We start from the raw sequence: 56,205 nt of genomic DNA, 5'->3' as shown, positions 1-56,205 counted from the left end.
GGTGTCAGCGATCCCCGCCAACCGCAGCCGTTCGACCGCTGTGAGTTCCCCGCACACTTCCGCCATCTGCGCTCGAACGCTCATTGTCGGGTTCAGCGCGTCGAAGGGGTCCTGGGGGATGATCCGCACCAGGCTCTTCCGGACAGCTCTAAGGTTGGGCTCGCTCGTACCGACCAATTCCTCACCGACGACACGGATAGAGCCACTAATCCGAGGCTGGCTGTCGCGCGGCAAAAGACCATGGATGACGTGAGCAAGGGTCGACTTTCCAGAACCGCTTCGACCCACAAGCGCGGTTATCTGCCCGGAATGAACCTCTAGCTCCAGCCCTTTGAGAACGTCGTTCCTCTGTGCTCCACGCAACATCGAAACGTGCAAGCCACGGATTTCGAGCGTGGCAAACGGCGGAGTACGGGTTCCGACCAGCTCTCCTACCCCGACGCTCATCGGCGGACGCTCTCGTAATCTATGTTTCCCGGGGGATAGACGGGTCTCAAGCCGAAATCGCGGATGTCGTTGGTATGGACCACGACATCCTGCATTTCGACAAGCGGTATGGCGATTCCGGCGTCGAAGATCATCTGTCCGGCTTGTTCGTAGAGTGCGTTCCGTCGAGCGTCGTTCCCCAGACTGCCCGCCTCCTCGATGAGGCGGTCGGCTTGGCCGATCGAACGTCCGAAGAAGTTGACCGGAGCGTCCTTCGTGAAAAACGCCTTTGCCTGGTTCACCGGGTGAGCCGCATCCGGACCTGCGATCGTAAGGAGTAAGTCCGGGGGCGACGTCGCTTGCTTCAAGTTGAACGCGGCTCCCGGCGGCAACGCGTAGGACGTCGCCTTGACGCCGATGGATGCCAGCTGCGCGATCAGGAGGCCCGAGATTTTCTGATAGCCAGGTGTGGCGCTGTGCTGGCCGATGACGAGACTGACAGGACCGCGGCGTGCGACTATCGCCTTGGCGCGCTCCATGTCGACAGGGAAGACGAGCGGTCTGCCTGGATCCAGCACCACGCGGGGATAGACCGACCTGGCCACGGTCGCATACTGGCCGAACGCTTCATCCGCCCAGAGAGCCGGATTGATGGCAGTCAACACCGCCTGCCTGATTTCCGGATCATCGAGGGGCGAGCCGGATTTCGCGAACAGGGTGTAGAGGCTTACGCTCGGGGCCGCCGAGACCGCGAGATCGGATGGAATGCCGCCGAGTTGCGCGATAGGATACCCCGTCGGCACGGCGTCGATGTCTCCAGCTCTCAACTGCAGTATCTGCTGGCCAATGTCCGGGACGACCGGAATCTGCACTTCCGGGAAAAACGCTTTCTGTCCCCAGTACTCGTCATTCCTCTTGAGAACATAGCGGTCACCGCGACTGAATTCCGCCAATGCATAGGGACCTGTTCCATCGGCGTGTTCACCGAGCCATCCGGTGGCTTTGTCGCCTTTATCGTGTTCGGCTAGCGCTCGCGGGCTGATCACCTTTGGACCCCAAGGACTCGCGAGGCTGTCGATGAAAGAGGGTTGCGCGCGCCTGAGGACGATCTTGAGGGTCAATCTGTCCACTGGTTCGAGTCTTTCGACGTTGGACAGGAAGTACGACAGAGCCAGCTTGCCGTCCTTCCTTCGGTCGAAGGAAGCAACGACGTCGGACGCACTCATCTCGGTGCCGTCGTGAAACTTTACGCCGTCAACCAACCTGAAGACATATTCGCGACCATCGTCGGAGACTTCCCAGGAATGTGCCAGTCGGCCGACGACCTTTACGGTGCCCGGCTCGTATTGAACCAGACCCTCGTAGACGTTGTTGATCGCGCTCATGGCACCGATTTCAAATCCGTTGTCCGGATCGAACGTGGCGATGTCCGTTAGAAGCGGAACCCGGAGAACCTCCTGCGCGACCACGGGTTGCGCAATGAGGGCCGCCGCGAAAACACACGCGATCGCACGACTGACAGCAAAGGCAAAACCGCCCGGCAACATGTTGGCATCCTGTTATGAACTCAACCCGACTCCGGCGGACTTTCCGCACAGCGAAATCCTAACATCCGGAATTGCGCCGTAACCAGTTCCGACAACCAAGGGAGCTTGTACAAATCGCGCCAAAAATCACGTCGCCAGTTGCCGGTGTCATTGCCCGATACCGCGGGGAGCCGAGTGTTGAGCTCGTCGGTCCGTCCAGATCTCGGATCCGGGCGGATGGGGCAGGGTTCCAAAACGATGCTTCTCTTGTTAACATCGCTGTATGATAGGATCGCGTGGGCGCGCGCCGCTTTTGAGGGGATGACCATGGAGGGGGCTGCAACGCGGCCGTTGGAGCTGCTGCCGATCGTGACGCTGGTTGACGACGATGCCCGCGTGCGGGAGGCGATGGAAAATCTCCTCTGCTCAGTCGGTATCGACACCGTATCCTTTGCGTCCGCATGCGAGGTGATCGAGGCCACCTTGCCGGATCGGCCGGGATGCTTCGTGCTGGACGTCCGTATGCCGGGATTGAGCGGGCTAGACCTACAGGATCATCTCCTGAAACAAGGCAACCACACCCCGGTCATATTTCTCACGGCCCACGGCGACATCGCCATGAGCGTCGAGGCCATGAAGGCCGGAGCCAAGGACTTTCTTACGAAGCCCGTGCGCGATCAAACGTTTCTTGATGCCGTCTCTAGGGCGATCAGCGCCGACCTCGAACGGCGCGAGGCTCAAACGAACTCGCAAAAGCATATCGCGCTCTACCAAGGTCTCACCGCCCGGGAACGTCAGGTGCTACGCTTCGTGGTCGAGGGCAGCCTGAACAAGCAGATCGGTTTCGAGCTGGGCATTTCGGAGGTCACGGTAAAGCTGCACCGCAGCAACATGATGAAGAAGATGCAGGTGACGACATTCAACCAGCTCTTCACCGCCTGGCAGGCGCTGCCCTCCCATATACGAGAGAACGTCGAATAGCGGGGCCGATCATGCCTCTTACCTGTCCTACGAGATAGGTTTCGACCACCGAACCATCGGTATAGGTTGAACTCGGTCATGAACGACCCGCTACCGTAGCCCGGCGCGTCCTGTCATCATCCTTGGAAGGCGTGATGGATTTCCAGACATCACAGCAGCGCCGTTGGTTTGCTTTTGCGGCGAGTGCGGTCGGCGCTGGATTTGCCGTCCTTTTGAGCGAGCCTGTCGGCCTCCTGATTACCGTCGCTTTCGCAACTATTTGCTTTGGCTGGAGGTGGGGTATCGCTACGGCCATCGTCATAAGCGCAGCAGCTGCCGCGCTTATTTGGGTAGAAGGCGATCTTGCAAACTTGAGCATCAGGGGCTGGACTGCCTACGCGATAAGCGCATTCGGGATCTGGGCAGTTATCACCTCCTATCGGACGATATCCTTCTACGATCAGGTCTATAAGACTGTCCGCCCGACTCTGGAAGATATACCCGGACTTGGATGGTCGGCCTATCCCGATGGCCGCATGAGGTTCGTGAACCCCGCCGCCACGGAGTTCGTCGGGATCACTCCGGAGGAAATGAAGGAGAGGATGGAAGGAACCGACACCGCGTGGTGGACACCCTTCGTTCATCCCGATGACCGGGAAAGAAGCTTGGCGCTCTGGCGCAACAGTCTCAAGACGGGTGAACCCATTGTCGACGAGCAACGCGTACGCCGCTTCGATGGGACCTACAGATGGTTCCGGGATTCCGCGATCGCCTCTCGCGACGAAAACGGAAAGATCACCGCGTGGTACGGTTCGACGGTCGACATTACCGATCAGAAAAACGCCGAGGCGGCGTTGAAGGCCAGCGAGCAGCAGCTCCGCGAGCTCATCAACACTGTGCCCGCACTCATCTGGCGCGCGGGTCCTGACGGAAAGACGAACTATGTCAATGACCAATTGATCCGATGGTTTGGACTATCGGCTGGAGAAAGAGATGTCGGCGGACTAGAGAGCCTGCTCATGGATGCGGTTCACCCCGAAGAACGTCAGGAGATAAGGGCGACTGTCAGTCGGCTCTTTGCCACACGAAAGTCATTCTGCCTCAAGTACCGTCACAGGCGTTCGGACGGTTCCTATAGATGGACGAATGCTACCGTTCAGCCGCTTCTCGATATCGAGGGGGCGATCGTCCAGTGGTACGGCGTTTTTCTCGACATCAACGACGAGATCGAAGCGCTGAACGCGCTGCGCAGAAGCGAGACGGAGACGCGCCTCATAGTGGATACGGTGCCATCGTTGATATGGCTGATGTCGACCGAAGGTTTCGTCTTCCATTTCAATGACCGAATGGTCGAATGGACCGGGATCGAACCGGGGCCGAGTCCCAGCAATCCGTCTGCACCTCGGCCAACGTATTCGGAGCTGATACACCCGGATGACAGCAGGCGCATTGCCGAAGAATTCAAGAATGCCTTAGAAACTGGCACAGCATTGCATACCAAGGGAAGGTTGCTCAGGAAAGACGGGCAGTTCCGATGGCTTGACTCGCGCGTCGAACCGCTCAGGGACGACACTGGCAACATCATCCGGTGGTATGGTGTTTCCATCGATATCGAGGAGGAGGTTAGAGCACAGGCCGCTTTGCGCGAAAGCGAACGTTACCTTCAGCATATGATAGATACCGTGCCCGTGGGGATTGTCCTTTCCGACAACAGCGGAACGCCTGTCTATGTCAACAAAAGGTTGGTCGACAACAACGGCTTGTACGTCTCTCGCAAAAGCGAAGGCTCTCGGCTCGACATCAGTCCGGCGGTGGAAGACCTCGTCCATCCCGACGACAGGGAAACAGTCGAGAACCGCTGGGCGCTTGCGCGCCGTAAGGGAAAGCCCTACGCGATGCGTTACAGACAACGCAGAGCGGACGGCGTCTATCGCTGGATAGAGGACAGGAGCGAGCCTTTCCGGGATGACGGTGGCAAAATCCTGCAATGGTACGGCGTCAACTTGGACATCGACGACGAGGTGAAAGCGCAGGAAGCCCTCCGGATCGCCGACGAGCGTTTGGCCAAAGCCGCGAGAACCGTGAGCCTATCGGAGCTTTCGATTTCGATCGCACATGATCTGAACCAGCCCCTGCAGGGCGTTGTCTCGAATGTAACCGCCTTCAAGAACTGGCTGAGGGCCACGCCGCCAAACCTCGAGCGGGCGACACGTACCGCTGAGTGGATCGTGCGGGACGTGGAGGCGGCGGCAGAAGTAGTCAGCCGTATCCGAACCATTTTCTCGCAGACAGAGCATAAGCGCGAGGCGGTCTCGCTGAAAGCAGTGATCGAGGACGTGAAGAGTTCGCTGGCCGACAAGTTGATCGCGGGGAAAATCAAGGTCCACGTCGATCTTGACGGTGACCTACCCGACACTCTGGCAGACCGCGTTCAAATCGAGCAGGTGGTTCTGAATCTACTCAAGAACAGTGTCGAGGCCTTTGATGAAACCCGGTCACGCAGTCGGTCAATCGAGGTACGTGCGAGAAAGGTGAACAGTGAGGTTGTGGAGGTCTCCGTCGGTGACAACGGTCCCGGTCTGACCGACACGGAAAAGGTGTTCGAAGCTTTCTACACGACCAAAAGCGATGCTCTCGGGATCGGTCTTGCCATCTGCCGATCTATCGTTGAAGCCCATGGCGGTCAGCTCAGTGCAGGCAACCGTGGAAGGGGTGGGGCCTTGGTGGCTTTCACGCTTCCGACCAATGGAAGGGCGGGCATCGGCGCGGCAGGCAGTGACGTCGTCGATATCGCGACTTTGGAAAGGGGCGAATTGCAATAGCAGTTAGGTGGGATTCGGCTGGACTGCCGGGTCCTACAACCTAGTTCAGTGACTTGACTGCCGGACACGGTCCACCAGCTTGAGCGAACGGTCAGACTGCACGACGTATGTTTCGGAATAGCGAGTGCCATCAGAATAAAAGTCATGATTGAACTGGCTACCGACGGGGGCCTTTTTGAGGCGTGTGGCATGCTGCCTCTCGTACGTTATGCTACCCGGAATGGGATCGATGGCCATAGCGGGAACTGCGAGGAGTGCCGAGAGCGCGAGTACAGCCGAATGCGATAGCTTTTTTATGTTATTCTCCGTGAGGGGGGTCGTTTCCCTTGTTGCGGGACGAAAGTGAAGGTGATCGCTGGCGTTTTGCAGTTGTACGAAAGGGTACCCTTGCTCGCAGGCGGTTTTACGTGTGCTTCCCTTCTTAGTGGAGTGCTCCAAGACCTCCGGGAGCGGGAGTTCTCATCGCTGCGACAAAAAGCACGTCTCTTGCAAGCCGAAAATGTTGTATGTACCCTGCGTCCATACAACCGTAAAGAATTGGTCAATGACAGACGATTGGGTAGATTGGTTTCCAACCGTCTTCTTCCCGCTGAAGGTTCTCGTGCTGGGCGTTGGCATGTTTTTCGCGCAGGTGGACGAGCAGCCAATTCCCCCAGGGCGCGAAAGTGGAGGAAATAGGATGTGTGCTGCGGCCTGAGCGAAAAGCGGTATCTGAAAGTTGCGGCTATTCCTACCAAAAACCAAACGGAGGTATATATAACGGCGCTCCTGCAATGCGTGGTAATGCGACAACCGGAGAAGTTTGAATCTCAACCGTCTCGTTTTCATGCTGATCAAAAAGTCCCGATTTGCCGTCACGTGTTGCAAGAACCGATTATTTGACGCGTTTTTCTGAAATCCCGCTGCGGAAAGTGACAAGTTTCAAAAATGGCTGGCTCGCAAACCGCACAAATCGCAATCATCGAAGACGACGTTCACCTACGGAATTCGATCAAGGACTTTCTCGATACCGCCGGATACACGAGCGAACTTTTCGGCTCGGCGGACTTTTTCCTGGACAGTGACCGCTACCGATCGTTCCGCTGCGTTCTCGCCGACGTAAGGATGCCGGGGATTTCGGGCATCGAGATGCTCAGATTGCTGAAGTCTCGGGAAGATTGCCCTCCGATCCTGATCATGACTTCCTACTCGGACAATCAAATGCAGGCGACGGCCCTGAAATACGGCGCGTCAGGCTTCCTAGCCAAGCCGATCGATACTTCATTGCTTCTCCAATTGATCCATGACGCCATCGGTAGCGACGCTTCGCGGGGCTGATAATCCACAGTGCTCCCGGTCAGTGCCGCGACCCCGGTACCCGAACGTATAGCTGTCGATCCACGCCGACTTCTCCAGAATGCGATCAACGTCATTTCGATGAGGAGAATTTTGATGGCAGAGTCTTCAGTCATAGCTTCGCCCGAAGTCCTAAGGCTGCCACAGCCCGATCGGGAAGCGAAGCCCTCTCCGGCATCGGAGACGGTCAACCTTCCTGTAGAGCCCAGTTCAGGTGCTCGTGGATTGATGCGACGCCTCATGCTCGGCGGGTCGATCCTCCTTGCCGCAGCCTATGGCGCATACGAGGGGTTCCAGTACTACACCCTTGGCCGTTTCATTATCACGACCGACGACGCGTATCTCAAGGCAGACTTCACGGCGGTCGCGCCGAAGGTCTCCGGATATATCAGCGAGGTCCTCGTGACCGACAACGAGCACGTCAAGGCCGGGCAGGTCGTCGCGCGGATCGACGATCGCGACTTCCAGTCCGCGGTGTCGCAGGCTCGCGGTGATCTCGCAGCCGCCGAGGCGGCCATCGCAAACGTCGATGCGCAGATCGTGCTCCAGAATGCGCTGATCGATCAGGCGAAAGCGGCGCTTGCCTCTTCGGAAGCCAATCTCGCCTTTGCGTCATCCGATGCCAAAAGGTCCGAGTATCTCTATACAAACGGGTCCGGGACGCTCTCGCGAGCCGAGCAAACACAATCGGTGAGCGAACAGGCCAAAGCGGCGGTGGACAATAGCAAGGCGGCCGTCGTGGCAGCGGAAAACAAGGTTCCAGTGCTTGAGACCCAACGCAGCCAAGCCATCGCCCAGAGGGACCGCGCAAAGGCCGGAGTAAACCAAGCCGAGCTCAACCTGTCCTACACCAACATCGTATCGGCGATTGACGGAACGGTCGGCGCGCGTACCACACGTCTTGGGCAGCTGGTAAGCGCCGGCACACAGCTCATGGCGGTCGTGCCTCTCAACGCCGTCTACGTCGTGGGCAATTTCAAGGAGACACAGCTGACCGACGTCGTGCCGGGGCAGCGGGTGGCGGTCAAGGTGGACAGTTTTCCGGATGCGGCCATTGACGGGCACGTCGACAGCGTTTCACCGGGAAGCGGACTCGAGTTTTCGCTGTTGCCCGCCGACAACGCCACGGGCAACTTCACGAAAATCGTCCAGCGAATCCCCGTGAAAATCGTCATCGATAGCAAGGAGTATATCGGCCGTCTGCGATCGGGTATGTCGGTGGTTCCGAGTATCGACACGAGAGGTGGTCCTTCGACGCCATGAGGAGGGGTCGACAATCCTCAGTCTTGCCATCGTCGTTGAACATAGTGGCGACGCGAGGTATTTTTCCCGAAAACCGGGACGACCACACCCACCGCTAATTCGGCGACGAAAAGCATAGCCGGGGTGATTTGCTTGCCGCCACCAATTCCGCCAAATCGTGATGGGGAGCGATCGCGCGATTGGGCAGCCGTCTCCCACTCATCTTCGCCAACGGTCGTTCTTCTGCCAGCGATTAAAACCGGGTTGATCTGCCGATGCCAGTCGCGGCTGCGCTCGCCCGTCGGGTGGACTCCGCGCGACATGATCTCGTGAAGCATGATTCCAAACGCGAACACGCTGGTCCATTCACCAAGCTCGGTCTTGTGCCATTGTTCGGGTGCCATGTACGGGCGCGAACCAGTGAACACGCCGATGTCTGCGGCAAGATTGACGCTACCAAAGTCCGCGACCAAAGGGCGAAACCACAAATCGGTCGGTGGCAGCGAAAAGTTCGTCCTCAGGTCTCGAACGAAGATGTTTTGCGGCTTGAGGTCTTGGTGAACCAAGCCGCGACGGTGACCGTGCGCGAGACTCGCCGAAAGCTGGATCAACAACGACAATCGCCCGAGATCACCCCAACGAGGATCCTCGATGAAATCGGACAGATCGCCCTCCCACCGCCGGAAAAAGGCGATGGGCGTGCCAAGGATAAAGATAACGTCAAAGGGCCAATGTACGTTAGGGTGATAATGCGCCGCCGTCTGCAGCTTGATCTCACGCAGGAAGCGCTCCGCACGTTCAGCTGGTGAGAGGACTTCGCGCCGTCGCGCGAATTTAGCGCAGGTCAGTCGTGGAAAGACGCTATCGCCGTTATCGAGAAAGACGATTTCACCCGAGAAGCCCGCGCTACTGTCTAACGCCTTTTGCGCTGCCCCAAAAGGCAAGAAGCTGATCGCGGAGTGGGATCGGAAGCTCGTAGAACGCATCGGACGGTATTTCGGTCAACTGTTTCTCCCGACCTGGACGGAAGCCTTATAGTGATCCGACTGGGCCGCATCTAGTAGTTTGGACGTCGATCGGGCTTTCAACTTCGCCGATCCTTGCGGGAGCGTGGAGGATTTCGTTAAGACAGGCTCTCCGCCTTGACGCGTGCCGCGCTCAGAAGCAGTTGCATGTAAGTCTCGAAGCTGACGCCGTCCGCCCGGTTGAGGCTGGCGACCAAAGGGTCGTGGATGAGGTCCACCAGGGTCAGCTCCACGATCTGCGAATTGAATCGTACCGAATAATGAGGCAGCGAATGCGAAGGTAGCTCCCGATCGCCACTGGCGCAGCTCTCGGCCATCCGGAGCGCGTCAACAACCGACCAGTCGAGGGTTGATGATCGCGGATGCATTGTGAGCGTTGCCGTCACCGTCTTCTCCCTCGTAAACAGGCTGCAGTCCGATGAGCCACGGATGTCGCCGAACGGGGTCAGACTAATTTCCTGAGAACCGCCCGGGTAGCATACTTTGGTGTACTCAGCGCCCGCACATGGTAAATCACCATGGAACGAGCATGAGATGCACCCGTGACCCCGATGGCATACCTAAGTTCAGTTACGTAACCCGTGGTTCGACGTCAGTATGGTTCCGCTGGATTGCAAAGCGTTGCAGCCGAGCAATTTCAGCGAACCATACCGCAGCGAGGGCGACGAACATGACGACTGCATCAGGAATCCAGATTGGTAGGGCATATCAATCTCAAAACCGTGTTCGTGACCAACGCCTCTTCGAGCTTCCCGCTCATACGTTGCGGTCTCGTCGCAAGTCGAACGGCGCTTCCCTCAATATCGAGAGGCCGGAGAAACCCAACTCAATCGGTGGAGATCACCGCGGTAGCGGACATGACGGCGCGAGCTGGGCGGGCTATGCCGTGCTCGGTTTCTCCGAACCCGTCCAGCGTCATTTCGGCGCTTCATGCCCCCAGCTTATGCAGGCCGACGGCGGTAGACGGTTTACGGACGATGGTATCCCGGTTCACGAGAACATCGTGGGTTACCAGATCGACATCGCTTTCGAAATCGCGCGTGAATATCCGTTTGTAGGCGAGGATATCGCCACCGAGTCCGTTTCGAAGGCCATCGCTGGCGTGTATCCGGTTCTCGTTGCCTTCAACGGCTACCGACACCACTCAGGCCGTTTGGCGCGGATTGATCACGCGGAAATCATCATGGAGCCCACGCCAATCCCGTGCGTAGACCTTTCAGGAAATGTGGACGTACGTGCTGTCGTGCAAAGGGAAGGCCGCACTGCATGGGATGTGACGTCCATGCTCGTTCGCCCCCTTAGGGCATTGCTGTGGACCGCCGAACGACTGCGGGAAGAGGGTTCCTGGCTGAAAAAAGGAGATATAGTGACATCCGGCACCTATCCCTTCCTTCTCGACATCCGTCCGGGCGACCGCTTGACCGCGGACGTGGTCGGCAAGGCCGAGATCAGCCACAGGTTCGAGAACGGTCTATGATGTCAGGCGGCCGGAACGCTAGGCCGATCTACGGCTTCTGAAGTATCAACCGGCCGCGTGGAGCGGCATGCTTCGGCCACCGCGGCATGTGCTTCGTCCTTCGTCCCCGGTAGAAGCGCGTCGCGGAAGCCGACCGCGGCCTTGAGCTGGAAGGCACGCGCACCCTGCTGGCGCGCGGTCGAGATCGCAATGCGAAAGGTTTCGGCCGCCAATTCCGCATTCGATGGAACGATGAACGTCGCCTTGAGCCGCAGGAGCTCGGCAAGCTGGAACCGCTCGCCCGTTTCAGTCGCCCGGCCGATCGCGCGGTCGATCAGATCGAGGGATTCCCTCGGTCGTCCCGCACGGAATGCGCACTCCGACTGGGCGGCGGCGATGGTAGTCGCGGTGTTCGCATGCATTTGGGCGTCGGCGCGGACGAGAGCCTCGTTAAGCAACGCCTCGGCTTCTTCCAGCCGACCATCCGACAAAGCCACTTCCCCCTTTATGCCGATTGCCAAGGCCTCGAAGGCAGGAAGTCCGTTGCTGGTAGTGATTCTGTGAAGGTCCGCTGCGAGTTCCTGCGCTCTGTCGAGATTTCCCGACCAAAGCAAAACGCCCGCTCCGTGCGTGAGCGCGATCGCCAGGCAGACGGGGTTGCCGTATGTGCGAGATTCCTCCAGCGCCAGCTCGACTTCCTGAAGGGCCCTGTCCGTCTCTCCCTCTATCCAAAGCGTCCGGGCGTAGAGCGAGCGCGCTCTTACGAGCTGTAGCATCGCTGTGAACGAAAGGTCGAGAAGGGGATATCTGGGGACGGCGGCCTCCAGGTAATGGCGCGCCTGCGCGAATGAACCGAGATAGGCAAGCGTCGTCCCGTTCATCCAGCCGCACAGGAGCCTGGCCTTGGGAATGTTCGCCTCGGCCGAAAGAGCCTCGAAATCCCTGGCTGCCTCAAGACCCTCCTGATACTTTCCTATCCTGGTGATGAAGACGTTATAGGCCGCTAGCGTGCGCATCTCGCGCCCGACATCTCCAAGCTCCCGGCATAACTCCAGGCATCGACTGTAGGCCGTCTTGACCTGAAGCATTGAATGTACCGCCATCGTCCCCGTCAAGGCCACGGCTTCGCAAAGAGACGCTTCAGTCGCGAGGTCGAGCTCGGTCGCCGCCGCGAGCGCTCTCGCCGCCCACGACCCGCATTCCGTCAGGAGGCCCATTTCGTAGAAAAGCGGCCAGGACGACGCGATGAGCGCGACGCCGACATCGTCATTTCCATCCTCGGAAAAACACCATCTCAACGCAGACCGGACATTGGCAAGGAGGTCGCTGGTTCTGTGCTGCTCGCCCCATCTCTCGAAAGGCGGGGTCAACTCGGTCAGCTTCCGCGTGAAGGCAAGAAAATAGCTTGCATGTTCTTGGCTGGCGCGGGCGAGTTCTCCCTCGTGCTGCTGAAGGGCTTCCCCTGCATAGGCGCGGGCGGTCTCGGTGAGCCGATAAAGCTGTTGTCCGGTCTGAAGCGAGATGAGGGACTTTTCCGCTAGGCTCTCGCAGAGATCGAAGACTTCTTCTTCGGTAGTTTCCATAAAGGCAGCCACCGCTATCGCCATCTCCGGCGTGAATCCCCCGTTGAACACGGACAGGGCCCGGAAAAGCGCCTGCTCCTCGCGGGTAAGCAGGTTGTAGCTCCAGTCGAACATCGATCTCAGCGTCTGATGACGCGGAAGCGCTGCTCGTCGGCCTCGCCAGTGAAGTCGAAAGCGGTTCTCGAGCAGTTGAACCACACCCGAAATCCCATGTGCGCCGGCGCGACCAGCCGCCAGTTCCAATGCCAATGGGATGCCGTCGAGCCGATGGCATATCTGCGCGGCCTTGCTCGCGTCTTCGTCGCCGGGTTCACCTCTCAGTCCCGCAGCGGCAGCCCTGTCGAAGAAAAGCTGGACGGCGGGAAAGTTCTCGATATCCGCAGCTGAAATGGCCGCGCCCGGAGGTGGTGCTTCGAGTGGCTGGAGGTGGAGAAGTATCTCGCCTTCCACCCGCAGTGCTTCGCGGCTGGTGGCGAGTATGTGAAGACCCGGCAGGGCATCGTACAGTGATTCTGCCAGTATCGAGACGTCTTCGACGATATGCTCGCAGTTGTCTAAAACCAGCAGGAGGCGGCGGCCGTCCAGGTTCCCGACGATGGATGTCAGGAGATTCGGGGCGGAGGTGTTCACACCTAGAACGTTCGCCAGACCCGTCAGAAGTTCCGCGGCGTCCTTGAGAGCGACCAAGTCGTAGAAGTAGACGTCGCCCTCGAATTCGTCGAGCATCTGGTGTGCCGCCGCGACGGCAACGGTCGTCTTTCCGATGCCGCCGGATGCGACAACGGTGACAAAGCGACGATCGAGGATATCGGCGACCAGCTCCGCGACAACACCGTCACGCCCAATAATACGTTTTAGCGGAGGAGGGACATCAATGGTCGGGCGTGTTGCGGACGTCGCGGGAAGGGAGGTACGCGAGACCGCTTCTAGCGGCGCTTCCCTTTCGACCGGAGCGATAAAACAATAGCCTCGCCCCGGTATGTTGCGAACGTACTTCTCCCGGTCGCCGTCGTCCAGGGCCTTTCGGAGCGATGCAATCTGCACCCTGATCGAGCTTTCTTCAACGAAACTTGAAGGCCAGGCGTGACTGACGATGGTCTCCTTCGAAACCACTTCCCCGGCGTGCTCCAGCAACAGGGTCAGGATGTCCGTAGCGCGGCTGCCGATTTCGCACGGTTCCCCGTCGCGCTGTAGCGAGCGCTGGGACGCCAAGAAGCGATATGGTCCGAACGAGTAGATCATGGTGCCGTCACACTGAGTCAATCTCAGTATAAAAGGCCCGATACCCTCCGCCAACCTAGCTGGTAGGTTAGGTTTGTATCCCGGAGACGCTTCGCCCCAGTACACGTTTTCACGCCCGATCCCGAGTTTATGTCTCGCCGTTAAATAGGCGGGAAATAACCGCTGCACTCACGAGCGCCTTTTCACATCGTTTCACATGCCATTCCGATGCGTCCATGAGACAGTGACAGTGTGGAAAGCAGTCGAGCAAAGCTGCCTAACGCGGCAGACGAGGCGATAGCATGCCTCAAATGCCAATAGATACAGCCACGTGACGATACACCGCTCTTGGAAGGTCGGCGAACCGATGAACGCACACTCAACCCCGGAAATGATGAATCGCAAGGTCATCATGGACTTTGTCGAAGCGATCAACTCGCGCGACATCGAGCGGCTTCTGGCGCTCTTTGCCGCCGACGCGATAGTGAACGACCAGTTGAATGAAGTTCAGGGCCTCGCCGAGATCGGCGAGTGGGCGAAAACCGATGTCGCGGGCGTGTCCCTGTCGATCGAGGCGATTTCCATCCGTCGACATTACGGCAGCACCATCATGAAGGGCAGCGTCGACGGTTCGTTCGACAAGCGCGGGCTACCGGACCCGCTGTTATATAAATTCTATTTCGTGCTTTCTTTCGAGAAGATCGTCCTGTTGGTGGTTCTCCGGGACGAGGCCTGACGACGGTTGATCCCCTGATCCATGGGGGAGGTCGGAGAGCGCGATGCTTGCTATCTGCATCGCTTGCGACCGAATAGTACCTGAAAAAGAACGAATTGAAGGGTCGCGAGCAAAGCATTCTTTATCTGAATGTCACCAGCGCAACCGTAATCGCATCCAGTAGCATGGACTGTCTTCTTTACTTAAATTTCTAGCGTCACCGCTGGTTTCGGTCCTCGGGTGCCGATTTCACCGACGGTAAAGGGCGGAGTGAACGATATGAATATGACGACGTTCCCCAATGACGACCTCGATCCAACATGTTTGAGGGAAATGAGCCGTCGTCTCAAAGAGTTCGAGGTCAGCGAAGCCCGCTACCGGACGCTGTTCAACAACGTGCCCGCCGCCGTGCTGCAGGTGGACGCAAGCGATGTGGAAGAGGCTTTCACCAACCTAAAGCACAGCGGCGTCGAGGATATCGACGCGTTTATTCTCGAGAATCCGCAGCTGGTCGATCAGGCCAACAATTCCGTGATCGTGAGGGAGGTGAATGACGTCGCGCTGACGCTTTTCGGAGCCACGGATATCTCTCAATTGCTGGCACCTGTCGCCTATGTCTTCGCTGGAACGCCAGAAGCGTCCTCGAACGTGATGTCCGCCCACTTCCGAGGACGGCCAAACCATTATCAGAGGCTCAAAATCAAGACCTTCGACGGCAGGACCATAGACGCCGCTCTCATGGTCTCCTTTCCGCAGTCGGCTGCTAATTTCGATACATCGGTGCTGATGATCATCGACATGACCGAGCAGGTCCGCATCGAGAAGGAGCTCAAGAAGATGGAATCCGAGTTCGCCCATTTTTCCAAGCTGTCCATTCTCGGAGAGTTATCCGGGGCGATCGTCCACGAGGTCAGGCAGCCATTGTCGGTGGTGGCGAATGACGCCGCTACCGCGGCACGTTGGCTCCAGCGTAGCGATCCCAACCTGCCAAAGGTACGAGAGCTCGTCGAAAGGATCGAGGAAAGCGTCCGTCGTGCGAACGAGGTCATCAAGCGTGTCCAGGACATGGCGACCAAGGCGACGCCCGAGAGGCAAACGTGCGACCTCAACCGACTGGTCGCCACAGCGCTTACGTTCGTCAAGAAGGAAGCGACCCGCAGATCCGTGACGATCAGCAGCAATCTATCCGCGGAAATCGCGAGGGTCGAGGCCGATCCGGTTCAGATCCAGCAACTTGTCGTCAATCTCGTCGTCAACGCGATGCAGGCGATCGAGAGGACGCAAGCGCAGTCCGGGCGGGTGCAGGTTACCACCCGAAGCGACGGTGAGCGGGCCTTCGTCGAAGTTCACGATACGGGACCGGGCATCCCGGAAGGGATTGCGACAGAGATCTTCGAGAGCTTCTTCACGACCAGGAAGGAGGGGATGGGCATGGGCTTGTCGATTTGCCGTTCCATCGTCCAGAGCCACGGCGGCGTGATTTCGGCGCGGAACACCCTGGAGGGCGGCGCGGCATTCGAAGCTTGGCTGCCTCTCGTTTTTGCCGAGACGGACAATGCGCCTGAGACCGAGACGAGCCGACAACCCGCAGAATAGACGGAAGGTGTAGGAGGACCTGATATGATACACTCGATGGAACTGCAGAATGCCGCACCGTTGATCACGATCGTCGATGACGAAGACATCGTCCGCAAATCGTTGATCGATCTTTTTGGCTCTTTCGACATGCCCGCAGTAGCCTTTAACGGTCCTGCCGATTTTCTCGCGGGCTTCGATCCGGGGCGTCCGGGTTGCATACTTCTCGATATCAACATGCCTGATTTCAACGGGCTTGAACTACAGAAAAGGCTGTCTGCAATGGGCTGCAGCCATCCCGTCGTCTTCATAACTGGCTTCGAAGACGTCAGGATTTCGGTTGACGCGATGAAGGCCGGGGCGACCGACTTCTTTCTCAAGCCCTTCGATAGTAAGAAAGTCGTCGCCGCAGCCGTCAAGGCCATCAATCTCGATAGCGAACGTCGGACTGAGCGTATCAACCTCGACAACGCTCTCAACTGCTATGGAAAGCTGACGCCCCGCGAACGGGAGGTTCTCAAGTTCGTCACTGACGGCCTGCTGAACAAGCAGATCGCCTGGGAGCTGGGGATCAGCGAGATCATGGTGAAGCTGCATCGCGGCCGGATGATGAAGAAGATGGAGTGCCGGACATTAAGCGAACTGGTGCGCCGTTACGATCTGCTGGCCACGGCGGACGCGATGAAGGAAAGCGCGAGGACCTAAGCTGGCGGACTATGCGCTCGTTCAGCGATATCCGACACCCATAACGTACTCCTTCAGCAATTCCTCCTCGCTTTCGGCCTCCCGCAACAGGCCACCTAGAATGTCCCGGGCGTTTACAACGCCGATCGCGCATCCGTTTTGATCTTCGACCGGAAGGTGTCTGAAGCTGTTTTGGCTAAGCACTTGCCAGACCTGCTCAAGTTTATCGGCAGGCTCGCAGCTAACAATTTCCTTCTGCATCACGGACGCGACCGGAACCGCCAGATCCAGCCTGCCGCTTTGTACGAAGCTGCGCATGAGATCGCTCTTTGTGATTATTCCGGCAAGTCGCCCGCTCTCGCGGCACGCCAGTACCATTTCAGCTCCGTCCCTGAATAACGTCGCGGCGTCGAGCACCGGAGCGTCAGGGGAGATTTTAACAAGGCGGGCTTTCGCCCTGTCGAGAATCTGCTCTACCAAAACCATTGACTTCGTCTCCAAGGTGGCCGGATGGCCACGCGATCGGCCTTGAACGCCTACATGCCTTCGAAGCGAAAAAGCGCAATTGCATGCAAGGCGGCGCGTTCAAGCTAGCGGCCGCCAATTCCAAGGGAAGCTATACGTCGGTTTGCCTTTTGAATGGTGAGGGCAAATATCTTCGAAACGGATAGAGCAGAGCCGTCCCGGCGGATGGACGACCCTGCTATCGCGTGCAGTTCGCTGGTCCCTGCCGACGAGGATTGCGGGGACCTCTTCTGTAGAGGCGGTCTACGAGGACGCGATCTGCGACAGCGAGAATACACGCCCGGATGCGCTGATCTATGTAAACCGCGGTATACTCATTCGTCCTGGATCGGCCAGAGTCCGTCGAACGTGGAACGCCCGTCTGCTGTGTCGATCCGCGGGACCACGGACATGCCGGACCTCAGGCTGCCTGAGAGATCGCCAGCGTCCACTGTGATCTTGACGGGAACCCTCTGGACGATCTTCGTGAAGTTTCCGGTGGCGTTATCGGTAGGGAGCAGCGAAAACTCCGAACCGCTGCCTGGAGATAGGCTCTCCACACGGCCGCCGATCTGAATGCCGGGGAAACTGTCGACGCTGATCACGACGGGCTGGCCGACCTTGATATCCGTGAGCTGTGTTTCCTTGAAGTTGGCGACGACGTAGATCGAATGAAGAGGAACTACGGACATTAGTTGTGTTCCAGCGTTCACGAGTTGTCCGATCCTGAGAGTTCGCGCGCCAACCGTACCGTCGACAGGTGAGACGATCCGCGTGTAGGCCAGGTTCAGTTCCGCTTGGGCAACCTGAGCCTCGGCCTTGTGGCGTTGAGCGGCAGCCTGGCTTTTCTGCGTCTCAAGCACCGGAATTCGGTCTCTGGTCGCAACCACGTTCGCCTCGTCGCGCTTCACAGCCGCTTTTGCCTGGTCCCGGAGGGAGACGGTCTGCTCCGCACGTGATTGAGAACCCGCACCGTTCGTGATAAGCTTGCTCCATCGTTCCGCGTCTGCCTCGGCGAAAACCAAAGCGGCTTTGGATGCGTTCAGTTGAGCCTCTGCCTGCCGGACCAGAGAGCGTTGCAGGTTGACCTGTGTATCGATGTTCCTTATTGCGGCGTCTGCCGCTTCTAGGTCGGCACGCGCCTGGGATAGCGTAATCTGGAAGTCCCTGTCGTCGATGCGCGCCAGCAGTTGTCCTGCTTTGACGGGGTCGTTGTCGTTGACCAGAATTTCTCGAATGTATCCCGAAACCTTGGGAGCCACGGCGGTGGAGTCCGCCTTGAGATAGGCGTTGTCAGTTGTTTCGACGTATCGATCGACGACGAAATATCGATACCCCGTCTGCCCGCCTATGACAAACGCTGCAATAACGGCTGACGCCAGCATGAGAGAGCGGAATCTTTTGCGCTTCGCACGTTGAAGCGGATGCTTACCGGAAATCGATGAAACCGGAGCGGCCAATTCGGGTGGCCCGCCAATTCGAAGTCCCTTCTCAGTTTCAGCGACTGTGAATGCTTCCGGTCGAGGCACTTCAACCATTTTGATTCTCCCGATCTAAAGGCATACGATCCGACGCTCGGCTTTTGGCCCGTAAAATGCCCTCGAATTGAAGCTGTGATAATCGGCGAAGATATGAAAGGATTATCAAGTGTCGGTTTAAGGTGGGCGGAGATCATGGACAGGTTGACCAGTTTGGAAGTATTCGGCCGGGTCGTTGAGACCGGCGGTTTTTCAGCTGCCGCACGTAAGTTGAACATGTCCACAACGATGGTCGCCAACCACATCAAAGCCCTTGAGGAGAGGCTCGGCGTCCTGCTCCTCCACCGTACGACGCGAAAGGTAAGCCTGACCGAAGCCGGAAAATTCTATTACGACCGTTCTTCGGCCATATTGATGGATCTCGATGAGGCAAACGAGGCCGTCGTAGCGTTGTCATCGACCCCTCGGGGGCAACTCCGCATCTACACCAATTCATCGATGGTCCAGAGCTTGGCAGCGATAACGAACGAATTCGTCGAACGCTATCCTCAAGTAACCATTAGCCTGGATATCGGGGAACGCATGGTGGACATGATCGATGACGGCTACGATCTGGCTATACGGATGACGACGCCGGACTCGAATCTGATCGCAAGAAAGCTGGCGACCTGGAGGCATCTGCTCGTGTGTTCGCCGGAATATGTCTTACGGCACGGAGCGCCAGAAAAACCCAGTGACCTTGTTGATCACAACTGCCTTAGTTATGCCCTATACGCCTTCGGCGACATGTGGCGCTTCGTCGACATGGACGGTTCAATCGTGGAAGCCCGGGCGAAAGGAAATGTCGTCTCGAGCAGTGCCGATCTCTTGCGTGATCTTGCGGTGAGGGGACGCGGCATTTTTCTCGCTCCGAGCCCGGTTGTTGTCGAGGAGATCGCGGCCGGCCGACTCCTATCCGTCATGACAGGATACAAGGGCGTGGAGTTCACGATCAGCGCCATTTTTCCGAACCGCAATCACTTGCCGAGGAAGGTCCGGCTTTTTATCGATCTTCTGGTCGAGCGCTTTGCGCGATTGCAGCAGTTCGAGGCGTGAAGCTTCGCCCCTCGCAGGGGTTGCTAGCTTCGTATCGAGCTATCCCGAAACCACAGCATAAGCGTGCCCGAGGCGATCTTTCGCCATAAGCATGGTTCCCCGCACGGCGAACCTGACAAACCTCCGTATAGCTTACCCGTTTCTTCGGAAAAGCTAGATTCAGTTTCGGCTTGATCCTCGTCCGACTGCGTTGGCGCAGTCTCTACCAGTGGTGTCCGTACCCACACGGTCATTCGATTCAAACCGCGTTGACGGTCGCGTATCAATCAAAAAAAAGGAGTTGGAAATGTTGAAAGCAACCAAAACCCTGCTCGTGACAGCGCTTCTTTACGCTGCAGCCTTGCCCGTATTCGCAAGCGGCTCAAAGCCAACGGTGGTTCTCGTCCACGGCGCTTTCGCCGACGCGTCGAGCTGGAGCGGCGTGATCTCCTAGTTTCGGCCAGCGGATATCTGATTCAGGACATCGCCAGTCAAATCTGCCCGCTCCGGCGATAGTGGAGCGTGGCTTTTGGTTTCAGTTCTATTTCCAAACCGAGCGGGGAAGGGCAGGGCTGGACGCCCACCGGAGGGATATCGCCCAAATCATGTGGCACGACAACTCCCCGACGTGGACGTTCGGCAAAGCGCTGTTCGAAGGATCCGCACCGTCCTTCGATAACCCGGACTATAGCGACGTTGTGGTTCATTTTTATCGGCACCGCCGACGGGGTATCCCGGCTACGCCGAACTCGAGGCGCGCCTCGCGGCCCAGGCAGTGATCACCGTTTCCACCGTGACCCTTGACGGCGATTTCGACGGCGTTATCCCGGTCACGGAAAGCAAGGCGAGGGCGGACAAGTTTTCTGCCAATAGGGTGCATCACGTGGTAGAAGGGGTCGGCCTTAACCTTCCCTAAGAGGCTCCCCAAGCATTTGCGGACGCCATCATGGATGGTCGCCGCACTCCCACCCGTCCAGGGTCGGTCCGCTTTATCCGCTTGGTTTAATTACCTATGCGCCTTCCGCCAAGCGTGAACGTGGTCGATGAACGCGCGAAGCCCGGCGGAAGGCAGTCTGCGGTTCGGATAGAACAGGGCTATGCCGGGATAGGGCGGCGTCCAATCTGGAAGCAGCTGTATCAGACGCCCGCTATCGATGTCCTCCTGCACCGAACGGAGGGAGACAAACGCGACGCCGGCATCCTGTCGGGCGGCAAGAATACTCAGATCGGTGCTTCCCGCGATGAGGCGACCCTTAACGTCAACGGTCAGCGCCTCACCGTTTCGCTCCAGCTCCCATGCAATAAGGGAGCCGCTCGGAAGTCGGGCCCGAATGCATTCGTGAACCAGGAGGTCACCAGGCGATACGGGGAGTTGCTTGTCCGCGAGGTAAGTGGGAGACGCGACCAGAACAAATGATTCCGGTTGACCGAGGGAAACGGAAATCATGTCTTTGGGAATGACGTCCTCAAGACGAAGTCCGGCATCGAATCCCTCCGCGACAATGTCTACAAGCCGCCCTTCGGTTACCAAATCAACTTTCATGTCAGGGTAGCTGGCAAGGAAATCTAGCACCAGAGGCAAAACGCGTTCCGCGCCACCCTCAGACGTGTTCAACCGCAGAACCCCCATCGGGGTTGCTCGCAGATGGTCTACCGCCTCCAGCGCGGCGTCGATCTGGCCGAGAGCCGGGCGAATGTGTCGCACGAGGGCTTCGCCCGCTTCGCTGAGCGAGACGCTGCGCGTGGTGCGATTAAACAGCCGAACGCCGACGCGCTTTTCGACATTCGCGACCTGATGGCTAAGCGACGAAACGGCAATCTCAAGTGCCTTTGCCGCACCGCGAAAACTCCCTTTGTCAGCGATGGCCAAAATGGCCCGTAGGTCCGAAAGGGTCATGCCAGACATGATTGTCCAGTTTCCTTCAATGTCTCGTACGGATCTGTACCGTTTATACCATCAAAACAAGCGTCTAAATATAGGATCAACGCTCGACAAGGAGAAAAATGTGACAAACACCGTTCTCATCACCGGCTGCTCATCCGGCTTCGGCGAGGCTGCTGCGTGCCTCTTCGCGGATAAGGGTTGGAACGTGATTGCGACAATGCGCAATCCTAAGCAAGCCTGCGACGAATACCCGAACGTTCTGGTTACAAGGGTCGACGTCCAGGATCGCGAAAGCATCAAGTCGGCCGTTTCTCAGGGCATCGGGAGGTTTGGCCGGATAGATGTTGTCGTAAACAACGCCGGATATGGCCTGTTTGGCGTCTTCGAGGGAACGCCGCGCGAAAAGATCCAGGACCAGTTCGAAGTGAATGTCTTCGGTGTTATGGATGTCGTCCGAGAGACACTCCCGCACTTCCGTGCGAACCGCAACGGCCTCTACATCAATGTCAGCTCGGGCGCGGGTATCTTCGGCCTCCCGATGATCTCGCTCTACAACGCCTCGAAGTTCGCCTTGGAGGGGTTCTCGGAGTCGCTGTCCTACGAACTGGCTGCTCTGGGGATCGGGGTGAAACTGGTCGAGCCCGGCGGCGTGCTAGAAACGAAATTCGGGGCACGAACCGGGTCCGAGTTTTCATCCACATCGACGCCTTCCGATTACGACGCGTTCATTGCCGGCGCTGGCGCGATTTTCGACGGCCTGCGTCAGTCCAGCGGGCGTGGAACAAGCCGACAGGTAGCGCAGGTCATCTACAACGCTGCCACTGACGGTACCGATCAACTCCGGTATGTCGCCACGCAGGACATCCAGCCCCTGATCGATAAGCGTCGTGGAACCTCCGAGGTGGAGTACATGGGCTTCATGCGGGAGCATATGATGCCGAAGCTCTGACCGCTTCCGGCGGGAGCCGCGTTGCATTCGGCTCCCGTCACACACACTACAGTATACTGCACTTTTGTTGAAGCGGAGGGTAACTTGGGCGATCTATCCACCCCGGGGTAACTCAACATGTCATCCGTGCTCGCCGACCGAACACCCAACCTAAGAACCTTCGATCTTCCTTTCGACCTAGAACGCCCCCCCGAGGAAGCCGGGCCTATGTTTTTCGCAAAGCATAGAGTGTCGGAGTTGCGGCGTTGGCCCGCGGAGCGATTGGAATCGATGGGTGCGATACCTTTCCCTGTCGGATACTGTGGCCAGAGTGACCGATACGAAACAAAGGTCTGGGGCGATGTCTTCTTACAAGTCGCGTACGCCATCGCGTCATGCGATGTGATCTCGGTGATCGGCAGCAGCTCCTCTTCCTCGGAACTCGAAGGCGTGCAGACGCTGCTTCATCATCACACGCGAAGGCCCGTGGAAGTGATAGAGTGCTTCGGTGACACCAAACCCGGCTGCATCTGGTCCAGCACGGACGAAAACCAGACCGAACCGGACTTCGATGCCAGAAGGGTGGCCATCGCTCTCGGGACGGTGCCTCCGCTCCATGAGCTCGGGGTGTTCTCGAACTGCACGGCTCTGTTTATCCACGAGCATCTCGCCCCCGCGATGTTCGCCCTGTCAGGCAAGGCGTTCGCGGTACCGATGTCTCGCGGCGGATGGAAGCTCTCGCACATCGCGTTCCACCGACTGCTCGAAATCGAGACCGAATTATCCTGCGGGGATGACTACCGTCGGATGTTCGACGAAACGGACAGTTTTTCGCGTCCGCTCTGCTTTATAGTAGCTGAATTGCTCAACGCGGTTCATCGGCATCGGAGCATGCCGGATTTTGCGGACGCCACGGCTTACGTCGTGGACTGATAGTCCGCCCCGGCGGTGCCTCGCGGTGAATGACATTGGCGGACCGGGTCGGGAAAGGACCGTTCCGCGCGCCGATTGGCCAGAAGTATAGAAGACGGCGGGTGCATGGTCCCCTTTCACGCACGGGTAGAGCCCGAATTTTGTCAGTTTTGTTGGATGTCGGGGCCGTCCACAGAAGCCCCCCGGAACCGCCCCTGCGCCCGTCGTGCGACCACCCGTCCAGCTCGGACCTTCAGCCAGATTCCGCTCAGGCGCTGGGTTGATAACGCTTGAGCATTCTTTGAAGCGAACGCCTATGCAGGTTTAGGTGTCGGGCGGCGAGTGACACGTTCGAGCTGGTCCGTCTCAAGACCTCCTCGATGTGCTCATGCCTCACGCGATCCGGCTCCTCGATCCTGCAATCGGACGGTACGTTTGCTGATCCGTATAAAAGAATGCTCGTCAAGAACTCGTCGTCAGTAGGTTTGGGCACGAAATCGTCAGCGCCGGCCTTTACCGCGACAACGGCTATCGGAATATCGGCAAACCAGCTATGAATGACTATCCTCGTAGAAGGCAGCCATTGCGAAATCCATTTCACGAGCTCAAGTCCGGTACCATCGGGGAACCGCAGTTCCGTCAATACGATGGTAGGCTGTACCGCTAGGCATGCTGCCATGGCCTCGGAGAGCGTCGAACTCCTCACCACAAGAAAGCCTCTTTCTATCAGGCTCGAAACGAGCGATTCCGTCTTCTCGACAAATGGATCGGCTATCACCATCGTCACGCGTGACATCGCCGGGGCTTTCTCGAATTCCTCGTTATCTTCCATTTGGCTTGCCTCATCCTCGGTTGCTGACACCAATCTACCGAGGCCCTTGAGGTACAACTACTATACGAGTGGATACCACGATAACACGCCGGGCTTACTTCGCTGACTTCGGTGCGAGAACACGACCGAGCACGATTTTCCAGATGATCAGAGTCGGGGCCGCCCCGAAAAAAAACAGCGTGATCGCAAAGAAGGCGGTATCGAAGGCTATTGTCGTGGATTGAAGGGCGACAGCCTTGCCGATCAAAGCCACCGCTTCCTTGCTAGCCAATCCCGCCTCCGTCCCGTGGCTAGCGAGAAGACGACCAAGGTTTCCGATGCGCGCGATCACTTCCTCGCGTCCGGGGAGGATATGGGCCGCCAACACCACTCTGTTTTGTGCCGTCTGGTCTTCGATGAAGGTCTGAAGGAACGAGATGCCCGCGAGCCCGCCCATCTGACGGCCTATGCTGAACAAGGCAACCCCATAGATGAGTAGTGTCTTGTCGAGGCTTGAAAGCGTGACCAGCGTGATCGAAAGGAACAGGAATCCGAGTGCAAGGCCTCGTATCAGGATTGCTGGAGTCATGTCAGGCATCCCGCTGCCGCTACTGGAGCCCGAAAGCAACCACATCGCCAGCATCAAGCCGAGGATTCCAAGCGGTATGGTGATGACACCCGGCAGCTTGAGTTTCTGGATCATGAAGGCCGTCAGGAATAGCGAGCCGACGAACATCAGCGTGCTTGGCAGAAGCAAGCTCCCGGCTGCGGTGGGCGTCATCCTGAGGACGGAAACGGCAAAGGAAGGGATAACGAAACTGCTACCGAGAAGTGCAAATCCGGCAGCGAGGCTCGCTGCGATTCCGAACGCAAAATTGGGGTTGCGGAAGAGCGCAAAATTGAACATGGTCGCTATGTCGGGCTCGAGGAACTGACGGACGATTTGCACGCCAAGTACAGTCAAGCCGATAATGGTGGCCCACACCACCGTGCTGTCGCCGAACCAATCCCAGCGATTTCCCTGGTTTAGAACGAATGTCAGCGTGAAGGCGGCGACGGCAAAGAGGATCAAGCCTACTGCGTCGAACGTGATCCTCGGGCTTTCCACTTCTTCCACCTGTGGCGCGAGAGCGAGCAGCACGATGCCAGCGACACCGAAGGGCACAGAGCATAGAAAGATGACCGACCAATCGATCTGGTCGAGGAGCCATCCCTGCATGTAGGGGGCAAGTGTCGCCGGAGCGACGACCGATCCGATCGCGTACACGCTTTGAACAAACGGCTGCTGCCGCATCGGGAACACGCGGAAGAGCAGCGACTGCGCGCCGACCAGAAGCACGCCACCGCTGGCGCCTTGTAGAAGCCTAAAGCCGAACATGAGGTTGAGGTCGCTCGTGAAGGCCGCACCGTAGCAGGCCGCGGTCATCAACGCTCCGGCGATCATCACGGAGCGATAGAGACCGAACGCGCCAGCAAACCAGGGAGTAAGGACGAATGCGCAGAGCTTTGCGGCGGTATATCCGTAGTCGAGCTTGGCGAACTCGTCGGCCGACGCATGGGTTCCGCCCATGATGTCGAGCCGTGCCATCGACAAGACCGTGCCTGCGACGGCGTCGGTCAGCACGATCGTCATCGCTCCGACAAGCAGGAAACCGGCGCCAGCAGTCGAAGCCTTCCCGGGTAATCCCGTTTGAGTATAACATAAGTCTGCCATTGCGGTCGCTCCGTGGTCGGCACCAGTTTGGATCGAGAATTCAGTGCACATCAGGGAGCCGACAATGCCCTGCCGTTGCGCGCGCGATAATCACCTCTTTGCTGAATGGACCCTCAAGCGTGGATGTAAACTGATCGCGCGTTTGCCGATGTGATCCCGTTGCGATGCCAGGAGATAGATGGGCTTTGGTATACTCGGCGGGATATCGGGCTTGCTGTCTCGGTAATGGCCGGCCGGAGAATTTCAAGAGCATCCGATGACCTCACGAAAAAAGCCGCCCCGGTTAAGGGGCGGCAAGGCGGACCCATGTCCGCGCTTCGGGCTTGGAGGGGAACAACCCGAGCAAGTCGCCGCGGTCAAGGGCGGGGAGGATCTCGGCGACGAGTAAAAACTAGTCGATTACAGCGGGGCGATGCAGATATACCTTGGTTTGTAAGCGGCGCGGCCAGTTCTTTTCGAGACGAGCGGGCAAGCGAGTGACTGGTTCGTTCCTATCTGCAAGCGACCCAGGCTGGTGGAGGTGTTCCATAATAATGCTTATGCGATTATCGTTTGTAGCGCCCATTTAGTAATGCGACACTTGGGCCAGATAGAAATGCGACACTCCTCTCGCACGACGACGCTGGTCAATGTCAACGTTGGGAGCAAGGATGCGGCAATGTTCAGCCTGAGTGCGGTCAGGAGCGTTCGGAGTTGCCATGTCCTTTTTGATCACCATGTCGCAGAAAGAATTGCATCGCCTCGAAGTCATCCAGAAGATTCATGATCAACGCCTGAGCGTCGTTCAGGCCGCCAGCGTGCTCGGCATCAGCCGAAGCCAGATGCACCGGGTATTGAAGGCATATGAGACCGATGGCATGCCCGGTCTCATCTCTAAGAAACGCCAACAACAAAGCAATCGGCGGCACAGCGAGAATCTCCGCAATGCCGTTCTTGATCTGGTTAGAGAACGGTATGCCGATTTCGGTCCAACCCTAGCCCGCGAGAAGCTGATTGAACGGCACCAGCTTGCGATCGGTAAGGAAACGCTGCGCCAATGGATGACCGAAGCCGGCATCTGGATCTCACGGAAAGAACGCAAGAAGCGTGTCTTTCAACCACGCGGCCGACGTGACTGCTTTGGCGAGCTGGTGCAGATCGACGGATCGCATCATTGGTGGTTCGAGAACCGCGGACCAAAATGTGCCCTGCTCGTCTACATCGATGACGCCACCGGAAAGCTGCTACATCTGCGTTTTGCTGGATCTGAGAACACATTCGATTATCTGCATGCGACAAAAACCTATTTGCAGCAATGGGGTAAACCGCTGGCTTTCTACAGCGACAAGCATGGCGTCTTTCGTTCTACGCACGTCTCACAGAAAGATCGCACGAGTGGCCTGACGCAATTCGGACGCGCGCTCTATGAGCTGAACATCGACATCATCTGCGCCAACACCCCTCAGGCCAAGGGTCGAGTTGAACGTGCAAACCAAACCCTGCAGGATCGACTGGTCAAAGAATTAAGGCTCCGCGGTATCGACACGATAGACGCTGCCAACCATTACGCTCCGGAGTTCATTGACGACTTCAACGCCCGCTTCGGCAAACCACCCCGCAATCCGAAGGATATGCATCGCCCCCTCGCCGCCCACGAGAACCTTGACGGCGCCATGTGCCGTAAGGAGGTTCGCACCCTGTCGCAGTCACTGACGTTGCGCTATGACAAGATGATATTCATTCTCGATCCGACGGAACGGGCAACATCACTGGCGGGTCAAAAAGTCGTCGTATGCGATTATCCAGACGGCCGCCTGGAGATCATGCACGACAGTTTCACCCTGCCCTACAGAACCTTCGACACGCTTCGCTCGGTTCACCGGTCGCCTGTGGTTGAGAACAAACGACTGGACGATATGCTGTCACTGGTCGCTCAGATGCAAGAAGGCCGCGATCTACAGCGGAGCAAACGTGGTCCGCGCCGAACCGGACAGGCCAACAGTATGTTTGAGATCCCGGACGGCAGCCAGAGCAATGGATATCAAAAGCGCGGTCGCAAGCCTGGGCGACGGACGGATTTCATAAACGATCCAGAAGTGATTGCGAGAAGGCAGAAAGCGCTTGCTCGAATGGAGGCGGCGGAGTGATGTTCGACTGGCAACGTTTTTTCAGGTTGACAGTGCCAATATATCCATTATTCTGGATATATGGAAAGTATTAGCGCGATAGCGGCCCTTGCGGCCTTGGCCCAGAACACCCGCCTTGAGACGTTCCGTCTGCTCGTGCGGGACGAACCGGATGGAATTCCGGCAGGCGAGCTCGCCCGGCTCCTCGATGTCCCGCAGAACACGATGTCGGCGCATCTTGCGACACTTTCCCGTGCCGGCCTGGTCAAGAGCGAACGCCAGAGCCGATCAATCATCTACCGGGCCGACCTAGACGGCCTGCGCGACCTGACACTATTCCTGCTGAAGGACTGCTGCGGCGGATCGGCGGAGCTTTGCGCTCCCCTGATCGCAGAACTGACGCCATGCTGCGCGCCGGGGGCGAACCCATGATGAGCGCGATCGCATTGCACGAAGTTGCCGGTAGCGACGCTCGTCTCCGCGAAGTGCTCCGTGCGGCGGATCTCCCGACCGATGACATTGAAGACGAAGGCCGCACCTTCCTCAAAGCCGTCTTCGGCGACGGCCAAACGATCGGATATGCCGGCCTCGAACGCTGCGCCGGCGATTACCTGCTGCGTTCTGTTGTCGTGCTCCCGGAACATCGGGGTCATGGGTTCGGCCGGGCAATCGTCGAGGCAACGCTTCGAGGTGTAGGTGGCGATGTCTTCCTCGCGACGACAAGCGCCGGACCGTTCTTTTCGACCATCGGGTTTTCAGAGGTGCAGCGGGCCGAAGTGCCGGCCGCGGTGCTTGCGACCCGCCAACTATCCTCCATCTGCCCCTCGTCGGCGACCATCATGAAGCTCAACAGGCCTCCAACCTAACCACGGACCACGACCATGCCAGACAAGACCTATAACGTGCTGTTCCTCTGCACGGGCAATTCCGCGCGCTCTATTCTCGCCGAATCCATCCTCAACAAGGAGGGCGGCGGCCGGTTCAAGGCGTATTCCGCCGGCAGCAAGCCGAAGGGCGAAGTCAATCCGCACGCGCTGAAGGAACTGGCTGCGCTCGGCTATCCATCGACGGGTTTCTCTTCGAAGAGCTGGGACGTGTTCGCCGCACCCGGCGCACCCGAGATGGACTTCATCTTCACCGTCTGCGACAGCGCAGCCGGCGAAGCCTGCCCTGTATGGATTGGCCATCCGATGACTGCCCACTGGGGTGTCGAGGATCCGGCGGCCGTCGTCGGCACTGAAGTCGAGATCCAGCGCGCTTTCGCCCAGGCCGCCCGGTTCCTGAAGAACCGGATCAGTGCCTTCATCAACCTGCCCATCGCCTCGATCGACCGCCTGGCCCTCGAACAGCACGTTCGCCAGATCGGCTCATTGGAAGGCGCATCGGTCGAATCCGCGAAGGCCGAGTAAGATGTCGACATTTGAACGATACCTGACCGTCTGGGTCTTCCTCTGCATCGCGGTCGGCGTTGTCCTAGGCCACCTGATGCCCGGCGTCTTCCAGATCATCGGCAGCGCCGAGATCGCCAAGGTCAACATCCCCGTCGCGATCCTGATTTGGCTGATGATCATCCCGATGCTGCTGAAGATCGATTTCCGGTCGCTGGCGCAGGTCGGCTCCTACTGGCGCGGGATCAGCGTCACGCTGATCATCAACTGGGCGATCAAGCCGTTCTCGATGGCTTTGCTGGGCTGGCTGTTTGTCGGCTGGCTGTTTCGGCCCTATCTGCCGGCAGACCAGATCGACTCCTATATTGCAGGCCTGATCATTCTTGCTGCGGCACCCTGCACGGCCATGGTCTTCGTCTGGTCAAACCTGACACGGGGCGAGCCGCTGTTCACGCTCTCGCAAGTGGCTTTGAACGACGCCATCATGATCGTCGCCTTCGCACCGATCGTCGGCTTGCTGCTTGGCCTCTCGGCCATCACCGTGCCATGGGCGACGCTCGCCCTGTCCGTCGCTCTCTACATTGTCGTGCCTGTCATCATCGCGCAGGTTCTCCGGAGCCGCCTGACCGCCGATGGGACCACTCGGGCACTCGATAGCCTCCTTGCCAAGCTCCAGCCGTTGTCGCTGGTCGCGCTGCTGGCTACCCTCGTGCTTCTCTTTGCATTCCAGGGCGAGCAGATCATCGCGCAGCCGACCATCATCGCCTTGCTCGCGGTCCCGATCCTGATCCAGGTCTACTTCAACTCCGGTCTCGCCTACCTCCTGAACCGGATGTCGGGAGAACGCCATTGCGTCGCCGGACCCTCCGCACTCATCGGAGCGAGCAACTTCTTCGAACTCGCGGTCGCCGCCGCCATCAGCCTGTTCGGATTTCAGTCGGGAGCGGCACTCGCCACTGTCGTCGGTGTCCTGATCGAGGTTCCGGTGATGCTGTCCGTCGTCTGGATCGTGAACCGCTCGAAGGGCTGGTACGAGGCATCGCCCGCTGTCGCCCGCAACACCATCACCGAAAGGATCTGACTATGGACGTTACTATCTATCACAACCCGGACTGCGGTACGTCGCGGAACACGCTCGAGCTAATTCGGCATGCCGGGATCGAGCCCACCGTCATCGAGTACCTGCAGAACCCGCCATCGCGCGAGCAGCTTTCCACGATGATCGCAGATGCCGGCCTGACGGTTCGGGAAGCGATCCGCGAGAAGGGCACGCCCTATGCGGAACTCGGCCTCGACAATCCGAGCCTGACGGACGAGCAGTTGCTGGACGCGATGATCGCCACCCCGATCCTGATCAACCGACCGTTTGTTGTCACCCCGCTTGGCACCCGACTTGCCCGCCCCTCGGAGGTCGTGCTCGACATCTTGCCGGTCGATGCCTTCAAAGGACCGTTCGCCAAGGAAGACGGCGAGCAGGTTCTCGACCAGGAAGGAAAGCGCATTGTCTGAGACATTTCCCGCATTACACGACGACCATCTTCAGCCGATCGCCCCAGAATCGCTGCGGCCAGCATTCTCGACGCACAAGCCCAGAATCCTGATCCTCTACGGATCACTCCGCGAGGTATCTTATAGCCGTCTGCTTGCCTTTGAAGTCCGTCGGCTGCTCGAACGTCTTGGATGCGAGGTGCGGATCTTCGATCCGTCTGGATTGCCACTTCCGGATGAAGCGCCCGTTAGCCATCCCAAGGTTCAGGAACTGCGCGACCTCTCCCAATGGTCGGAGGGCCAGGTCTGGATCAGCCCTGAGCGCCATGGTGCGATGACCGGGATCATGAAGTCGCAGATCGACTGGATCCCGCTTTCGCTCGGATCGGTCCGCCCCACCCAGGGGAAGACGCTTGCGGTGATGGAGGTTTCCGGCGGCAGCCAATCCTTCAATGCTGTGAACCAGATGCGCATCCTCGGCCGCTGGATGCGGATGATCACCGTTCCCAATCAGAGCAGCGTTGCGAAGGCGTTTCAGGAATTCGACGCCAATGGCCGGATGAAGCCATCGTCCTACTATGACCGTGTCGTCGACGTCTGCGAGGAGCTGGTGAAGTTCACCATCATGACCCGCGACGCCTCGTCTTATCTGACCGATCGCTACAGCGAGCGGAAGGAACAGGCGGCCGAGCTGGAGAAGCGGGTCTCACTGAAGTCGATCTGACTGCCTAGACCGTTGCGGTGGCTGGCCGCCTACAGGATCCAGCCACCGCAACGAATGCCGCGATGCTGACCGCGCCGAGACAAGCGTTTCCAATGAGTGACAGGCTCAGGCCGAGGTTCTCCATCGCCGCCGCGAACGCGAAGGGTGCGCCGGCTCCGAGCGCCAGTCGAGCCGCCGCCATCTTGCCCGTGATCGCCCCATATCCATCCGATCCGAACAGATAGAGCGGCAGGCTTCCCTGCGCGATGCTGTTGATGCCGGAACCGAGCCCGAGGCAGATTGCAAACGCGACGGCCCCCGGCAGCCATTCTCCACTTGCCAGCAGGATCAGGATGCCGAACACGATCAGCACTGCAGACACCACCGCGAGTGCCGGCGGCGACAAATTCTTTCCGAAGACCATGTTGATCAGGCGGCTCGCAACCTGTGCCGGGCCGAACAGGGACCCGATAACCACGGCCGCAGCACCCAGTCCGATGGAACCGAGCATCGGCACCATATGCGCGAGGATCGCGGCCAGCGTAAACCCAAGAAGCGCGAAGGCTAACGACACCATGATCATGCTTCGGCGGCGCGCATCGAGGGGGATTGCCCCGATGACAGCTTCGCGAGGCCGGGCGGCGGCTTCCGCATTCGATCGGGTCTTACCGACGCGCATGATCCAGAGGTGCAGAGGCATGCAGAGGAACAGGTTCAGCGCTGCAAAGACCAGATAGATCTCACGCCACGACATCCATCCGGAAAGTGCGGCCGAGATCGGCCAGAAGATAGTCGATGCGAACCCGCCGATCAGCGTGAGGTAGGTGATGCTCCGCGATGCGGTGCGGGGATCGCTCTCGACCAATGCCGCGAATGCCGCCTGATACTGCACCATCCCTGATGAGACCTCGAGCAGAATGATGGCGATGGCGAATACCGCGACCGACGGCGACCAGGCGCACAGCGCAAGGGTCAGCGCCGCGAGGGCTGAGCCGATCGTCATGATCGTCGCCGCGCCGATCCGGTCCATCTGCTTGCCGATATAGGTGGCCGACAGGCCGCCAATGAACAAGGACACCGAGAACACCCCGAACACTTCGGCCAGCGATAACCCGAGATCCGCCGCCATGTCGGGGGCCAGGATGCTGAAGCTGTAATAGAGCGTGCCGTAACCGATGATCTGCGTCAGGCCAAGAGCCGTGACGATGCCCACCGGGATTTCCGAACTACGCAACGACGTCACCCTTGTCGTCCGAGCTGTAGCAATCGCCTCCGCGCGCGACATTCTCTTTGATCGCCGGATGGCCTGCGCAGCAATCCTCCGTCAAAAATCTGACGAGATCCGCAAGCGCGTCGTAGCTGGCGCTGTAGATGATCGAGCGGGATTCCCTTCTCTGCGATATCAAACCCGACCGCTCCAGCTCCTTCAGATGGAAGGAGACATTCGTGGCAGAAACACCCATGCGCTCGGCGATCACGCCCGCGGCCAGTCCTTCAGGCCCGGCGACCACCAGCGCCCGGACGATGGCAAGGCGCGTCTCCTGGGCGAGGGCCGCAAATGAGGAGAGTGCTTGTTGCTGGTCCATCATTCAATAATCCTTGGAATATCGAATAATGGGTATCAGGATTGATCGCGTTCTGCAACGTTACGTCAGTTTATTGGTTGAGGAAGCTAAAGCCGAAGAGGGAGTTCCATCACTCGCCCCCTCCCTACCCTTGCAACCCGGCCCAGCCGGTCCGGTCGGGGGCTGACCGTCAGAGCAAGAACGCGGTGAATGTCACATTTCTAACGGGCCAGAGGCGTCGCATCTCTAATCGGCTTTGACATCGTTTGTGGCGCGGGTGGGTTCAAGAATGAAGTGCGACTTGCGAATGATACCAGTGGTTATGAGTCACAAGGAAGACGCGATAGAACGCTCCTACTCCCATATTGATCTCGATGAACGTCGTAAGATTGCCCGCTGGCGGACGGCTGGTTGGGCGCGACGCCATGACGGCGAGCGGTGGACGATACCGTCTCGCCTGGTTCGAAACTCTGCTCAATGATCGTCAGCTTTTGCTCGGTTGTCCACCGCCTGCGGCGAACATCACCCGTCAGCAATTCGACGTGTCGATACTCGTTAGACATAAGCCTGTGCTTGAGCCTTTCTGCTTATGCCGACTGTCCGGTCAAAATGGGGGGCAGTTCACCTCTTGACCCGGAGAAAATAGATAGACTTGGTTGCCCATCGTGCGACGGTATGCGGTTTTCGCGGTGTGGATCTCGCTCTTCGGCATCTTCAGGCCCTAGCTGTCTGCTCTAATTTTTCGATATGCTCGCGGCAGAGCACTTCGATTAGTTTATGAAGTTCTGCGGCACGCTCCTGAAGCCAGAAGAGTGCCTCTTCGGAAACATCGAAACGCTTTGAATAACGCGCCTTGACGTAGGCCTCGTTGATAATGTTGTACCATGCGGTAAATCGTTGATGGTCGCGCGGCCAGATATCGACCAACCGGCGATCACGATCCTCAGAAAGTCCGCGTAGGAATTTGAGATTGTGCGACGCAGGAGTATAGTTGGTCACTGTCAGAAGATAACAGTTATAGGCGGATTCGACCGCTTGATGGAGTTCGAAGGCTGCCCGCCGGGGATTTTCTCGCGCCAGGAAGAAACTTACGCTAGCGAGTAAGTCGCCTATCTCCTGATTGTGGAGGTCGAAATGTTCCTTGGCCACTCTGAGTGCGTCCGCCGGGCCGAGCGGTTTTGGTTCAGCGAGCGGCCTGTCGTCAAATTCATAGAGGACGATGCCCTCTCGAGCGATATCGACGAAGAAGGCTTGGCCATCATTTAAGAAGTTGCTGATCTCGCGGGCGCCGTGGACGATCGGGCCGACGGGTGTCTCGATCTCCTTGTCCCACATCAGCCGATCGGTGGCCTTGTCCCAGTATTTGGGATCAGCCAGTTCCTTGTTGCTGACGATGACGAGAATATCGAAATCCGATCGGTAGCCTTTCGATGTGTGTGGCTCATCGACCCAAGTACCACGAGCATAAGAACCAAACAGGATGATTTTATAGATCCGCCCGTCCTTCTTAGCCTCGGACTTCGAACGCTCGACTATACCGGCGAACTCTTCATGAATGATCCGGACGACACGTTCCAATTCGCGCTGCTTTGTGTGCGGAAGATGTCCGATATCCGATCTCATGGCCTCACCACCGATTCTTCTAAATGAGTATTGTAGCCGTGATCGGCAGGCGATTGCTACTCCACATTGTTAGGGATTACAGGTTCTGGAGCCCATTATAGGAAGAGATAAGCAACGTGGCGCAGGCAACTGGATATCACCTCCGAAACAAACGCACTATCTTCCACCGCAGTCGAATTAGCACGTCTGATGTTGAAGCGAAAATCAAGTTCCACATATCAAATATGCAATCATGGGTTGATCGTAGTCATGATCCCCGCTAAGTGGAGAAGGCCTAGGTGGCCCTTTCCTATATGACATTTAGGAGCAAAATATGCAGCATTGGCTGGACAAGTTGACTGACATTACCGCGCTTCGAGGCGACGAAGATGTCCTCGATAAGGCTCTAACTCAACTTGCTTCGCAAGCGGGATTTTCGGGTTACGCATATATGTACCTCCGCCCTGGTCACATGACTGCCTCATCAAACTACCCTTCCGAATGGCGCTCGATCTATCTCAAGCAAAAATTTGACGCCGTCGATCCGGTCGTGCGCCGGGCAAAGTCTATGAAGAGCGCATTTACGTGGAGTGCAGAGGCGGAAAGGCGGCGCCTGCCAAAAGAGGGGCGAGCGTTCCTGGACGAGGCAGCGTCTTTTGGAATCCGCTCCGGCGTTACCATTCCGATTCGAGCGGCCAATGGATCGACGTCCATGTTCACGCTCGCTTCAGACAAACCCTCAATTGACCCAGGACGCGATATCGATCCTGTCGCGGCAGCTGCCGCTGTTGGGCAGCTTCACACCCGCATGACCCTTTTGCCCCTAACGCCGAGTGCACAGTACCCAGCGTGGCTCGATCCCAAGGAGGCCGCGTACCTCAACTGGATTTCGGTGGGCAAGACGATGGAAGAAGCTGCCGATCTCGAAGGCGTCAAATACAATTCCGTGAAAAGCAAGCTTGAAGAGGCCAGGAAGCGCTTCCAGATCCATACGATGCCGCACCTGGTGGCACTGGCCATCCGTGCAGGGCTAATCTAGACTAGCCCTGGCTTCCTCAGTTGACCGACACCTTCGGGATATAGCCCAGAAGGCCGACCAGCGTGTTCACCGCGCTCATCTGCGCATGCATCTCGATCATCGCTTCGATGTATTCGAGATGCTGCGCGCCTCCCGCAGACGTTCCGGTCTTAATGTCGTCGGGCAACGACTGGAACAGTTGATCGGCCTTCTCGACAAGCTGCCGGTGTAGCCGAATGGCATTCACCGTCAAACTCTCGATATCTGCGCTTGAAAGTCCGCGCGTCAGCCCGATCACCGGGCGTAGTTCACATGTGTCCGACACTACGGAATCTTTCAAATCCATTGATGATCCAACCCGGAGATATTGTCTGCGGTGCGCCCCCGCAAACGTTAATCTCTGATCCTAAGCCGGGGGTTGGAAACTGTACTCGGACAGTCCTGCGACCTTTAGCACCGGAGCACCTGGACATACGTCGCAGGCCCACCGGCCAATGGCCAGAGGATTCTGGTGTCGCATCGGCCGACACCAACCGCCGAGTAAGGGTTTCCACACCCCTGGGCAGCGCGTACCGCCCTGCCACGTCTTATAAAAGCTCCAGGCTGTTTCCGCTAGGGCATTGGAAAAACAATCGCTTTGCAGATCTGCAGAGGAACTGATTCACGGTCTCGCGCCGATACCTGAAAGGTCGATCCTGATCTCTGCTTTGTTCGGATCGGACGCTACCGTTTCGGTCGCAGGTATCGCTGCAGCGCTATCGTCATTTGGGTGAGCGCCATTTTCAGATTCGTCGGAATCGGTCGTGGCGGGGCGAGTGATTTTCACTTGCCCTGGATCATCCGCCCGAAACACCGCCATCCCTTCGAAATACCCGGTCTGCCATGCGATGACCGCATCATCTATGACCTGTGGCAGGACGTCTTTCGCCGTGGGATTGCCATACCATTTCATGACGATGCGGAAGACCTTGGCAAACAGCGCCGTCCCCATGCGGATGTTTTCGCACAGCTCGACCATCTCCGGCTTCAACTGACCGGCTTCGACGATGCCGAGACCAGCCGGGTATTGGGTGACACCAACGCGAACGGTGTTGCGACCGAGATTGTTGCGGATCAGTGCCAATGCCTCCTCCGGAGTTGTCGGCTTCGGCACGAGCACCACCCGATTGCCGGAGCGGACGGTGATGGCGAGAGGGTCCTGCGACCCGGCCTTCGCGATGAACTGCTCGACGATCGCAGGCTTCAGGGTAGGATCGGAACATTGCTGGATAAGAACGGCATCGAGCATGTGAGTATCTCTTACGTGTTGAAGGCCATGACGACGGGCAAACCAAAGAGCCTTGCCCAGGCTGAGACGCTCGCCTTCTGGATGTCCACGATCGAGGTGTTTTCCGTCCACCAGCCATTGCCGACGGCGACGATCACTTCGGGATTGTGAAACATCGACTGCAGGACCGGCCAGAGAATGAGCTGCTCGTAGCAGATCAGAGGCCCGACCTTGAAACCATCAACCTCGACCGCAGGGTTGCCGAAGAAGTCGGCCTGCGCGCCACCGCCCCGCCCGGTCCATTGCAACCACGGTTGCCACATCGAACCCGGGACCGGCATGCGCTCGCGATAAAGGACCTTCGCCTTATCGGCCGAGATCGCCACCATCACATTGTCGTAGCCTCCGGGATCGACGACGGCAGCACCTGCGACGACTATGAGATCCAGGCTACGGAGACCGTCCTGCCAGACCTGCGCCACGGTCGGCGTCCAGAAGCCGAGCGCACTTTCGGGCAGTACCACGACACGAACATCCTTGCCTGCCTCTGCGGCCTTGCGCACCTTCGCGATCAGGTCACGGTGATACTGAAGCGAGCCATCGCGCCCGAGGTCCGCCCCGTGTTTCAGATCGACGGCCATCCATCCGGGTGTTAGCTTCGGGGGCGTCCAGTTCGTGGCGGACCAGACGTGAAGTCCTCCAAGGACTGCGACTGCGATTTGCCATCTTCGACCGGTCATGAAGACCAACAGGATCGCGGTCGCGCCCAGCCCCCACCAACCCCAGCCCGGAAACAAGACGCCGGCAGCCGTCAAGGGATGCGCCCAGCCGGTAATGCCGAATGGCGGCAGCCCTGTTAGCGCCATGGCGAGCAGATAGCGTAGTGCCCTCGCCGCGTCCGTTCCTTTCCTCCCGGAAGCGTCTTCGCTTCGATGTTTCGTCCAGAACACTGCATTGACGATGACGAAAGATAAGGAAGCCATCACCCAAAGCAGCATCCCAGGCCAGAGATCGGCGGCATAGAAGTTGGCCACGCCCTGCGGCAACCCACGGGAAGCCGCTAGGAAATACCCGGCCGCCACAAGTGCCGCGATCGTGCGTGACAGTGCCAGTGCCCAGAGCAACGGAAAGATCATGGCGACTGGAAGGAGAAGCACCTCGCCGCTCCAGCCAATCCTCCCACAGGCAATCGAGGCGATGATCAGTAGGATGGGTTTCCAGCGATCTGCCGGATGATTTTCGCCGCGATCAAGGCTCGAAGGTGAGGACCGGCCGCGCCAGACCGAGAAGACCGGAAACCGGAACCGGGCCAAAATATCGACTATCATAGGAGCTCGCATAGGCTGAATGGAGGAACAGATGATGCGGCGGTACGACACCGCCGGAATCAGGCAGGAGCACCCTGCCCTCGCCGTCCCTCCCCCACACCGCCGATGAGGGAACCGGACGACCATCGATGAGCACATGATCGGTGATGTCGACATGCTGTCCGGGAAGTGCTGCGACGGCCTTGATCAGCGGCGCGAACCCGCCGGCGCAAAGCCCTCGTCGCAGATATCCGCGCCGCCAAGCTTCTGTGAACGTGGCTGTCATGGGTGGGCACAGAAACACCAGATCACCGATGGCGACCGAACGCTGAAGCTCTTCGATACGCCAAAGTCCGAGCGGCTCGCTTGGGGTCAGGTTCAGCCGGTAGCCGCCGATGAACCCGGACGCCGCCAGTGCGGACATAGTGACGGCCACGCCCGTCAGAAACAGAAGAAGGCGCTTCGGCCTCATTGCTTCAGCACCGGCGCCTGACGCTGGGTAAGACGCTGTTCCTCGGCTTGTTTTAGCGACTGGACGGTGCGCTCGTGGGCCGCGAGCTGTTGCGCCGTCCGCATGATTGGCCAGGCTTGTTTCAGCTGTTCCTTCTGCTCCGGCTTCATGCCGTCGGAGAGCTTATCGTACAGCGTTCCTGACGGATCGCGCGCGGCGTTGCTCAACAACGTGCGTTCCCCGAACCGCTCGGTCACCGCCTGGTTGAACCCGTCGATTTCGAGCTTGGTTTCACGATTGCTCAGCGCATAGGCCATCGCGGCCGGCAGATCGTTGCGGTCAATGGCGTCACGCACCCGCTCCAGCACAACCCGCGCTGCCGGCGAGAGTGCCGGAATGTCGATCGAAACCCGCTGACGCAGCGCCTGCTCGTCCGCCTGGTGCCTCAATGCAGCGGTGTCGCGCATGCGCAAATATTGCTCAAGATCCCGCTTCAAGGCCGGAACATTCACCTCTGCGACGCGGCGCGCCTCACGCTCAGACCTGGTGGCGAGAATCCCGGTCTTGCCCCTCAGTTGACCGAGCGCTCCGGCGTCCTTCTCCAGCGTTTCGAGCGTTTGACGGGCAGCGTCCTTGTCGGCGATCACGACATCGAAATTCATAGCCCGGAAGGCTGTTTCAGGATCGGCGAAGACGTAACGGAAACGCGCCGAGACTTCCTCCCATTGCCGTTTCAGGCCGTGATCCTCGCCAAGCTTGTCACCGACGGTATCGGTAACAGAGCCGGGAAATGTCTTGATGCCTGCGACCATGGGTGCGGCCTCCTTCATCGTTTTGATCTTCGAAGTTTGGGTGAAGCCAAGGCGCGCGGCGAAGGCGCTAAGGCGCTGGCCGAGATCAACGAGTTTGGCCTTCTGGCGCAGAGTCCAGTCAAGCCGATCGCCTACCAGCGTGCGCGCGACCTGGACAATGTGCAGGCCGCGCGTTTCGGCGAAACGCAGCGCCTCCCGATAGAGCTGGCCGCGCTCGTAATCGAGTGTGGTCTCCTTGGCTTGTCTTCGGGATAGAACCTTGGCCAGGCCACCATTGAAGGAGAAGGACCTCGTCCCGTAATAGAGCTGCAGATCCTCGCGATGGCGGGTCATCGCCACATAGATCAGGTGGCGATCCAGAGACAGCGAGGCCAGGACCTTCACGCGATCAACCGTCGCGCCCTGGGACTTGTGGATCGTCGTCGCATAGCCATGATCGAGATTGTTGTAGAACCGCTGTTCGACGATCACCTGGCGCCGATGATCCCCCTCGCCGACCACGGCCACGATGCGGTTCGGTCGGGCCTCAACGACTTGGCCAATCATGCCGTTCTTGAGCCCAAGCGATCCCTCATTCTTCAGGAAGACGATCTGGTCGCCAGCGTCGAAACGGCGTTCACCGTCGGCTGTCCGGAACAGATCACCTTCTCCGACAACGCCGCGCTCGACGAGTTTCTCGCGGGCCAGGACGTTGAGCATGCGCACGTCGCGGCGCAGATGGGCGAGGATCAGCGTCGTCTTTGACTGGTCGTAATCCTGGTTCCAGTCGGCGATCAGCCTCTCGACGGCTTCGGTCTTCAGGCCCGAGCCAAGCACCCTGCCCTCACCTTGATACGCATTGAGGGCTTGGCCGACATTTCCGCGCGCAAGATCGAGCGACGCCTTGCGCATCCAGTCCTCGCGCTGGCGATAGATGGTCTCGAGTTCGGCATAGCCGATGCGATCTACGATGGCGCGGAATGCCGCCCCCGCCTCGATAGGCTGGAGCTGTTCGGGATCGCCGACCAGCACGATCTTGGCGCCCGCCCTGACGACGGCATCAACGAACCCAGCCATCTGTTTCGACGCCACCATGCCGGCCTCGTCCATGACGAAGATGGTCTTGTCGTCCAGAACGTCACGGCCGCGGTTCCAGCGCAGTTCCCAGGACGCAAGCGTCCGGCTTTCGATGCCGGCTTCCTTTTCCAGACCCTCGGCCGCCTTGCCCGCAAGCGCACCGCCAACGACACGATATCCAGCGAGTTCCCAAGCTTCACGGGCTGCCTTCATCATCGTGGTCTTGCCCGCACCTGCGCGTCCGACAACCGCGGCGATGCGGGCCGGACCGGCGATGCGCTCGATCGCCGCTTTCTGCTCATCGGACAGCCGCTCATGTCGCCTGAAGGTCGCATCCAGTACAGCCTCGGGAACGGCATGCGTCTCCCTAGTCGACAGCCACATGGCCTGCCGTGCCATCGTCGCTTCGAGCCGGACCATCGCTCGCGTCGAATAACGCGCCGGCTGCCTATTGCCCGTCGCAAAATCGATCGTGTCGCGCTGCAGGCGCAGCACGTCCGGGTTCAGGATGATCTTGATCATCAGCTGCTGGAACACAGCGGGATCGTCGACATAGCGATGCACGACGTTGGCCACGTCTCGCTCGTCGAAGACGCTCTTCTCTCGCGTGATCAGGTCGAGCACGATGGCGGGATCGCGGATGATCCGGCGGGCGTTTTCCGAGCGTCGCTGCTCGTTCAGCTCGATCCGTTCGAGCTCCGGCCGGACGCCCTGTTGCTCCGCCTTGCGCTCAATCGCTTTGGCCCCGACGCCGAGATGGATGGTGGGCTCAAGATCGATGCCCTGCTTCTCGTAAGAACGCCCGTCGATGCGAAGATCGATCCCGGCAAGGGCGAGATGATGGTTCTGTCGCTCGAACCAGCCATCCCGTACCACGTTGAATTCATCGGTCGATCCGGCCCAAAGTTCGTACAGGATCTTGCCGGACTTCGTCCGTACCGGCTGGCCATCGTCGCCTGTCACAGCGACCTTCTTCGACCCGAACCCATCCTCGGCCAGGGGGCGTAGTGTCGTCATCAGGTGGATATGCGGATTGCCGGGATTGTCGTGGTAGACCCAGTCGGCGACCATGCCTTTCGCCAGGATGAATTTCTCGACAAAATCGCGGACCAGGGCGATGTTCTGCTCGGCGGACAGCTCCAGCGGAAGTGCAATCGTCAGGTCGCGAGCAAGCTGCGCATCGGCACGCTTCTCGAAAGCTTCGACCTTGTTCCAAAAGGCTTCCGACGCTCCTGAGACAGAACGATCAGCGGTCAGGGAGCGAACCCATCTCGGGGCGCCGGCGGGAAGGACAAACTCCTCGTGCAGCAGGCCCTGTTTGCGGGTGTAGTCGATCGTGCGAGCCTCGCGCTCGTACTCCATCTTCGCGCAATGCCGATAGGCCGCAGACAGCACGACACTGCGGCCGGAGCCGCGGCTGACGATGCTGGCTGAGAGATGTGCGATGGCCACGGCGCGAAAAACTCCCGATCGGAATTAAGTTCGTCGGGAGTGGTGGTCGCCACGCGGCCCCGCCAGGGCATGAAAGCAACACGTCGCACCGCGACGTATAATTGCGCCCTTGGAGCCATTCCTTCGGAACGGCCGGGATCATTCACCAAAGCATCGCCGGTGGCGATCTGCAGATCTGCAGATGTCATTTCGAGTGCACCCGGGAGAATCTGGGCTCGCAAGAGCAACGCCCAGACTTCAAAGGAGCAACCGGAATGAAGAAGCCGTCATCGCGGATCAGGGAAGAAATTGCCAGATTGCAGGATCAGCTCAAGCAGGCCGAGACCCGTGAAGCCGAACGCATCGGACGGATCGCACTGAAGGCTGGCCTTGGGGAGATCGAGATCGATGAAGCCGAGCTTCAGGCGGCCTTCGAGGAGACCGCCAAACGGTTTCGCGGAGGCAAAGGTAGCGCGTCCGGGAAGAAGGACACCGGGGACGGCCGGGCCGCAAGTGGGTCGTCCACGACGCAGTCGCCTGGCGCGGATACGGGCGGGTCTGGTGAGGCTTGAGCGGATGGCAAAGTCAACTACGACAGAGGCGCGCAAAAAGGACACGCGCGAAAAGATCGAACTCGGCGGCCTGATCGTCAAGGCGGGACTGCGGTACGAGAAGCGCGCGCTGTTGCTCGGCCTGCTGATCGACGCGAACCGCCGTATCAAAGGTGACGATATGGAACGCGCACGTCTAGCCACGATCGGCGCGGAGGCATTCGGTCATGACGGCGAATAGGCTGCTTCTGGCAGTCCTGCCTGCGGTGATCATGGTCGCGGTGATGGTCATGACGTCAGGCTTTGAACATCGGCTGGCGGCGCTCGGAACATCGGCGCAGGCGAAGCTGATGCTGGGCCGCGCCGGGCTCGCCCTGCCCTATGTCGCCGCCGCCGCGATCGGCGTCATTGCGCTGTTCGCTGTCAACGGTTCCGCGAACATCAAGATGGCCGGTGGGAGCGTGCTTGCCGGAAATGCCGCAACCGTCGTCATCGCCATGGTGCGCGAGATTGTCCGGCTTGCCGATGTCGCCGGAAACGTGCCGGCGGGCCAATCCGTTCTCGCCTATTCCGACCCGGCGACGATGATCGGCGCGGGTGTCGCCTTCATCGGAAGCGTCTTCGCTCTGCGGGTGGCCGTTAAGGGTAATGCCGCCTTCGCAACGGCAGCTCCGAAGCGGATCGGCGGCAAACGCGCTGTCCACGGCGAGGCCGACTGGATGAAACTGCCAGACGCGGCAAAGCTGTTTCCCGAGCACGGCGGCATCGTTATCGGCGAGCGCTACCGGGTCGACCGTGACAGCGCTGCCGCCATGCCGTTCCGCGCCGACGAAGCGCAAAGCTGGGGTGCCGGCGGCAAGTCGCCGCTGCTCTGCTTCGACGGCTCCTTCGGCTCATCGCACGGGATCGTCTTTGCCGGCTCCGGCGGTTTCAAGACGACTTCGGTGACGATCCCGACCGCACTCAAATGGGGCGGCGGTCTGGTTGTGCTGGATCCGTCGAGCGAGGTCGCACCGATGGTCAGCGAGCACCGGCGCCAGGCCGGCCGGAAGGTGATCGTGCTCGATCCGACCGCGTCGGGTGTCGGCTTCAACGCGCTGGACTGGATCGGTCGTCACGGCAATACGAAGGAAGAGGATATCGTTGCCGTCGCCACATGGATCATGACCGACAACGCGCGCACGGCGTCTGCGCGCGACGACTTCTTCAGGGCCTCAGCGATGCAGCTCCTGACCGCGCTGATCGCCGACGTTTGCCTCTCGGGGCATACCCACGAAAAGGAGCAGACTTTGCGCCGGGTCCGAGCCAATCTGTCCGAGCCCGAGCCCCAACTCCGCGCTCGTCTTACGAAAATCTATGAAGGATCTGAATCCGACTTCGTGAAGGAGAACGTCGCAGTCTTCGTCAACATGACACCGGAGACGTTTTCCGGTGTCTATGCCAATGCGGTAAAGGAAACCCATTGGCTCTCCTATCCGAACTATGCCGGCCTCGTGTCCGGCAGCAGTTTCTCGACCGACGATCTCGCAGACGGCGAGACCGACATCTTCATAGCGCTCGATCTGAAAGTACTGGAAGCGCATCCGGGCTTGGCGCGCGTTGTTATCGGGTCCTTCCTCAACGCGATCTATAATCGCAATGGCAATGTGAAGGATCGCACCCTCTTCCTGCTCGACGAGGTGGCGCGTCTCGGCTACCCGCGCATCCTCGAAACCGCCCGTGACGCGGGGCGCAAATATGGCATCACGCTGACGATGATATTCCAGTCGCTCGGCCAGATGCGCGAGGCCTATGGCGGCCGCGACGCGACGAGCAAATGGTTCGAGAGCGCTTCATGGATATCGTTTGCGGCGATCAACGATCCCGATACCGCCGACTACATCTCAAAGCGATGTGGCGACACCACGGTCGAGGTTGACCAGACCAATCGCTCGTCTGGAATGAAGGGATCGTCGAGGTCACGGTCAAAGCAACTCATCCGCCGGCCGTTGATCCTTCCCCATGAAGTTCTGCGCATGCGTGCCGACGAACAAATCGTCTTCACCTCGGGCAATGCACCGCTTCGATGCGGGCGGGCCGTTTGGTTTCGGCGCGAGGACATGAAGGCCTGCGTTGGAGAGAACCGGTTTCACAAGAACGTCTCCGGGACGCATGAACCGGTCGTGCGATAGATCGAGGATGGGGCGGTGAGATATTGGGAAGCATGCGAAGCACAGGTGACAGTGGCCGAGGCGATCGAGGAGTGCCGCAAACATGGCATCACGCGGTGGTACGCGAAACTGACTGCGTGCTGATCGACAAGGACAGTGGAAAGTCATCGGGCATCCTGATGATTACGGAGAATTTTATGGCGGGGATGTCCTCGACTTCCTCGGATCTTGATCGACGTCCACTTCCGGTGATGGCGCTTTGCGTTTGGTACAGATCATTGACCCGAATGGGCGAAGACCGAAGGGCTTCGTTCGCCCTAGCGGAATAGACTCTGAACACCGCAGCCGGACCGCCCATAGGTTTCAACGAAACTTCACGAAATTGAATCGGTCGAGCTCAATCGATTCATATCTCTCGTTGGACGAGAATTGGCGGTTGAGCGATTATGCTGTCATGCTCATTCAGCCCTACCAGCTCTATGTCGAACGCACCGACGAAGCCCGCAACATGGCTCGCTTCTACGCCATGACGATCGAGCCCAATCTGTTCGGCGAGGTCTGCCTGACGCGCCGCTGGGGCCGGATCGGCGCGCACGGCCAAATGAAGGTCGAGCATTTTGCCCAAGAGCGAGATGCTGTCGCGGCCTTCCTCGATCTTCTCCGACAGAAGCGACGCCGCGGATATCGAGCCGCCCCTTCCGCAGCCCATCGTTGACGGTCCGCGATCCCTTGCAGCTGCCTCGCTCTTTTTTATGAGTTGGAGAGGATTGTCGGTCAGCCGACAGGGGTAAGAAAAGGAGACTTTGCAGCCGCGGAAAGCCGGAACAGCGGAAGAAGCTCCTGCGGCGACAGTCGGTACTGAAGAGCTCGCAATCCTCACCACCCCGCAGCGGGCCGACGAAACCTCAACTGCTTGCCCTAGGACCAGAGCTGCCAAAACACCGTTGAAGCCAGCGTCGGCACGTCGAAAGAAGGTTGAGGCGATCGTAGAGCCGGCGGCTTCGGTCGGAACCGCGTTAGAGCAACCTCTTGCCGTCGCAGCCGGCCCGAAATCCCTCACGGATGAGATGGCCGACCTCAATGCTGAGGTCGCTGCGTTGCGGCGTCAGCTTGCAAAGAAGCTGATCGAGCAGAACCAGCAATTGCGCAAGATGCTCGCCAGGTTCGACGGGCGTTAACCGCGCGCCGCCAGTCCGATAGGGGAAAAGGCCCCGCCGATGGCGGAGCCTCGTGATGTCCATCAGTCGCGGTTCGGGCGGGACCAGATGAGCTGGAGACCGTCTTCGCGCTCGACCTCTGCGAGCGTTGCGTAGATCGGGGCCGGGAAGCTCGGATCGTCAAGCTTGACCGAGAGGTAGTCGCGTCCCTCGCCGGAGGTCTTCTGCCAGGCAGCGCCCAGCTCAACGCTGCTGGCGTAGACGCGGAACTGGGGGCCCTTGTCGGAAGGGTTCTCGACCCGGGCGATGCGGGCCTTGACGTTGAGGGCGAGTGTGCGGATAGAGCCGGTGAAGCCGTTTTCGGTGGAGGTGAAGGTGCCGATGGTTGCCATTGTCGTATTCCTTTTCTGGTGTTCGGGCCGCGCCCATCGCGGCCTCGATGGCTGTCGCAAAGACCGGGGACGATCGGACCGCACCTGATAAGGCCGGAACGCAGTGGAGGGCGGCAACTGCCACTTTTGTTAGTGGGAGAGGAATGGCGGCGCAGCCGGCAGGGGTAAGAAAAGTGGTCGTGGCCGTTGCGGGAAGACGATCGAGGCGCAGCCGCTCTCCGGTCAGACATGCCTCATCGAGCCCGCGGATGGGTTGCCGGAAACTCTGACGGAAAAGGAGATCGCAATGGCGTTCCGCCGCATTCGCCTTTGGCACGAACCGCATCCCGCGCCACGCACGCCGGACCGCTCTCATTGTCTGCTTCATCAGGGGACAAGCGTTCCTCCCAACACTGGCCTGCTTGCTGACTGCGCCCGGTGGGATATCGTTGCGCTCTCGAATCGCTGCCTGGAGGATCAATGCGTCAGCAGACCAAACCGTTCATCGTCGAACGCAAACCATCCCGCAAGCCCAAGCCCGACACTACACAACCGTCGATCTGGGGAAGGCTGGATGCTGACATTGCACAAGGTCTCAAGAACCAACATGATGCGGATCACGCGGCCGCCACCGGCGGTGACGACCGCGCTTGAAGCTCAGGCCGCAGCTTTCACATCCGTTTCCGGCTGCAGCGAATGCAGAAAGCTCACAGCGCGTTGCGCATGGGCCGCCGCCTGAAAAATCGCCCGCTTGTCGTTGGCCAAAACGGACAACCACGACTGCAGGTAAGAAGCGTGATCCGGACGCGGCTCGAGCTCCGGTGCGATGCCGAGGTCCGCGCAGAGGAAGCAGCTGCCAAGTTCGGCAATAAGTTCTTCCCGTGCCCGCTCGGTCCGGTCCTTAGAATAGCGCGAAAGGTCGCGTCCCACGCGATGCTCCGCCGCCGTCCAGTGGGTTGCCTCATGGCTGAGGACGGCCGCGTATCCGGCAGCATCGCGAAACGCCTCGAAGGGCGGCATCTGGATATAATCCATGATCGGAGAATAGTAGGCCTGATTGCCGCCGTGCCGGATGACGGCGCCGGTATTGCGGAAGAAGCGGTCGGCGCGCTCGATCCGCTCGACGGGATCAAGAACCTTGGACGGCGGCGCATTATAGCTGTCGGGCAGACCGTCGATCTGCTCGACATTGAACACCGAATAGGCCTTCAGGAAAGGGATCTCCCGATCGACCTCGTTACCGTCTCCGTCCGCTTCGGACTTGGTGAAACGGCTGGCGAAGACAACGGTCGAGCCGGTTTCGCCCTTGCGCACAGCTCCTCCCAATTCAAGCGCCTGCTTGAACGTCATCCACATTGAAGAGGCGAAGCCATGCGATATCTGCTCCGACCATAGGAGGAGCACGTTCATGCCCGAATAGGGAAGGCCATTGTGGCGTACGGGTCGACTGATACGGCCACCAGTGTTGGCGGCGCTCCACGGTTTCATCCAGGGACGGACGCCCTTTTCTAGATCCTCGACGATCCGATCGGTAATCCGAGTGTAGATATCCGCACGGTCCGATCCTGATTTCTTTGTCATGACTCTTCTCTCCTTTACTCAAGACCGCGCCGATCGCGGCCCGTCACGGAGGTCCGAAGTCAGGGGCCGCTGGTGTGGCCATGCACCGAAGGCCGCAACAGCGTGGAGGACGGCAAAGCCGTTGCATGGGCACCCGGCTCCTGCAGGACCATCCAACGGGACGGGCCGCGATAGGCGTGTCTCCAGCTTTATTCTGAACATGAAAAAAGCCGGCGCCCGAGGGCGCCAGCCTGAAAAGGGAAATGGCGGGTACGACCCCGCCAAGTGTGTCATCCAAGGGCGGCCATCTGAGCCTCGGCCGCCTTGCGGTCGAGCGATGCGCCCGGGTTTTCGACCGGCCGGTCGAATGGTTTCCAGGTCTCGCCGACGACCTGTTCGTAGGCGGTCACCGCGCCCTCTGCTGCCATCCGGAGTGCGTGGGACTGGACGCCCATATCGGCCGCGAATTCCCGCTTGCGCTGGGCGGCGCTGTCGTAGCCGACCGGGCCGTCAAGATCTTCATCGCGGGCATCGTTCGATGCCTTGGCTGTCGCGTCGCGTGCTTCGGTGACAGCGCGGGAGTAGAACTGCCCGGCGCCGTGCGCCGATCCGACGAAGGCCCCGACGATGCGCTGCAGGTGGATCTGCATGGCCTTCTCGCCGAGCCCTTCGGACAGGCTGTCGGCGGTCTCGATGATCAGCCTCTCATGCAGGTTGCGGATGCCATCGCTGTCGACGACCGCGGTGCCGAAGCTTTCGGCGATCTTGAGCGCCTGGGAGGCGTCGGGGCACGAGAGGCGGACCATTTCGAGGGTTGCTCCGCGGCGAGCTTGCGAAATCCGTGCGTTGAAGCGGTTGGGAGTTGCGGGCTTGGCCATATCAGTTCCTTCCTTGGCTGCCGAAGCGGTTCCGGCCCGTGCCGGTCTGCCCTTCGATGCGGACGACCAGAACCGGCAAAGGACGGGCGGCTTCACAGGTCCGATCCGGCTGAGGAAGCAGGGCAGGTTTGCGGGCCAGCAGGTTTTGACGTGAGCAGACCGCGAGTCTGCCCTCGCGCAGAGAGGCTGGACCGGCCGCACCGCGGCGCGACAGCGGCCTTGAAACGCCCGGCCGCCGGTTCAGACCGCAGCGAACAAGAAGGGCAGTCCGACACGGGCCCGATAGCTGTCTCCAGCGGGAAGGAACGTATATGCACAAGACCTTCCATGCCGCTAACATCGAAGGCCAGCAATTCAAGCACCGGCTGCTTCGTTTCGGGTTCGCCTTTGTTGCCGGATGATGTACAGGTCGTGTCGCGAGGCTGCAGCTCACCGTTGACCGGTTCTTGCATCGCCAAATTGCAGGCTATGACGTCGAGTTCGGCCCACCGCTCGAAGGTAAGGCGGTCGACGAGCTCCTGATAGTAAATACGAGGGCCGGATCTTCGACGATTTCGGCTTCGGGTCTTCCCCGTCGTCGCCTGTCTTCCGGCGCGCGACACAATCTGCCGTGTCAGTCGTTCCAGATACCGCTGGGTCTCTCGCCGGGCGCCGATTGCTTTCGCCAGCGGCTTCGAGATGCCGATGTCGATCATAACCCCTCCTTCAGGCTCTGCCAGCCGGCGAAGGACGATGGACCTGTCAGCGGATGATGAGTCCGTGCTGCTAGCGACCTCCACCCCTGAAAATTCAGGGGTGGCTTGTGCCATGTCTGACTGAGGGATAACAGTCATGCGGCAGCTTTCTGATGAACATCTTGGACAATCTCTTCGTCGTCGGAGGGATCTGTAACTGGCAGCACGTCCTGATCTGCGTCCTGGTGGATCTGCCCTTCCTGGCCCTCAGCGGGATCGCCGGCTTGGCCGCCATCGTCGTCTTGAGAGGCCGTGCCAATAGTATCGGTAGGAGCGCTTGCCCGGATCCAGTCGAGCAACTCCTCGGCTGGTGGCGCGAAGCGGGCCGACATATGCACGAAGCGCTCGCTCTGGAAATGCTCGACCAGCGCTGCGCGGGTCTCACGAACCTTTGGACGCGGCTGGATGGATGCTTCGGCGCAAGACGCCTCCAGCGCCTGACGAGAAAGGCACAGGAGGAACTCCTCCGAGCCCATGTTCGGCAGGTACTGGTCGGCGCCGACCGCCTCGCCGGCGATACGGGAAACCATGCCGCTGTTCGACATGCCGCGGCGGCACGAGAGGACATCGATTAGCACCGAGCGAACGGCGATCCGAAGCGTGCCCTGATCGAAGGCGAGCTTTCCATGCTCATCGAACAGGGCGACGGCATGGCGCGAGAAGCGCTTGCCGCCGTAGAAGGTCCCATCTGCACTGGAGTCGACACGAACGTTCTGCCCGGCGAAGGCCAGCACCATCAGCGCCATCAGCATGTCATCTTCGATCGGCGCGCGACCTAGAGCCTCGTGCAGGGCATCGGTACGGAAATCGCCGATCATATCGTGGCCCTTCTGGGTCACGTCAGGGCGAGCCTTCTGCGTCGTAAATGCACCGGCATCCCCGCGGCCTTCCGCAGTTTCCTCAGCGCTGCCTCCCTTCGGCTTGACCGTTTCAGGCAGGCGGTAATGCACGGTCTGCACCTTGCCATCGCGGTCGAGGTAAAGCGCAGTGTGATCGGATTTGGAGGGTTTCCCGTAGACTTGGGCCGCCTTCTTCGGCAGCTCCGGCTGGCCCCAGCTGTTGACCTCGACGATGGCGCCGCGCTTCGTCAAGTTGCTCGTCATCCATTCATACTGGGCGCCGAGGAAGCCCTCGACATTCGTCGTGTAGCGACCGTCCTGGTCGGCCGGTGCGAAGAGGTCCTCGACCCATTCGATCCCATAGGCTTGGGCCAGATCGTCACCGAAGCTCGCATCGCGGGCATACATGCGCTTCTTGGTCAGCGCATTGGCGATCTGCCACCACGGAGCGGTATCGCCATTCTTCGGCTTGTGCGCCTTCCAGACCTCCTTCTGGTCTACTTGGCCGGCGGCGGCGATGATCCGCAGCTGCTGCTCAGACGGCATGTCGCCGAGCGCCATCTGTTCAAGCATTGCCGGCAGGACGTTGGCGAGCAGGCGCAGCTTGCGGATCTGGCGAACAGGTAGCGCGAGGGCGACAGCAATGGCTTCTTCGGTCCAGCCGAGAGCAACGAGCCGTTCGATGCCCCGCCATTGATCCACGGGGTTTAGCGCCTCACGGACGCTGTTTTCGACCATCGAGCGCATGGCGCCGTTGTCGTTGGCGGCATCGACGACGAGGATTTCGATTTCTTCCAGTCCGGCGGCGATGGCGAGCCGGACACGACGATGACCGGCGTCGATGGTATAGCTATTTCCGCCGTCGGTTTCGGGGGCAACCACCGGCGGCTGGACGATGCCAACGGCCTTGATCGTCGCCAGCATCAACGCGTCGGCCTGCGGCGACGACTTCGTCTGGCGCATCCGGTCGGGATTTTCCTTGAGTGCGCGCGGGTCAACCTTGATGATCTGCATGGGATTAGTCCTTGTCTGGAGGGTTCCGGACCGGCGCCATGCCAGCCCTTCCTGTCTTCATCTTTTCTCGAAGACACCTCCCGGACCGCCGAGCGGCCGGACTGCCGCAACTGCGGCCGAGCATCCCTGCTGGGAAGGGCAAGCGGGGCTAACAGCCCTGCGAAGGACAATCAGCCGGGATGGCGCAGGCGGCGGTTGAGCGCTAGCGTCGACAGGAGGACCGATCTGCGACCGGTTCTTGCTTCTTGCTTTCCTCTTTTCTCAAATCCTCATTTTTCAGTATGGCCCAACCGCTCGACGACCGGAGAATGTGATCGGCCGCCATACCTCAAAGATGGGACTAGGTTCGGCGCCCAAGAAGGGCCAGACCATCGGCGAGCATGCGCTTTAAGATCAGTTTCCTGCTCTCCGGTGTGGCAGAGGCAATTTCGGCGATAGCTATGGCAGCGGGTGATGGATCGGCGGCCTCGGATTGCGCGACGGGGAGAGGCTCTTCGGCTACTGCGGCGACAACGACGTGCGTAATCGTCGTTTCATCCGATTTGACCGAAACGGTGACCTGTCCACCGGAACGGAGGCGGTCGACTCCCGTTTGAGCGGCATCATGCTCATCTTGAGCTTCGACAAGGGAAGTCTGCGTCACTAGAAAAAATGGCATATGTTTCCACGAAGTATTTTCACCGCAGATCTCATTCGCAAAGGTGGCGCGGTCAAGGTGCAGCGTCACCTTTGCAGTCGCATTGGACACAAAAAAGGCGCTCGACCCGTGAGGGGAGCGCCTTCTTCTGTATCCCGGGACAACGTCAAACGCCGCGGCGATTGCAGCGAGCAGGACATCGTCTCATCGGGAAGTGATGCTCAGATATTGTTGACGAAACGCAATTTCAAGTCGCGATCTGGAACATCAACTGTTAGATCTTCTCGCTCATCAGGAATACCAGGCAAACATCATGACCACAGATACCGAGACGCGGAGAACGATCGCGAAGCGAGTAATTGATCGGGCGGCAGCGCGCGGTACGCCGGTCGACGCTGATCCAGCGTTCCTCGCCGCGGTGGAGGAATGGGTCCGGGGAGATATCGACATGAAGGCCATGCGAGACCGGTACATTGAAATAATCGCTCTTCAAGCTGCGGACGGGAGGGGCCTACGCACAACTGGCCTCGGCAAAAATCCCTTAGGTTTTTTGGCCGACGCGAACGAAGAATAAAAAAATGGGCCTGCGGAAAACCGCGGCCCATGAAGTGTGGAGATCTAAAACCTCCAGAGGGGAACAGCTGCTGCGACGGAACTGGGAGGTGACCGTCATGTGCATCAGCTGCAGGCGTCATGCCCGATTTTTGATCAGCTGGAAAACATTTATTGTGCAACGCAGCTATGCAGCTGCCGCGATGGTCTCGCTGCCCAGGTCTGCTATCTCCTCACGCCGCGACTGCCGCACGGGCAAGGTGGCGCAGTTGGACAGGCAGTTTGGCGGTGATCTCGCCGTCGGTCAGGTCGTAGAGCAGCTTCAATCGGGATGATCCGGCATTGCTGAAGAGAGCGATGACGCGCTGACCGTGCAGATACTGCGCGGCAGTTTCATCGGAGTAGGCGCGATAGGCGTCCGCCGTGGCGCTCCAGGTGTGCTCGAGGCGCTCGTCCGGCGTCATCGCCCGCACTGGGCGCGTTTCGAGTTCGATGATCGCTAGACGCATGTCCTCCACCGACCCACGGTCGGAGAGATCACAATATCCATGGAAGTGACGGATGACCCCGTCGATCCGCAGCGCGAAGAATACCGATGTGACGGATCCGGTCAGGAATTCGCGTATGGCGAACATAGAGCCACGGATCCAAAGCGGCGGGAGGATCTCGAACATGTAATCATGTTCACTCTCGGTAATTTTAAACCACTCGCCTGCATAAAGCGCGCTCGCGTCACCCTCGAAACGGTGAGGACGCTGTGCATACCGATCTAACATTCGGAACATCTGATGGCGCTCTGCGATGCCCTGGTAGACTTTACGGATTGCTGAAGGGGTGCTCATTGGCGGCTCCTCGGGCCCTGTCCGGACCGAAGTACGGTGCTGCCCTGCCGGCTCACCATCCTCTTTAGTCCCTCATGACCTCTCCCCTCAAGCGGCCTGTCCGTCGGGGCGGGTCAAGGGCCGCTCTCGAGAGGGCGAAGCTTCACCCTTGACGCGGCCGGCGGGCATGCGGCAGGCCTGTTCCTCCTGGCCTTGTTTTCCTTTCCCTCTTTTCTTCCTCCCGCGCCTTCAGCGCTTCATTCCAGTCCTCGGCCGGCGGCTTCAGCCGCAACCAGTCGCGGGCCACCTCTTCGGCAATGGTGCGGAGGCGGCCCGCAAAGGTCTCGCCCTGGCTATTGCTGTCGGTGGCTGCGACCAGAACAGCGCCGGGACGTGCGGCCGACCGGCGGACTGCCGATTCTGTCGCCGGCGACCAACCACCGCCGGTGCTGAGATAGAGGCTGCCCTGACGAAGTCCCTCGAATGCTGCAAGGCTCATGGCGTCGATCGCCGCTTCGGTGACGCAAAGACGCGTGGCAACAGGAGAGCCAAGGCGAAATAGAATTTTGGAACCGCCTGTCGAAAAGCCGCGCCAATCTGGACCGCGCTCCTCCCAGCCAGTAACAACACCATCGTCATCGACATGCGCGGCCCACATGCTGCCATAAGGGCCTTCCCGAAGGACATCACTATGGATGGCCTCCCGGATGATCATTGCCGGCAGGCGGCGCTCGCTGCGCAGATAGCGCCAGGTCATTGATCCCTGCCACGGCCTACGTCGTGTTGCCCAGCGTTCAGAGACGGAACTGCTATGAGCGGGCTTTCCGGCCGGACGAGACCAGGCAGGATCCCTGGCGACGATGCCGACAAGAGCGGCCACTCGGTTGAGCGCCTCGACGAAGGTCACGTCGTCCAGATGTTCCGCGAGACCGAAGACATCGCCTTTCGCGTCGGACAGTGGATCGAACCATCCCCGCCCGCCATGGATGACGATGACGATTTCCGCATCGCGCCGGTATTTCACGGCCTTGCGGGTGCTTTCCTTGACGTCGATGGCAAAACCGGCCCGTTCCAGCACCGCTGCGCACCGGACACGGTCGCGAAGTTCCTCCAGTTTCTGTTTTTCCATTATTTTTCTCGGCGCTTGGCGCCGCCCTTCTCTCCAGATCCATGTCTGCCGCAATTTGCGGGACCGTTTCCGGCGGCCGCGAAGAGCAAAGGGGGCAAGGGCGCGGCTGGCAATCTGCAGATTTGCAGCTTGGCACCTCCCGTCGGTGCCAAGGCGCGGCGAAGCTTCCCTTGCCGCCTGCCGCGCGCAAGCGGCATCAAGGAGAGGAGAATGCCGGCTCAATGAGCCGGCCAGGGATGGAATTCATGCACGATCTCCAGATCGTCTTCATCGTCGAGTTCGTCGCTCGGCAGGACGCCGAACTCGTCGCCGGACCTGAACAGTGTGACCGGAACCATGAGGGCGCGGGAAAGCTGGAAGGCGTGGTTCTGCGCAAGAGAAAGATCGGTGTTCATCTGAGGCTCCATCTTTGGAGCGGGCCATTCCCGCTCGATGGCTCCCGTCAGAGTCCGGAACCGGTCGCGATCACCGCAAAGGCGAGAGCCAAAGCGGCCGCAGCTTGCTAGCGGACCCCGTCAGCGGGTTGATCGACGGAGATCCGGGGCCGGACCAGGTAGCCATCCATCAAGAGCGGGATTGGGATGCCCCATACGCCTTGCCTTGGATCCACAATAATCGTGCTGATGCGGATCCTCGCCTTCCGTGATCGCCTTTCCGGTTGTTTCCTCGCTCCGACGTCGGGGTCGGTGTCGACGGGTATAACTGCTGGAGACGGCCCGCATGCACCGCGAAGCTGAGTGTTCCGGACGGTTGCGGAAGCCGCATCGAGGTCTGACGTCGTTCTCACGCAGGCTCCAGATCACAAGTTGGCTGGAACGATCGTCGTGCGCGCCAACGGCTCAGCGCCGTCCTCTTGTCAACTTTGAGGGGTCGCGTTATTCCGTCTGCGGAATATCTCTTGAAATATTCCACAAATGGAATACATTTGGAGCACCGATGAGTTGGAGCGTTGAATATACCGATGAGTTTGGTGAGTGGTACACGACGCTGGTCGAGGCCGTTCAAGACGATATTGTAAGGGTAGTCGGACTTTTAGAAGCCAAAGGACCGCAACTTCCCTTCCCTTACTCATCCGGCATCGAAGGTTCAAAGCACGAACATATGCGGGAACTGCGGATTCAGAGCGGCGGCGAACCCTACCGGGTATTCTACGCTTTCGATCCGCGTCGCACCGCTATTTTGCTCGTCGGTGGAAATAAAACCGGCGACGGCCGCTTTTATGAAATCATGGTTCCGGTCGCTGATCGACTATATGACAATTACCTGATCGAGATCGGGAAGGAAGGTTTGATATGACTGGACATCGCCCCTTTAACGACTTGCGCAACAGAATGTCGCCCGAACGCCGTGCCCGCAACGATGAAGCGACCAAGGCAATTCTCGAAGACATGGCGTTACACGAGCTGCGCGTGGCCCGTGAAAAAACTCAGCAGGATGTGGCACGCGCACTCCATGTGAAGCAGCCGGCTGTCGCAAAGCTGGAGCAGCGCGCCGATATTTATGTCAGCAATCTGCGACGCTATATCGAAGCATTAGGTGGCACGTTGGAGATTACTGCGAAGTTTCCCGACGCCTCGGTCAACATCAAGAATTTCAGCGAGTTGGCCGCTGAGAAGTAACAACGCTTGGAAGCAATAGGGCCTCCGACTACACACTTACCTAAATCGCTTAATGAAAATTCCGGCTCTTCACTTTCAGTGTATCGATATGAAGATCGGGCACGAACATGTCGCGCGGAACGAC

General features: G+C 59.2%; 56 protein-coding genes and 1 pseudogene (1 of these 57 only partly in view). 29 read left to right on the top strand and 28 right to left on the bottom strand.

The genetic code is table 11. The features are described from left to right. Together FS804_RS21330 and FS804_RS21325 are read right to left on the bottom strand one after the other, a co-directional pair. On the bottom strand, positions 1-447 hold the beginning of the coding sequence (locus FS804_RS21330) for an ABC transporter ATP-binding protein (RefSeq protein WP_144578838.1). It extends 1,185 nt beyond the left edge of the window; the window shows 447 of its 1,632 coding nt (coding positions 1-447); it begins with the start codon at positions 445-447; its stop codon lies beyond the left edge, outside the window. Then, positions 444-1,973 carry an ABC transporter substrate-binding protein gene (locus FS804_RS21325; protein ID WP_034495453.1) on the bottom strand — a complete coding sequence of 510 codons (1,530 nt, stop codon included), beginning with the start codon at positions 1,971-1,973 and terminating at the stop codon, positions 444-446. Before FS804_RS21325 ends, FS804_RS21330 begins: the two co-directional genes overlap by 4 nt. Positions 1,974-2,189: 216 nt before the next feature. Here FS804_RS21325 and FS804_RS21320 point away from each other — a divergent pair, with 216 nt between their 5' ends. The 4 genes from FS804_RS21320 (at position 2,190) to FS804_RS21300 (ending at position 8,332) form a co-directional block, all read left to right on the top strand. After that, positions 2,190-2,933, top strand: coding sequence for a response regulator transcription factor (locus tag FS804_RS21320; RefSeq protein ID WP_371417898.1), 744 nt, complete (start codon positions 2,190-2,192; stop codon positions 2,931-2,933). 134 nt (positions 2,934-3,067) lie between these two features. Next, a complete protein-coding gene (locus tag FS804_RS21315; protein ID WP_144578837.1) occupies positions 3,068-5,734 on the top strand; it encodes a PAS domain-containing protein in 2,667 nt (888 codons plus the stop codon). A 927-nt stretch (positions 5,735-6,661) separates the two neighbouring features. Beyond that, a complete protein-coding gene (locus FS804_RS21305; protein ID WP_144578836.1) occupies positions 6,662-7,051 on the top strand; it encodes a response regulator transcription factor in 390 nt (129 codons plus the stop codon). 114 nt (positions 7,052-7,165) lie between these two features. After that, positions 7,166-8,332 (top strand): HlyD family secretion protein, encoded by a 1,167-nt coding sequence (locus FS804_RS21300; RefSeq protein WP_246665922.1) that lies wholly within the window; start codon positions 7,166-7,168, stop codon positions 8,330-8,332. Positions 8,333-8,349: 17 nt separating this feature from the next. On the opposite strand, the gene FS804_RS21295 is transcribed toward FS804_RS21300, so the two are convergent. Beyond that, positions 8,350-9,297: a protein kinase gene (locus tag FS804_RS21295; protein ID WP_144578834.1), complete on the bottom strand. Its 948-nt coding sequence runs from the start codon at positions 9,295-9,297 to the stop codon at positions 8,350-8,352. A gap of 137 nt (positions 9,298-9,434) precedes the next feature. Next, positions 9,435-9,722 (bottom strand): hypothetical protein, encoded by a 288-nt coding sequence (locus FS804_RS21290; RefSeq protein WP_144578833.1) that lies wholly within the window; start codon positions 9,720-9,722, stop codon positions 9,435-9,437. Positions 9,723-10,006: 284 nt separating this feature from the next. On the opposite strand from FS804_RS21290, the gene FS804_RS21285 reads away from it, so the two are divergent. Continuing rightward, the gene (locus tag FS804_RS21285) at positions 10,007-10,813 is read left to right on the top strand and encodes a hypothetical protein (RefSeq protein WP_144578832.1); all 807 of its coding nucleotides are present in this window, start codon (positions 10,007-10,009) and stop codon (positions 10,811-10,813) included. Between the two features lie 2 nt (positions 10,814-10,815). Here FS804_RS21285 and FS804_RS21280 read toward each other — a convergent pair whose 3' ends face one another. Continuing rightward, complete coding sequence (locus FS804_RS21280) at positions 10,816-13,617, bottom strand: winged helix-turn-helix domain-containing protein (protein ID WP_144578831.1); 2,802 nt, start codon at positions 13,615-13,617, stop codon at positions 10,816-10,818. 346 nt (positions 13,618-13,963) lie between these two features. Between FS804_RS21280 and FS804_RS21275 the strand changes: the two genes are divergently transcribed. From FS804_RS21275 to FS804_RS21265, 3 genes are all read left to right on the top strand, one after another. After that, the gene (locus tag FS804_RS21275; protein WP_144578830.1) at positions 13,964-14,332 is read left to right on the top strand and encodes a nuclear transport factor 2 family protein; all 369 of its coding nucleotides are present in this window, start codon (positions 13,964-13,966) and stop codon (positions 14,330-14,332) included. A gap of 258 nt (positions 14,333-14,590) precedes the next feature. Continuing rightward, positions 14,591-15,907 (top strand): sensor histidine kinase, encoded by a 1,317-nt coding sequence (locus FS804_RS21270; RefSeq protein ID WP_144578829.1) that lies wholly within the window; start codon positions 14,591-14,593, stop codon positions 15,905-15,907. 24 nt (positions 15,908-15,931) lie between these two features. Beyond that, on the top strand, positions 15,932-16,591 hold the full coding sequence (locus FS804_RS21265; RefSeq protein ID WP_144578828.1) for a response regulator transcription factor: 660 nt from the start codon (positions 15,932-15,934) through the stop codon (positions 16,589-16,591). Between the two features lie 21 nt (positions 16,592-16,612). Here FS804_RS21265 and FS804_RS21260 read toward each other — a convergent pair whose 3' ends face one another. Together FS804_RS21260 and FS804_RS21255 are read right to left on the bottom strand one after the other, a co-directional pair. After that, the gene (locus FS804_RS21260) at positions 16,613-17,056 is read right to left on the bottom strand and encodes a CBS domain-containing protein (RefSeq protein ID WP_034495477.1); all 444 of its coding nucleotides are present in this window, start codon (positions 17,054-17,056) and stop codon (positions 16,613-16,615) included. A gap of 353 nt (positions 17,057-17,409) precedes the next feature. After that, positions 17,410-18,612, bottom strand: coding sequence for an HlyD family secretion protein (locus FS804_RS21255; RefSeq protein ID WP_051674114.1), 1,203 nt, complete (start codon positions 18,610-18,612; stop codon positions 17,410-17,412). A 135-nt stretch (positions 18,613-18,747) separates the two neighbouring features. Here FS804_RS21255 and FS804_RS21250 point away from each other — a divergent pair, with 135 nt between their 5' ends. Together FS804_RS21250 and FS804_RS25090 are read left to right on the top strand one after the other, a co-directional pair. Next, positions 18,748-19,647 (top strand): LysR family transcriptional regulator, encoded by a 900-nt coding sequence (locus FS804_RS21250; protein WP_144578827.1) that lies wholly within the window; start codon positions 18,748-18,750, stop codon positions 19,645-19,647. 286 nt (positions 19,648-19,933) lie between these two features. Beyond that, a complete protein-coding gene (locus tag FS804_RS25090; RefSeq protein WP_286084903.1) occupies positions 19,934-20,080 on the top strand; it encodes a hypothetical protein in 147 nt (48 codons plus the stop codon). Positions 20,081-20,632: 552 nt separating this feature from the next. Here FS804_RS25090 and FS804_RS21240 read toward each other — a convergent pair. Further along, positions 20,633-21,532 (bottom strand): LysR family transcriptional regulator, encoded by a 900-nt coding sequence (locus FS804_RS21240; protein WP_144578826.1) that lies wholly within the window; start codon positions 21,530-21,532, stop codon positions 20,633-20,635. Between FS804_RS21240 and FS804_RS21235 the strand changes: the two genes are divergently transcribed. Both FS804_RS21235 and FS804_RS21230 read left to right on the top strand, forming a co-directional pair. After that, the gene (locus FS804_RS21235) at positions 21,522-22,460 is read left to right on the top strand and encodes an SDR family oxidoreductase (RefSeq protein ID WP_246665921.1); all 939 of its coding nucleotides are present in this window, start codon (positions 21,522-21,524) and stop codon (positions 22,458-22,460) included. The two genes, FS804_RS21240 and FS804_RS21235, sit on opposite strands and share 11 nt — an antisense overlap. A gap of 207 nt (positions 22,461-22,667) precedes the next feature. Next, positions 22,668-23,372, top strand: a complete 705-nt coding sequence (locus FS804_RS21230; protein WP_144578825.1) for a hypothetical protein — start codon at positions 22,668-22,670, stop codon at positions 23,370-23,372. 247 nt (positions 23,373-23,619) lie between these two features. Here FS804_RS21230 and FS804_RS21225 read toward each other — a convergent pair whose 3' ends face one another. Beyond that, positions 23,620-24,183 carry a response regulator transcription factor gene (locus FS804_RS21225; RefSeq protein WP_144578824.1) on the bottom strand — a complete coding sequence of 188 codons (564 nt, stop codon included), beginning with the start codon at positions 24,181-24,183 and terminating at the stop codon, positions 23,620-23,622. Positions 24,184-24,277: 94 nt separating this feature from the next. Next, entirely contained in the window at positions 24,278-25,795 is a 1,518-nt protein-coding gene (locus FS804_RS21220; RefSeq protein ID WP_246665920.1) for an MFS transporter, read from the bottom strand. Positions 25,796-26,574: 779 nt separating this feature from the next. Between FS804_RS21220 and FS804_RS21215 the strand changes: the two genes are divergently transcribed. From FS804_RS21215 to arsH, 7 genes are read left to right on the top strand one after another with little or no spacing between them, the layout of a single operon-like run. After that, complete coding sequence (locus FS804_RS21215; RefSeq protein WP_144578823.1) at positions 26,575-28,002, top strand: ISNCY family transposase; 1,428 nt, start codon at positions 26,575-26,577, stop codon at positions 28,000-28,002. A gap of 60 nt (positions 28,003-28,062) precedes the next feature. After that, positions 28,063-28,413, top strand: a complete 351-nt coding sequence (locus FS804_RS21210) for a helix-turn-helix transcriptional regulator (protein WP_144578822.1) — start codon at positions 28,063-28,065, stop codon at positions 28,411-28,413. Beyond that, a complete protein-coding gene (arsN2, locus tag FS804_RS21205; RefSeq protein WP_144578821.1) occupies positions 28,410-28,847 on the top strand; it encodes an arsenic resistance N-acetyltransferase ArsN2 in 438 nt (145 codons plus the stop codon). Before FS804_RS21210 ends, arsN2 begins: the two co-directional genes overlap by 4 nt. A 15-nt stretch (positions 28,848-28,862) precedes the next feature. After that, on the top strand, positions 28,863-29,390 hold the full coding sequence (locus FS804_RS21200; RefSeq protein WP_144578820.1) for an arsenate reductase ArsC: 528 nt from the start codon (positions 28,863-28,865) through the stop codon (positions 29,388-29,390). A 1-nt stretch (position 29,391) separates the two neighbouring features. Then, positions 29,392-30,450 carry an ACR3 family arsenite efflux transporter gene (gene arsB / locus FS804_RS21195; protein WP_144578819.1) on the top strand — a complete coding sequence of 353 codons (1,059 nt, stop codon included), beginning with the start codon at positions 29,392-29,394 and terminating at the stop codon, positions 30,448-30,450. Between the two features lie 2 nt (positions 30,451-30,452). After that, a complete protein-coding gene (gene arsC, locus FS804_RS21190) occupies positions 30,453-30,878 on the top strand; it encodes an arsenate reductase (glutaredoxin) (protein WP_144578818.1) in 426 nt (141 codons plus the stop codon). Further along, entirely contained in the window at positions 30,805-31,581 is a 777-nt protein-coding gene (gene arsH / locus FS804_RS21185; protein WP_072493490.1) for an arsenical resistance protein ArsH, read from the top strand. Before arsC ends, arsH begins: the two co-directional genes overlap by 74 nt. Positions 31,582-31,585: 4 nt before the next feature. On the opposite strand, the gene arsK is transcribed toward arsH, so the two are convergent. From arsK to FS804_RS21160, 4 genes and pseudogenes are all read right to left on the bottom strand, one after another. After that, positions 31,586-32,845 (bottom strand): arsenite efflux MFS transporter ArsK, encoded by a 1,260-nt coding sequence (gene arsK, locus FS804_RS21180; protein WP_186376948.1) that lies wholly within the window; start codon positions 32,843-32,845, stop codon positions 31,586-31,588. Then, positions 32,787-33,146: a helix-turn-helix transcriptional regulator gene (locus tag FS804_RS21175; protein WP_144578907.1), complete on the bottom strand. Its 360-nt coding sequence runs from the start codon at positions 33,144-33,146 to the stop codon at positions 32,787-32,789. Before FS804_RS21175 ends, arsK begins: the two co-directional genes overlap by 59 nt. Before the next feature lie 386 nt (positions 33,147-33,532). Next, positions 33,533-33,688 (bottom strand): annotated as a pseudogene (locus FS804_RS21165) (transposase); the annotation flags it as partial. Between the two features lie 151 nt (positions 33,689-33,839). Continuing rightward, positions 33,840-34,748: a nucleotidyltransferase and HEPN domain-containing protein gene (locus FS804_RS21160; RefSeq protein WP_144578816.1), complete on the bottom strand. Its 909-nt coding sequence runs from the start codon at positions 34,746-34,748 to the stop codon at positions 33,840-33,842. Between the two features lie 313 nt (positions 34,749-35,061). On the opposite strand from FS804_RS21160, the gene traR reads away from it, so the two are divergent. Next, the gene (gene traR / locus FS804_RS21155) at positions 35,062-35,766 is read left to right on the top strand and encodes a transcriptional regulator TraR (protein WP_144578815.1); all 705 of its coding nucleotides are present in this window, start codon (positions 35,062-35,064) and stop codon (positions 35,764-35,766) included. 16 nt (positions 35,767-35,782) lie between these two features. On the opposite strand, the gene FS804_RS21150 is transcribed toward traR, so the two are convergent. The 5 genes from FS804_RS21150 to traA all read right to left on the bottom strand — a co-directional run bounded on the left by FS804_RS21150 (position 35,783) and on the right by traA (position 42,090). Next, positions 35,783-36,091 carry a transcriptional repressor TraM gene (locus FS804_RS21150; protein WP_144578814.1) on the bottom strand — a complete coding sequence of 103 codons (309 nt, stop codon included), beginning with the start codon at positions 36,089-36,091 and terminating at the stop codon, positions 35,783-35,785. A gap of 315 nt (positions 36,092-36,406) precedes the next feature. After that, positions 36,407-37,033 (bottom strand): TraH family protein, encoded by a 627-nt coding sequence (locus tag FS804_RS21145; RefSeq protein ID WP_144578813.1) that lies wholly within the window; start codon positions 37,031-37,033, stop codon positions 36,407-36,409. 11 nt (positions 37,034-37,044) lie between these two features. Then, the gene (locus FS804_RS21140) at positions 37,045-38,340 is read right to left on the bottom strand and encodes a conjugal transfer protein TraB (protein ID WP_144578812.1); all 1,296 of its coding nucleotides are present in this window, start codon (positions 38,338-38,340) and stop codon (positions 37,045-37,047) included. After that, positions 38,261-38,791, bottom strand: coding sequence for a conjugative transfer signal peptidase TraF (gene traF, locus FS804_RS21135; protein ID WP_144578811.1), 531 nt, complete (start codon positions 38,789-38,791; stop codon positions 38,261-38,263). The genes FS804_RS21140 and traF overlap by 80 nt, the downstream gene beginning before the upstream one ends. Further along, positions 38,788-42,090: a Ti-type conjugative transfer relaxase TraA gene (traA, locus tag FS804_RS21130; protein ID WP_144578810.1), complete on the bottom strand. Its 3,303-nt coding sequence runs from the start codon at positions 42,088-42,090 to the stop codon at positions 38,788-38,790. Before traA ends, traF begins: the two co-directional genes overlap by 4 nt. A gap of 254 nt (positions 42,091-42,344) precedes the next feature. Here traA and traC point away from each other — a divergent pair, with 254 nt between their 5' ends. The 5 genes from traC (at position 42,345) to FS804_RS21100 (ending at position 45,948) form a co-directional block, all read left to right on the top strand. Next, positions 42,345-42,641: a conjugal transfer protein TraC gene (gene traC / locus FS804_RS21125; RefSeq protein WP_144578809.1), complete on the top strand. Its 297-nt coding sequence runs from the start codon at positions 42,345-42,347 to the stop codon at positions 42,639-42,641. Between the two features lie 4 nt (positions 42,642-42,645). After that, positions 42,646-42,861, top strand: a complete 216-nt coding sequence (gene traD, locus FS804_RS21120) for a type IV conjugative transfer system coupling protein TraD (RefSeq protein ID WP_186376947.1) — start codon at positions 42,646-42,648, stop codon at positions 42,859-42,861. Next, positions 42,848-44,791 carry a Ti-type conjugative transfer system protein TraG gene (gene traG, locus FS804_RS21115; protein ID WP_144578808.1) on the top strand — a complete coding sequence of 648 codons (1,944 nt, stop codon included), beginning with the start codon at positions 42,848-42,850 and terminating at the stop codon, positions 44,789-44,791. The genes traD and traG overlap by 14 nt, the downstream gene beginning before the upstream one ends. Before the next feature lie 433 nt (positions 44,792-45,224). Continuing rightward, entirely contained in the window at positions 45,225-45,485 is a 261-nt protein-coding gene (locus FS804_RS21105; RefSeq protein WP_144578905.1) for a WGR domain-containing protein, read from the top strand. A gap of 229 nt (positions 45,486-45,714) precedes the next feature. Continuing rightward, a complete protein-coding gene (locus FS804_RS21100; protein ID WP_144578807.1) occupies positions 45,715-45,948 on the top strand; it encodes a hypothetical protein in 234 nt (77 codons plus the stop codon). A 62-nt stretch (positions 45,949-46,010) separates the two neighbouring features. On the opposite strand, the gene FS804_RS21095 is transcribed toward FS804_RS21100, so the two are convergent. Continuing rightward, positions 46,011-46,319 (bottom strand): DUF736 domain-containing protein, encoded by a 309-nt coding sequence (locus FS804_RS21095; RefSeq protein ID WP_144578806.1) that lies wholly within the window; start codon positions 46,317-46,319, stop codon positions 46,011-46,013. Between the two features lie 459 nt (positions 46,320-46,778). Here FS804_RS21095 and FS804_RS25055 point away from each other — a divergent pair, with 459 nt between their 5' ends. Continuing rightward, entirely contained in the window at positions 46,779-46,952 is a 174-nt protein-coding gene (locus tag FS804_RS25055; RefSeq protein WP_186376946.1) for a hypothetical protein, read from the top strand. A gap of 3 nt (positions 46,953-46,955) precedes the next feature. Here the strand turns inward: FS804_RS25055 and FS804_RS21085 are convergent, their stop codons facing one another. The 5 genes from FS804_RS21085 to FS804_RS21065 form a co-directional block, all read right to left on the bottom strand. Continuing rightward, positions 46,956-47,879, bottom strand: coding sequence for an ArdC family protein (locus FS804_RS21085; protein WP_144578805.1), 924 nt, complete (start codon positions 47,877-47,879; stop codon positions 46,956-46,958). Positions 47,880-48,148: 269 nt separating this feature from the next. Beyond that, positions 48,149-48,736 (bottom strand): hypothetical protein, encoded by a 588-nt coding sequence (locus FS804_RS21080; protein ID WP_144578804.1) that lies wholly within the window; start codon positions 48,734-48,736, stop codon positions 48,149-48,151. A 92-nt stretch (positions 48,737-48,828) separates the two neighbouring features. Then, positions 48,829-49,431: a hypothetical protein gene (locus FS804_RS25050; RefSeq protein ID WP_186376945.1), complete on the bottom strand. Its 603-nt coding sequence runs from the start codon at positions 49,429-49,431 to the stop codon at positions 48,829-48,831. Positions 49,432-49,565: 134 nt separating this feature from the next. Continuing rightward, complete coding sequence (locus FS804_RS21070) at positions 49,566-51,323, bottom strand: ParB/RepB/Spo0J family partition protein (protein WP_144578803.1); 1,758 nt, start codon at positions 51,321-51,323, stop codon at positions 49,566-49,568. A gap of 340 nt (positions 51,324-51,663) precedes the next feature. Then, positions 51,664-52,071, bottom strand: a complete 408-nt coding sequence (locus tag FS804_RS21065) for a hypothetical protein (RefSeq protein WP_246665919.1) — start codon at positions 52,069-52,071, stop codon at positions 51,664-51,666. A 202-nt stretch (positions 52,072-52,273) separates the two neighbouring features. On the opposite strand from FS804_RS21065, the gene FS804_RS21060 reads away from it, so the two are divergent. Then, a complete protein-coding gene (locus FS804_RS21060) occupies positions 52,274-52,534 on the top strand; it encodes a hypothetical protein (RefSeq protein WP_144578802.1) in 261 nt (86 codons plus the stop codon). A 211-nt stretch (positions 52,535-52,745) separates the two neighbouring features. On the opposite strand, the gene FS804_RS21055 is transcribed toward FS804_RS21060, so the two are convergent. The 3 genes from FS804_RS21055 to FS804_RS25045 form a co-directional block, all read right to left on the bottom strand. After that, positions 52,746-53,354 (bottom strand): DUF1419 domain-containing protein, encoded by a 609-nt coding sequence (locus FS804_RS21055; protein ID WP_144578801.1) that lies wholly within the window; start codon positions 53,352-53,354, stop codon positions 52,746-52,748. 142 nt (positions 53,355-53,496) lie between these two features. After that, complete coding sequence (locus FS804_RS21050; RefSeq protein ID WP_144578800.1) at positions 53,497-54,462, bottom strand: DUF3991 and toprim domain-containing protein; 966 nt, start codon at positions 54,460-54,462, stop codon at positions 53,497-53,499. Positions 54,463-54,680: 218 nt separating this feature from the next. Beyond that, positions 54,681-54,857: a hypothetical protein gene (locus FS804_RS25045; protein WP_186376944.1), complete on the bottom strand. Its 177-nt coding sequence runs from the start codon at positions 54,855-54,857 to the stop codon at positions 54,681-54,683. 541 nt (positions 54,858-55,398) lie between these two features. Here FS804_RS25045 and FS804_RS21040 point away from each other — a divergent pair. Together FS804_RS21040 and FS804_RS21035 are read left to right on the top strand one after the other, a co-directional pair. Continuing rightward, positions 55,399-55,758: a type II toxin-antitoxin system RelE/ParE family toxin gene (locus FS804_RS21040; protein WP_144578799.1), complete on the top strand. Its 360-nt coding sequence runs from the start codon at positions 55,399-55,401 to the stop codon at positions 55,756-55,758. Continuing rightward, positions 55,755-56,081, top strand: a complete 327-nt coding sequence (locus tag FS804_RS21035) for an XRE family transcriptional regulator (RefSeq protein WP_136883698.1) — start codon at positions 55,755-55,757, stop codon at positions 56,079-56,081. Before FS804_RS21040 ends, FS804_RS21035 begins: the two co-directional genes overlap by 4 nt. The last annotated feature ends 124 nt before the right edge of the window (positions 56,082-56,205 follow it).

Origin of the sequence: Agrobacterium sp. DE0009, from assembly GCF_007680755.1 — a bacterium.
Classification (GTDB): domain Bacteria; phylum Pseudomonadota; class Alphaproteobacteria; order Rhizobiales; family Rhizobiaceae; genus Agrobacterium; species Agrobacterium tumefaciens_B.
This window is presented reverse-complemented; position numbering and strand designations above follow the sequence as displayed.

Excerpts from the sequence above, each read along its gene's own strand:
- FS804_RS21325 (WP_034495453.1), bottom strand. The coding sequence starts at position 1,973 with ATGTTGCCGGGCGGTTTTGCCTTTGCTGTCAGTCGTGCGATCGCGTGT.
- FS804_RS21320 (WP_371417898.1), top strand. The coding sequence starts at position 2,190 with ATGGGGCAGGGTTCCAAAACGATGCTTCTCTTGTTAACATCGCTGTAT.
- FS804_RS21315 (WP_144578837.1), top strand. The coding sequence starts at position 3,068 with ATGGATTTCCAGACATCACAGCAGCGCCGTTGGTTTGCTTTTGCGGCG.
- FS804_RS21305 (WP_144578836.1), top strand. The coding sequence starts at position 6,662 with ATGGCTGGCTCGCAAACCGCACAAATCGCAATCATCGAAGACGACGTT.
- FS804_RS21300 (WP_246665922.1), top strand. The coding sequence starts at position 7,166 with ATGGCAGAGTCTTCAGTCATAGCTTCGCCCGAAGTCCTAAGGCTGCCA.
- FS804_RS21295 (WP_144578834.1), bottom strand. The coding sequence starts at position 9,297 with ATGCGTTCTACGAGCTTCCGATCCCACTCCGCGATCAGCTTCTTGCCT.
- FS804_RS21285 (WP_144578832.1), top strand. The coding sequence starts at position 10,007 with ATGACGACTGCATCAGGAATCCAGATTGGTAGGGCATATCAATCTCAA.
- FS804_RS21280 (WP_144578831.1), bottom strand. The coding sequence starts at position 13,617 with ATGATCTACTCGTTCGGACCATATCGCTTCTTGGCGTCCCAGCGCTCG.
- FS804_RS21275 (WP_144578830.1), top strand. The coding sequence starts at position 13,964 with ATGAACGCACACTCAACCCCGGAAATGATGAATCGCAAGGTCATCATG.
- FS804_RS21270 (WP_144578829.1), top strand. The coding sequence starts at position 14,591 with ATGAATATGACGACGTTCCCCAATGACGACCTCGATCCAACATGTTTG.
- FS804_RS21265 (WP_144578828.1), top strand. The coding sequence starts at position 15,932 with ATGATACACTCGATGGAACTGCAGAATGCCGCACCGTTGATCACGATC.
- FS804_RS21260 (WP_034495477.1), bottom strand. The coding sequence starts at position 17,056 with ATGGTTTTGGTAGAGCAGATTCTCGACAGGGCGAAAGCCCGCCTTGTT.
- FS804_RS21255 (WP_051674114.1), bottom strand. The coding sequence starts at position 18,612 with ATGGTTGAAGTGCCTCGACCGGAAGCATTCACAGTCGCTGAAACTGAG.
- FS804_RS21250 (WP_144578827.1), top strand. The coding sequence starts at position 18,748 with ATGGACAGGTTGACCAGTTTGGAAGTATTCGGCCGGGTCGTTGAGACC.
- FS804_RS25090 (WP_286084903.1), top strand. The coding sequence starts at position 19,934 with ATGTTGAAAGCAACCAAAACCCTGCTCGTGACAGCGCTTCTTTACGCT.
- FS804_RS21235 (WP_246665921.1), top strand. The coding sequence starts at position 21,522 with ATGCCAGACATGATTGTCCAGTTTCCTTCAATGTCTCGTACGGATCTG.
- FS804_RS21240 (WP_144578826.1), bottom strand. The coding sequence starts at position 21,532 with ATGTCTGGCATGACCCTTTCGGACCTACGGGCCATTTTGGCCATCGCT.
- FS804_RS21230 (WP_144578825.1), top strand. The coding sequence starts at position 22,668 with ATGTTTTTCGCAAAGCATAGAGTGTCGGAGTTGCGGCGTTGGCCCGCG.
- FS804_RS21225 (WP_144578824.1), bottom strand. The coding sequence starts at position 24,183 with ATGGAAGATAACGAGGAATTCGAGAAAGCCCCGGCGATGTCACGCGTG.
- FS804_RS21220 (WP_246665920.1), bottom strand. The coding sequence starts at position 25,795 with ATGACGATCGTGCTGACCGACGCCGTCGCAGGCACGGTCTTGTCGATG.
- FS804_RS21215 (WP_144578823.1), top strand. The coding sequence starts at position 26,575 with ATGTCCTTTTTGATCACCATGTCGCAGAAAGAATTGCATCGCCTCGAA.
- FS804_RS21210 (WP_144578822.1), top strand. The coding sequence starts at position 28,063 with ATGGAAAGTATTAGCGCGATAGCGGCCCTTGCGGCCTTGGCCCAGAAC.
- arsN2 (WP_144578821.1), top strand. The coding sequence starts at position 28,410 with ATGATGAGCGCGATCGCATTGCACGAAGTTGCCGGTAGCGACGCTCGT.
- FS804_RS21200 (WP_144578820.1), top strand. The coding sequence starts at position 28,863 with ATGCCAGACAAGACCTATAACGTGCTGTTCCTCTGCACGGGCAATTCC.
- arsB (WP_144578819.1), top strand. The coding sequence starts at position 29,392 with ATGTCGACATTTGAACGATACCTGACCGTCTGGGTCTTCCTCTGCATC.
- arsC (WP_144578818.1), top strand. The coding sequence starts at position 30,453 with ATGGACGTTACTATCTATCACAACCCGGACTGCGGTACGTCGCGGAAC.
- arsH (WP_072493490.1), top strand. The coding sequence starts at position 30,805 with ATGCCTTCAAAGGACCGTTCGCCAAGGAAGACGGCGAGCAGGTTCTCG.
- arsK (WP_186376948.1), bottom strand. The coding sequence starts at position 32,845 with ATGTCGCGCGCGGAGGCGATTGCTACAGCTCGGACGACAAGGGTGACG.
- FS804_RS21175 (WP_144578907.1), bottom strand. The coding sequence starts at position 33,146 with ATGGACCAGCAACAAGCACTCTCCTCATTTGCGGCCCTCGCCCAGGAG.
- FS804_RS21160 (WP_144578816.1), bottom strand. The coding sequence starts at position 34,748 with ATGAGATCGGATATCGGACATCTTCCGCACACAAAGCAGCGCGAATTG.
- traR (WP_144578815.1), top strand. The coding sequence starts at position 35,062 with ATGCAGCATTGGCTGGACAAGTTGACTGACATTACCGCGCTTCGAGGC.
- FS804_RS21150 (WP_144578814.1), bottom strand. The coding sequence starts at position 36,091 with ATGGATTTGAAAGATTCCGTAGTGTCGGACACATGTGAACTACGCCCG.
- FS804_RS21145 (WP_144578813.1), bottom strand. The coding sequence starts at position 37,033 with ATGCTCGATGCCGTTCTTATCCAGCAATGTTCCGATCCTACCCTGAAG.
- FS804_RS21140 (WP_144578812.1), bottom strand. The coding sequence starts at position 38,340 with ATGATAGTCGATATTTTGGCCCGGTTCCGGTTTCCGGTCTTCTCGGTC.
- traF (WP_144578811.1), bottom strand. The coding sequence starts at position 38,791 with ATGAGGCCGAAGCGCCTTCTTCTGTTTCTGACGGGCGTGGCCGTCACT.
- traC (WP_144578809.1), top strand. The coding sequence starts at position 42,345 with ATGAAGAAGCCGTCATCGCGGATCAGGGAAGAAATTGCCAGATTGCAG.
- traD (WP_186376947.1), top strand. The coding sequence starts at position 42,646 with ATGGCAAAGTCAACTACGACAGAGGCGCGCAAAAAGGACACGCGCGAA.
- traG (WP_144578808.1), top strand. The coding sequence starts at position 42,848 with ATGACGGCGAATAGGCTGCTTCTGGCAGTCCTGCCTGCGGTGATCATG.
- FS804_RS21105 (WP_144578905.1), top strand. The coding sequence starts at position 45,225 with ATGCTCATTCAGCCCTACCAGCTCTATGTCGAACGCACCGACGAAGCC.
- FS804_RS21095 (WP_144578806.1), bottom strand. The coding sequence starts at position 46,319 with ATGGCAACCATCGGCACCTTCACCTCCACCGAAAACGGCTTCACCGGC.
- FS804_RS25055 (WP_186376946.1), top strand. The coding sequence starts at position 46,779 with ATGCGTCAGCAGACCAAACCGTTCATCGTCGAACGCAAACCATCCCGC.
- FS804_RS21085 (WP_144578805.1), bottom strand. The coding sequence starts at position 47,879 with ATGACAAAGAAATCAGGATCGGACCGTGCGGATATCTACACTCGGATT.
- FS804_RS21080 (WP_144578804.1), bottom strand. The coding sequence starts at position 48,736 with ATGGCCAAGCCCGCAACTCCCAACCGCTTCAACGCACGGATTTCGCAA.
- FS804_RS25050 (WP_186376945.1), bottom strand. The coding sequence starts at position 49,431 with ATGATCGACATCGGCATCTCGAAGCCGCTGGCGAAAGCAATCGGCGCC.
- FS804_RS21070 (WP_144578803.1), bottom strand. The coding sequence starts at position 51,323 with ATGCAGATCATCAAGGTTGACCCGCGCGCACTCAAGGAAAATCCCGAC.
- FS804_RS21060 (WP_144578802.1), top strand. The coding sequence starts at position 52,274 with ATGACCACAGATACCGAGACGCGGAGAACGATCGCGAAGCGAGTAATT.
- FS804_RS21055 (WP_144578801.1), bottom strand. The coding sequence starts at position 53,354 with ATGAGCACCCCTTCAGCAATCCGTAAAGTCTACCAGGGCATCGCAGAG.
- FS804_RS21050 (WP_144578800.1), bottom strand. The coding sequence starts at position 54,462 with ATGGAAAAACAGAAACTGGAGGAACTTCGCGACCGTGTCCGGTGCGCA.
- FS804_RS25045 (WP_186376944.1), bottom strand. The coding sequence starts at position 54,857 with ATGAACACCGATCTTTCTCTTGCGCAGAACCACGCCTTCCAGCTTTCC.
- FS804_RS21040 (WP_144578799.1), top strand. The coding sequence starts at position 55,399 with ATGAGTTGGAGCGTTGAATATACCGATGAGTTTGGTGAGTGGTACACG.
- FS804_RS21035 (WP_136883698.1), top strand. The coding sequence starts at position 55,755 with ATGACTGGACATCGCCCCTTTAACGACTTGCGCAACAGAATGTCGCCC.